General features: G+C 50.0%; 51 protein-coding genes and 1 tRNA gene (1 of these 52 running past the window's edge). 20 read left to right on the top strand and 32 right to left on the bottom strand.

Annotated elements, in window-relative coordinates; genetic code table 11:
- The 8 genes from L3J94_02600 to L3J94_02565 form a co-directional block, all read left to right on the top strand.
- Positions 1-525 carry the final stretch of an ATP-binding protein gene (locus L3J94_02600; GenBank protein ID MCF6217647.1) on the top strand. Its footprint begins 837 nt before the window's first position, so only the last 525 of its 1,362 coding nucleotides appear in the window; the start codon falls outside the window, past its left edge; its stop codon occupies positions 523-525.
- Between the two features lie 10 nt (positions 526-535).
- On the top strand, positions 536-1,534 hold the full coding sequence (locus L3J94_02595; GenBank protein ID MCF6217646.1) for a HupU protein: 999 nt from the start codon (positions 536-538) through the stop codon (positions 1,532-1,534).
- Positions 1,531-2,982: a nickel-dependent hydrogenase large subunit gene (locus tag L3J94_02590; protein ID MCF6217645.1), complete on the top strand. Its 1,452-nt coding sequence runs from the start codon at positions 1,531-1,533 to the stop codon at positions 2,980-2,982. The genes L3J94_02595 and L3J94_02590 overlap by 4 nt, the downstream gene beginning before the upstream one ends.
- Positions 2,982-5,324 (top strand): carbamoyltransferase HypF, encoded by a 2,343-nt coding sequence (gene hypF / locus L3J94_02585; GenBank protein MCF6217644.1) that lies wholly within the window; start codon positions 2,982-2,984, stop codon positions 5,322-5,324. Before L3J94_02590 ends, hypF begins: the two co-directional genes overlap by 1 nt.
- A 95-nt stretch (positions 5,325-5,419) precedes the next feature.
- The gene (locus tag L3J94_02580) at positions 5,420-6,244 is read left to right on the top strand and encodes a carbon-nitrogen hydrolase family protein (protein ID MCF6217643.1); all 825 of its coding nucleotides are present in this window, start codon (positions 5,420-5,422) and stop codon (positions 6,242-6,244) included.
- 344 nt (positions 6,245-6,588) lie between these two features.
- On the top strand, positions 6,589-6,891 hold the full coding sequence (locus L3J94_02575) for a type II toxin-antitoxin system HigB family toxin (GenBank protein MCF6217642.1): 303 nt from the start codon (positions 6,589-6,591) through the stop codon (positions 6,889-6,891).
- Positions 6,891-7,259: a transcriptional regulator gene (locus L3J94_02570; protein ID MCF6217641.1), complete on the top strand. Its 369-nt coding sequence runs from the start codon at positions 6,891-6,893 to the stop codon at positions 7,257-7,259. The genes L3J94_02575 and L3J94_02570 overlap by 1 nt, the downstream gene beginning before the upstream one ends.
- Positions 7,260-7,841: 582 nt before the next feature.
- Positions 7,842-8,297: an NUDIX domain-containing protein gene (locus L3J94_02565; GenBank protein MCF6217640.1), complete on the top strand. Its 456-nt coding sequence runs from the start codon at positions 7,842-7,844 to the stop codon at positions 8,295-8,297.
- 6 nt (positions 8,298-8,303) lie between these two features.
- Here the strand turns inward: L3J94_02565 and L3J94_02560 are convergent, their stop codons facing one another.
- From L3J94_02560 to L3J94_02535, 6 genes are all read right to left on the bottom strand, one after another.
- On the bottom strand, positions 8,304-8,813 hold the full coding sequence (locus L3J94_02560; GenBank protein MCF6217639.1) for a GNAT family N-acetyltransferase: 510 nt from the start codon (positions 8,811-8,813) through the stop codon (positions 8,304-8,306).
- A gap of 9 nt (positions 8,814-8,822) precedes the next feature.
- Positions 8,823-9,557 carry a hypothetical protein gene (locus L3J94_02555; GenBank protein MCF6217638.1) on the bottom strand — a complete coding sequence of 245 codons (735 nt, stop codon included), beginning with the start codon at positions 9,555-9,557 and terminating at the stop codon, positions 8,823-8,825.
- Positions 9,558-9,642: 85 nt separating this feature from the next.
- Positions 9,643-11,661 (bottom strand): dipeptide ABC transporter ATP-binding protein, encoded by a 2,019-nt coding sequence (locus tag L3J94_02550; GenBank protein ID MCF6217637.1) that lies wholly within the window; start codon positions 11,659-11,661, stop codon positions 9,643-9,645.
- Positions 11,662-11,712: 51 nt separating this feature from the next.
- Positions 11,713-13,068, bottom strand: a complete 1,356-nt coding sequence (locus tag L3J94_02545; protein ID MCF6217636.1) for an ABC transporter permease — start codon at positions 13,066-13,068, stop codon at positions 11,713-11,715.
- Between the two features lie 128 nt (positions 13,069-13,196).
- Positions 13,197-14,174, bottom strand: a complete 978-nt coding sequence (locus tag L3J94_02540) for an ABC transporter permease (protein MCF6217635.1) — start codon at positions 14,172-14,174, stop codon at positions 13,197-13,199.
- On the bottom strand, positions 14,171-16,270 hold the full coding sequence (locus L3J94_02535) for an ABC transporter substrate-binding protein (GenBank protein MCF6217634.1): 2,100 nt from the start codon (positions 16,268-16,270) through the stop codon (positions 14,171-14,173). The genes L3J94_02540 and L3J94_02535 overlap by 4 nt, the downstream gene beginning before the upstream one ends.
- Positions 16,271-16,557: 287 nt before the next feature.
- Here L3J94_02535 and L3J94_02530 point away from each other — a divergent pair, with 287 nt between their 5' ends.
- From L3J94_02530 to L3J94_02520, 3 genes are all read left to right on the top strand, one after another.
- Positions 16,558-17,343 carry an enoyl-ACP reductase gene (locus L3J94_02530; GenBank protein MCF6217633.1) on the top strand — a complete coding sequence of 262 codons (786 nt, stop codon included), beginning with the start codon at positions 16,558-16,560 and terminating at the stop codon, positions 17,341-17,343.
- Between the two features lie 79 nt (positions 17,344-17,422).
- Positions 17,423-17,499, top strand: a tRNA-Arg gene (locus L3J94_02525).
- A 66-nt stretch (positions 17,500-17,565) separates the two neighbouring features.
- Positions 17,566-18,054: a peroxiredoxin gene (locus L3J94_02520; protein ID MCF6217632.1), complete on the top strand. Its 489-nt coding sequence runs from the start codon at positions 17,566-17,568 to the stop codon at positions 18,052-18,054.
- A 109-nt stretch (positions 18,055-18,163) separates the two neighbouring features.
- On the opposite strand, the gene L3J94_02515 is transcribed toward L3J94_02520, so the two are convergent.
- The 8 genes from L3J94_02515 to L3J94_02480 all read right to left on the bottom strand — a co-directional run bounded on the left by L3J94_02515 (position 18,164) and on the right by L3J94_02480 (position 31,008).
- Positions 18,164-18,598 (bottom strand): phage integrase SAM-like domain-containing protein, encoded by a 435-nt coding sequence (locus L3J94_02515; GenBank protein MCF6217631.1) that lies wholly within the window; start codon positions 18,596-18,598, stop codon positions 18,164-18,166.
- Positions 18,599-19,159: 561 nt separating this feature from the next.
- Positions 19,160-22,360, bottom strand: a complete 3,201-nt coding sequence (locus tag L3J94_02510) for a CusA/CzcA family heavy metal efflux RND transporter (protein ID MCF6217630.1) — start codon at positions 22,358-22,360, stop codon at positions 19,160-19,162.
- A 25-nt stretch (positions 22,361-22,385) separates the two neighbouring features.
- Complete coding sequence (locus L3J94_02505; protein ID MCF6217629.1) at positions 22,386-23,669, bottom strand: efflux RND transporter periplasmic adaptor subunit; 1,284 nt, start codon at positions 23,667-23,669, stop codon at positions 22,386-22,388.
- A 4-nt stretch (positions 23,670-23,673) separates the two neighbouring features.
- Positions 23,674-24,966: a TolC family protein gene (locus L3J94_02500; protein MCF6217628.1), complete on the bottom strand. Its 1,293-nt coding sequence runs from the start codon at positions 24,964-24,966 to the stop codon at positions 23,674-23,676.
- A 73-nt stretch (positions 24,967-25,039) separates the two neighbouring features.
- A complete protein-coding gene (locus L3J94_02495) occupies positions 25,040-25,357 on the bottom strand; it encodes a hypothetical protein (protein ID MCF6217627.1) in 318 nt (105 codons plus the stop codon).
- A gap of 89 nt (positions 25,358-25,446) precedes the next feature.
- Entirely contained in the window at positions 25,447-25,968 is a 522-nt protein-coding gene (locus L3J94_02490; GenBank protein MCF6217626.1) for a hypothetical protein, read from the bottom strand.
- Positions 25,969-26,006: 38 nt separating this feature from the next.
- On the bottom strand, positions 26,007-27,839 hold the full coding sequence (locus L3J94_02485) for a hypothetical protein (protein ID MCF6217625.1): 1,833 nt from the start codon (positions 27,837-27,839) through the stop codon (positions 26,007-26,009).
- Between the two features lie 76 nt (positions 27,840-27,915).
- Positions 27,916-31,008, bottom strand: a complete 3,093-nt coding sequence (locus L3J94_02480; protein ID MCF6217624.1) for a hypothetical protein — start codon at positions 31,006-31,008, stop codon at positions 27,916-27,918.
- A 146-nt stretch (positions 31,009-31,154) separates the two neighbouring features.
- Here L3J94_02480 and L3J94_02475 point away from each other — a divergent pair, with 146 nt between their 5' ends.
- The 3 genes from L3J94_02475 to L3J94_02465 all read left to right on the top strand — a co-directional run bounded on the left by L3J94_02475 (position 31,155) and on the right by L3J94_02465 (position 34,546).
- Positions 31,155-31,682 (top strand): hypothetical protein, encoded by a 528-nt coding sequence (locus tag L3J94_02475; GenBank protein MCF6217623.1) that lies wholly within the window; start codon positions 31,155-31,157, stop codon positions 31,680-31,682.
- Positions 31,683-31,766: 84 nt separating this feature from the next.
- Positions 31,767-32,135 carry a DUF6164 family protein gene (locus tag L3J94_02470; GenBank protein MCF6217622.1) on the top strand — a complete coding sequence of 123 codons (369 nt, stop codon included), beginning with the start codon at positions 31,767-31,769 and terminating at the stop codon, positions 32,133-32,135.
- A 215-nt stretch (positions 32,136-32,350) separates the two neighbouring features.
- Positions 32,351-34,546 carry a YgiQ family radical SAM protein gene (locus L3J94_02465; protein ID MCF6217621.1) on the top strand — a complete coding sequence of 732 codons (2,196 nt, stop codon included), beginning with the start codon at positions 32,351-32,353 and terminating at the stop codon, positions 34,544-34,546.
- 30 nt (positions 34,547-34,576) lie between these two features.
- On the opposite strand, the gene L3J94_02460 is transcribed toward L3J94_02465, so the two are convergent.
- From L3J94_02460 to pcnB, 9 genes are all read right to left on the bottom strand, one after another.
- Complete coding sequence (locus L3J94_02460; GenBank protein ID MCF6217620.1) at positions 34,577-34,915, bottom strand: hypothetical protein; 339 nt, start codon at positions 34,913-34,915, stop codon at positions 34,577-34,579.
- 132 nt (positions 34,916-35,047) lie between these two features.
- Positions 35,048-36,322 carry an MFS transporter gene (locus tag L3J94_02455; GenBank protein MCF6217619.1) on the bottom strand — a complete coding sequence of 425 codons (1,275 nt, stop codon included), beginning with the start codon at positions 36,320-36,322 and terminating at the stop codon, positions 35,048-35,050.
- Between the two features lie 26 nt (positions 36,323-36,348).
- The gene (locus tag L3J94_02450) at positions 36,349-38,253 is read right to left on the bottom strand and encodes an ATP-binding cassette domain-containing protein (GenBank protein ID MCF6217618.1); all 1,905 of its coding nucleotides are present in this window, start codon (positions 38,251-38,253) and stop codon (positions 36,349-36,351) included.
- Positions 38,254-38,489: 236 nt separating this feature from the next.
- Positions 38,490-39,227 (bottom strand): hypothetical protein, encoded by a 738-nt coding sequence (locus tag L3J94_02445; GenBank protein ID MCF6217617.1) that lies wholly within the window; start codon positions 39,225-39,227, stop codon positions 38,490-38,492.
- A gap of 223 nt (positions 39,228-39,450) precedes the next feature.
- Positions 39,451-39,834 (bottom strand): aspartate 1-decarboxylase, encoded by a 384-nt coding sequence (locus tag L3J94_02440; protein MCF6217616.1) that lies wholly within the window; start codon positions 39,832-39,834, stop codon positions 39,451-39,453.
- 52 nt (positions 39,835-39,886) lie between these two features.
- Complete coding sequence (gene panC / locus L3J94_02435) at positions 39,887-40,747, bottom strand: pantoate--beta-alanine ligase (GenBank protein ID MCF6217615.1); 861 nt, start codon at positions 40,745-40,747, stop codon at positions 39,887-39,889.
- Between the two features lie 9 nt (positions 40,748-40,756).
- Positions 40,757-41,560 carry a 3-methyl-2-oxobutanoate hydroxymethyltransferase gene (gene panB, locus L3J94_02430; protein ID MCF6217614.1) on the bottom strand — a complete coding sequence of 268 codons (804 nt, stop codon included), beginning with the start codon at positions 41,558-41,560 and terminating at the stop codon, positions 40,757-40,759.
- A gap of 46 nt (positions 41,561-41,606) precedes the next feature.
- Complete coding sequence (gene folK / locus L3J94_02425) at positions 41,607-42,101, bottom strand: 2-amino-4-hydroxy-6-hydroxymethyldihydropteridine diphosphokinase (GenBank protein ID MCF6217613.1); 495 nt, start codon at positions 42,099-42,101, stop codon at positions 41,607-41,609.
- Positions 42,094-43,434 (bottom strand): polynucleotide adenylyltransferase PcnB, encoded by a 1,341-nt coding sequence (gene pcnB / locus L3J94_02420; GenBank protein MCF6217612.1) that lies wholly within the window; start codon positions 43,432-43,434, stop codon positions 42,094-42,096. Before pcnB ends, folK begins: the two co-directional genes overlap by 8 nt.
- Before the next feature lie 452 nt (positions 43,435-43,886).
- On the opposite strand from pcnB, the gene L3J94_02415 reads away from it, so the two are divergent.
- Positions 43,887-44,186, top strand: coding sequence for a PilZ domain-containing protein (locus L3J94_02415; GenBank protein MCF6217611.1), 300 nt, complete (start codon positions 43,887-43,889; stop codon positions 44,184-44,186).
- 5 nt (positions 44,187-44,191) lie between these two features.
- Here L3J94_02415 and L3J94_02410 read toward each other — a convergent pair whose 3' ends face one another.
- Together L3J94_02410 and L3J94_02405 are read right to left on the bottom strand one after the other, a co-directional pair.
- A complete protein-coding gene (locus tag L3J94_02410; GenBank protein MCF6217610.1) occupies positions 44,192-45,337 on the bottom strand; it encodes a flagellar assembly protein T N-terminal domain-containing protein in 1,146 nt (381 codons plus the stop codon).
- A 10-nt stretch (positions 45,338-45,347) separates the two neighbouring features.
- Positions 45,348-45,986 (bottom strand): LPP20 family lipoprotein, encoded by a 639-nt coding sequence (locus L3J94_02405; GenBank protein ID MCF6217609.1) that lies wholly within the window; start codon positions 45,984-45,986, stop codon positions 45,348-45,350.
- 152 nt (positions 45,987-46,138) lie between these two features.
- Between L3J94_02405 and L3J94_02400 the strand changes: the two genes are divergently transcribed.
- Complete coding sequence (locus L3J94_02400; GenBank protein MCF6217608.1) at positions 46,139-46,972, top strand: hypothetical protein; 834 nt, start codon at positions 46,139-46,141, stop codon at positions 46,970-46,972.
- A 39-nt stretch (positions 46,973-47,011) separates the two neighbouring features.
- On the opposite strand, the gene L3J94_02395 is transcribed toward L3J94_02400, so the two are convergent.
- Positions 47,012-47,248: a sulfurtransferase TusA family protein gene (locus L3J94_02395; protein MCF6217607.1), complete on the bottom strand. Its 237-nt coding sequence runs from the start codon at positions 47,246-47,248 to the stop codon at positions 47,012-47,014.
- A 143-nt stretch (positions 47,249-47,391) separates the two neighbouring features.
- Here L3J94_02395 and L3J94_02390 point away from each other — a divergent pair, with 143 nt between their 5' ends.
- From L3J94_02390 to L3J94_02380, 3 genes are all read left to right on the top strand, one after another.
- Positions 47,392-48,831, top strand: coding sequence for a M48 family metalloprotease (locus tag L3J94_02390; protein ID MCF6217606.1), 1,440 nt, complete (start codon positions 47,392-47,394; stop codon positions 48,829-48,831).
- Positions 48,832-48,850: 19 nt separating this feature from the next.
- Entirely contained in the window at positions 48,851-48,991 is a 141-nt protein-coding gene (locus L3J94_02385) for a hypothetical protein (GenBank protein ID MCF6217605.1), read from the top strand.
- A gap of 198 nt (positions 48,992-49,189) precedes the next feature.
- Entirely contained in the window at positions 49,190-49,618 is a 429-nt protein-coding gene (locus tag L3J94_02380) for a hemerythrin family protein (protein MCF6217604.1), read from the top strand.
- A gap of 53 nt (positions 49,619-49,671) precedes the next feature.
- Here L3J94_02380 and L3J94_02375 read toward each other — a convergent pair whose 3' ends face one another.
- A complete protein-coding gene (locus L3J94_02375) occupies positions 49,672-50,055 on the bottom strand; it encodes a hypothetical protein (protein ID MCF6217603.1) in 384 nt (127 codons plus the stop codon).
- Between the two features lie 165 nt (positions 50,056-50,220).
- Here L3J94_02375 and L3J94_02370 point away from each other — a divergent pair, with 165 nt between their 5' ends.
- On the top strand, positions 50,221-51,009 hold the full coding sequence (locus tag L3J94_02370) for a hypothetical protein (protein ID MCF6217602.1): 789 nt from the start codon (positions 50,221-50,223) through the stop codon (positions 51,007-51,009).
- Positions 51,010-51,085: 76 nt separating this feature from the next.
- On the opposite strand, the gene gpmI is transcribed toward L3J94_02370, so the two are convergent.
- The 5 genes from gpmI to modA all read right to left on the bottom strand — a co-directional run bounded on the left by gpmI (position 51,086) and on the right by modA (position 57,461).
- A complete protein-coding gene (gene gpmI / locus L3J94_02365; protein ID MCF6217601.1) occupies positions 51,086-52,615 on the bottom strand; it encodes a 2,3-bisphosphoglycerate-independent phosphoglycerate mutase in 1,530 nt (509 codons plus the stop codon).
- Between the two features lie 67 nt (positions 52,616-52,682).
- Positions 52,683-54,704 carry a VTT domain-containing protein gene (locus L3J94_02360; protein ID MCF6217600.1) on the bottom strand — a complete coding sequence of 674 codons (2,022 nt, stop codon included), beginning with the start codon at positions 54,702-54,704 and terminating at the stop codon, positions 52,683-52,685.
- A 58-nt stretch (positions 54,705-54,762) separates the two neighbouring features.
- Positions 54,763-55,902: a molybdenum ABC transporter ATP-binding protein gene (modC, locus tag L3J94_02355; protein MCF6217599.1), complete on the bottom strand. Its 1,140-nt coding sequence runs from the start codon at positions 55,900-55,902 to the stop codon at positions 54,763-54,765.
- A complete protein-coding gene (gene modB, locus L3J94_02350) occupies positions 55,899-56,573 on the bottom strand; it encodes a molybdate ABC transporter permease subunit (GenBank protein MCF6217598.1) in 675 nt (224 codons plus the stop codon). Before modB ends, modC begins: the two co-directional genes overlap by 4 nt.
- Positions 56,574-56,669: 96 nt before the next feature.
- A complete protein-coding gene (gene modA, locus L3J94_02345; GenBank protein ID MCF6217597.1) occupies positions 56,670-57,461 on the bottom strand; it encodes a molybdate ABC transporter substrate-binding protein in 792 nt (263 codons plus the stop codon).
- Positions 57,462-57,671: the final 210 nt, after the last annotated feature.

Below are 57,671 nucleotides of genomic sequence, written 5' to 3'. Positions count from 1 at the left end.
GCAGAGCGGGTACGAGATATTGTTCAGGATCTGCTCTGTTACTCAACCGCTCAGCAGGAGTCAGTTTGCCAGTTTGATCTGAAGGAGGTTGTTGTTACTTCGGCTGAATGGGTTGCCAGGGCTTGCCGAATAAAACCACCGATTGATTATGAGTTGCCAGAAACAGTGATACTCACAGGGCGTAAGGGGCATGTTCAGCAGATACTGATTAATCTTATCCAAAACGCGGTAGATGCTATGGCTGACCAGCCATCTTCACGACTTGTGATTAGCGGCAAAATCACAGAGCTGCATGCGATAATCAGCATACATGACAGTGGGCCGGGTATTCCGCAACAGGCGCTGACAAAACTGTTTGATCCTTTCTATACGACAAAAACGGTTGGTAAGGGCACGGGGTTGGGGCTCTCCATTAGCTATGGTCTGGCCACGGATATGGGCGGTGAGCTCACAGCTGAAAACCACCGCGATGGGGGTGCTGTGTTCTCTCTGCGCCTTCCTCTGCGGGGTATACATAATGGGTAAATCCTCTTCAATGAAGAGAAACCTTCTCTGGTTGCAATCCGGTGGTTGTGGTGGCTGCAGCCAATCTCTGTTCTGTGCGGAGGCTCCGGATCTATTCATTAACCTGGAGGCTGCCAATATTCAGCTACTTTGGCACCCTTCACTAAGTGAGACATCCGGTGCCGACTTTCTTAGCCTGCTTGAACAGATCAAAGCCGGTGAAATTCGCCTGGATATCCTCTGTCTTGAAGGGTCGGTGATTCGCGGGCCTAATGGCAGTGGCCGCTTTCATATGATGGCCAACTCGCCCCTGCCAATGATGGCGTGGATTAGCGAACTCGCTGCTCAGGCTGAGCATGTGGTTGCTGTCGGCACATGTGCCGCTTATGGTGGGATTACCGCAGCGGGTAATAATCCAAGTGATGCCTGTGGTCTACAGTACGAAGGCGCTGAGAGCGGTGGCTTGCTGGGCGAAAGTTTCAGGAGTCGTAGCGGCCTTCCGGTTGTCAATATTGCCGGGTGTCCCACCCACCCTAACTGGATTACCGAAACATTAATGACACTCACCAGTCGCCAGAGCTGTGAGATGGCGCTGGATGGTTTGGGCCGCCCACGCAGCTATGTTGATCACCTGGTACATCATGGATGCCCTCGCAATGAATACTACGAATATAAGGCGAGTGCCGAGAAACACTCAGATCTGGGTTGCTTAATGGAAAATCTGGGGTGTGTTGGAACCCAGGCTCATGGCGACTGCAATATCCGCCTGTGGAATGGTGAAGGCTCTTGTCTACGCGGTGGTTATGCTTGTATCAACTGCACTGCACCACAATTCGAAGAGCCAGGCCACCCCTTTACGGAGACACCAAAAATTGCCGGGATTCCTACTGGCCTGCCTACCGATATGCCCAAGGCATGGTTTGTGGCACTCGCTTCTCTGTCGAAAGCGGCAACCCCGGCACGCCTGAAAGAAAATGCCACCTCTGACCACATTAGAGTGCCACCCATACAGCCGAGGAAGCGCTCATGAGTCGCCGTATTGTGGGTCCTTTTAATCGGGTAGAGGGTGATGTTGAGGTGCAGCTCGATATTGTGGATGGAGTGGTGCGTGAAGCTTGGGTCGTCTCGCTGTTATATCGCGGATTTGAGCAGATTTTACGAGGCAAAGCGCCCGCAGATGCGCTGGTCTATACGCCGCGTATTTGCGGCATCTGCTCGGTATCACAATCCATCGCTGCGGCAACCGCACTGGCTGATTGTCAGGGGGTGAAAATGCCACCCAATGGTGAGCTGGCAACTAATCTGATCCTAGCAAATGAAAATATAACTGACCACCTCACACACTTCTATCTGTTTTTTATGCCAGATTTTGCCCGCGAAATATACGCAGCAGATCCGTGGTATCCGCAGATTGCCAAGCGCTTTCGGGCTATATCAGGTACCGCCAGCCAGCAGGTTCTGCCTGTTCGAGCGCAGTTTCTTCACCTCATGGGGTTGCTGGCAGGGAAGTGGCCCCATAGCCTGGCGATTCAACCGGGGGGAACTACACGCGCTATCGGAGTTAAAGAGCGGATGCAGATGGCAGGTATTCTCTTTAGCTTTCGCCAGTTTTTGGAGTCGACACTCTTTGGTGATCAGCTGGAAAATATCTTGGCAATTAACTCATCCACCGCTTTGCAAAACTGGGCAGCACAGTTTCCGTGGCAGCACAGTGACTTTTGCCGCTTTCTGCATGTTGCAGATGTGCTGAGCCTGGATGCGCTAGGTCAATCGGACAACTCATTTATGAGTAATGGTGCATACCTCATTGAGGGGAAACCACTGTTGGCCTCGGGGGTGTGGAGAGGCGGTGATCTATCACCACTCAACCCGGCCGCTATTCGTGAGGATATTAGCCATAGCTGGATGGCGCAGCACAACCAGGCGCTACACCCCTATGAGGGCATAACGGTGCCTGATGCCGATGCGCCGGATGGTTACAGCTGGGGTAAAGCGCCACGGCTGGAGAGCCGAGTGGTGGAGGTCGGGGCACTCGCACGGCAGGTTGTGGCGGGAGACCCTCTGGCACAGGATTTGGTGCGCCAGAGTGGCAGTAATGTGCGTAATCGAGTGATTGGTCGCCTGCTGGAGATTGCCCGAGTCGTGGTTGCGATGGAGTCCTGGGTTGGCGGTCTGCAGCAGGGCAAACCTTATTGCAACCAGGCACCGGAAGTGAGTGAGGCGAGCGGCTGTGGTTTGGTTGAAGCGGCCCGTGGTAGCCTCGGCCACTGGATACAGATTGAAAAAGGGCGCATCCAAAACTATCAGATTATCGCACCGACAACCTGGAACTTCTCCCCCCGCGACGCTCAAAATGTACCGGGTGCACTTGAACAGGCACTGGTGGGTGCGCCGGTGCGTGCCGGCGAGAAAGATCCGGTCTCTGTGCAGCATATCGTCCGCTCTTTTGATCCGTGCATGGTTTGTACGGTTCACTGATGCGTGGCAAGGGAATTCGTATTACCGGCACGGTACAGGGCGTTGGCTTTCGCCCCTTTGTCTGGCGCTTGGCACATGAGTGCGACATCTCTGGCAGCGTTTGTAATGACAGCCAAGGCATATTGATCGAGGCTTGGGGTGGCGCCGACTCACTCCGGGAATTTGCAGCGCGTCTGCGCCATGAAGCACCACCGCTGGCTCGAATTGAAGAGATCACCTGTAGTGTGCTCGACAATACCCACGAAGTGATCGCAGGGTTTCAGATAACCGGCAGTCGTAAAGGTGAAATTCAAACGGCTATCGCTGCGGATGCGGCCACTTGCCCCGACTGCCTGGCAGAAACCTTGGACCCGGATGATCGCCGCTTTCGCTACCCCTTCACCAACTGCACTCACTGCGGCCCCCGTCTCTCTATTATTAAGGCGATCCCTTACGACCGCGTTAATACCAGCATGAAACCATTCACCCTGTGCGCCCAGTGTCAGGCGGAGTACGACGATCCGGCAGACCGCCGCTTCCATGCACAGCCCAATGCCTGCCCAGTTTGTGGCCCGCAAATCTGGCTCGAAGATGGCAAGGGTCAGCAACTGGAGGCGACCGCGAATGCTGATCTAATCGAAATAGCCGCGCAGTTGATGAGTCAGGGGAATATTCTTGCCATCAAGGGCGTGGGGGGCTTCCACCTCGCCTGTGATGCGGGTAACGAAGAGGCCGTCAAGCGCTTGCGCCAGCGTAAACATCGCTACCGTAAGGCATTTGCGTTGATGGCGCGTGACCTTGAAATGGTGCAGTGTTACGCCCGTGTTACTCATCAAGAGGCCGAGCTGTTGTGTGGCAAGGCGGCCCCCATTGTATTGCTGAGTGCACAAGGGGAGACGTTAGCAACCCGTGTTGCTCCTGGAGAGAGAAGCTTGGGGTTTATGCTGCCCTACACGCCACTGCACCATCTATTGATGCAGTCGATGCCGCGCCCCATCGTCATGACCTCGGGTAACCGCAGTGACGAGCCCCAAAGCATTGATAATACGGAGGCACATCAACGTCTCGATCAGATTGCTGACTACTATCTTCTACACAATCGCCAGATCATCAACCGGTTGGACGACTCTGTATTGCGCGTTGTGTCGGGCCAAGCACGCATACTGCGCCGTGCGCGTGGTTACGCACCGGAGCCAATCCGCTTGCCGCAAGGGTTCGATATCAGCAGCAACATCCTCGCCATGGGCGGCGAATTAAAAAACACCTTCTGCTTACTCAAAGAGGGGGGAGCTATGCTCTCTCCCCACATCGGCGACCTCCAGGAGGCGGCTAGCCAGCATGACTACCGCGATATGTTGAATCTCTACCGCCAGCTGTTTGGTTTTCAACCTGAACAGGTGGTGGTGGATAAGCACCCAGGGTACCACTCAACAACCTTGGGCTACGAGATTGCCGAGAGCGAGGCGATTCCTTGCATGGCCGTACAGCATCATCACGCGCATATTGCCGCTTGCATGGTCGATAATCAACGACCTCTGAGTGCGGGGAAAGTGCTCGGTATTGCGCTTGATGGTTCAGGTTATGGCGACGATGGCACGCTCTGGGGTGGTGAATTTCTGTTAGCTGATTATGCAGAGTGTAAACGCCTCGCTCATTTTCAGCCATTTCCACTGTTGGGTGGCACGCAGGCGATACGTGAACCTTGGCGCAATACACTCTCACAGCTGCAAACAGCACTGGAGTGGCAGCGTATCGAAGCTGACTTTGGCTCGCTAGATATCATCCGCTTCCTCAATAGTAAGCCACTTGAAAATCTCAAGCGTATGGTTGATCAGAACCTCAACACACCCATTACCTCCTCCTGCGGGCGACTGTTTGATGCCGTAGCTGCAGCCATTGGCGTGTGTCGGGAGCGCGTCTCCTATGAAGGGGAGGCCGCGCAAGCGCTGGAGTCACTGGCGACAACCCACTTCCGGCGTGAAGCCCCACACCGTTACCCACACAAATTTAGCAATGGAGGAGATAGAGTCCTCTCTTGGCAACCCCTGTGGCTTGCTCTTTTGAAAGACCTTCAGCAGGGGCGATCAGCGGCTACCATTTCTGCCCGGTTTCACCAAGGGCTAGCGCACGCTATCGCAGAATCAGCACAAAAGCTCTGCACTCAAAATAGCCTGAATACCGTTGCACTTGGTGGTGGTGTTTTCCAGAATCGCTTACTGCAAGAGAGCATTACTGAGCGGCTGGAGGTAGCGGGCATTCAGGTTCTATCCCCGGTAAATGTACCCGCAAATGATGGTGGGGTAGCACTCGGACAGTCAGTCATCGCCGCTGCAAAGCTCATTGCAACCACTACAAAGTCATGATAAATGAGGTGCTTTCAAATTGGTCAATAGTTTAATACACTAGCCCAGTGGTTTCGTTGAAAACTACAATTAAAACGAGATGTTAAGGAGTGTTGATGACCAAGGTTGCTGCAATACAAATGGCCTCAAGCCCAAACCTGGCTGCTAATCTGATTGAGGCGGCGCGTTTAATTTCGGATGCCGCCAAATCGGGTGCTCAGCTGATTGTTCTACCTGAGAATTTTGCCATTATGGGGCTGGGTGAAGAGGACAAGCTAAAGGTGAAAGAGCAGCCCGGCAGCGGTCCTATTCAGGATTTTTTGAGTGAGCAGGCGTTCAAGCACACAGTTTGGCTGGTAGGGGGCACTATTCCACTGGCAGCGGCATCCGATGAAAAGGTATATGCCAGCTGCTTGGTGATCAACGACCTGGGTGAGCAGGTGGCCCGTTACGATAAGATTCACCTGTTCGATGTGAAAATTGAAGAGAATGGCGAGAGCTATACGGAGTCTGAAACACTCGAGGCGGGCGACCATATTGTGGTGGTTGATACACCCTTTGGTAAGCTCGGTGTGGCCATCTGCTACGATCTTCGCTTTCCTGAAATGTTCCGCGCCATGGTTTCCGAAGGTGTTGAAATCATTGCGATTCCATCAGCCTTTACAGCCATTACCGGTAAAGCACATTGGGATACCTTAGTACGTGCGCGCGCTATTGAAAATCTGAGTTATGTTATCGCGGCGGGACAGGGTGGTTACCATATGGGTGGCCGTGAAACCCACGGCGATAGCATGGTGGTGGATATGTGGGGGAATGTGCTGGATCGACTCTATCGCGGCTCAGGTGTGGTGATGGCCGATGTTGATATGGCGCAGCTGAAGTCAATACGAGCAACCTTCCCCAGTCTGGAACATCGTCGCTTTAAAGTGTTATCACTTTAGGAGGCTGTCGGACTTAGGGTGAATCTACTGCGGAAAAGTCATCTCGGCCCATTTATCCGATCATTTTCGTTAAATATGCCCAATATTCGCCTCAAACGATCAAAAAAATGGACTCAAAATGGCTTTCCCTCGCTACGATCACCTCAGTCCGACAGCCTCCTAGCCGGTGCATATGGTCACGTTTGATTAAAAAAATAAGGGGTGTGGAATTGAGTGATGGTTAGGATAATCAAAAAAAAGACGCTGGGCAGGTAGGAAGGGACTCTGGGTGGTCTTTTCTACAGCCTCGTTAGGCATTTGTAAAATTCTTGATCCCATTTAGGTATCAGACTATACTCTGAACTATGAGAGTTATAGCAAAACGTACACTGAGAGAATTTTGGTTGTCATCGCCTCAGCATCTGGATGAAAAATCACCTTTAGAAGCATGGCATTCAGAAGCACTAAAAGCAAACTGGAACTCTCCTCAGGAAATTAAAGCTCAATTCAGAAGTGCAAGTATCTTGAAAGGTAATCGAGTTGTTTTCAATATCGCTGGTAATAAATATAGGCTGATTGTTGCTGTTGATTATGGGCGACAAGCTTGTTTCGTCAAATTCATTGGTACACATAAGCAGTATGACCAAGTAGATGCGGAGGTAGTGTAATGAATATCCACCCAATTAAAACCGAATCGGATTATGAGCAAGCTCTATCTGAAGTTGAAAAATTATGGGGTTCTGAGGAAGGTAGCAGAAAAGGTGATAAGTTAGATATCCTCCTTGTTTTAGTAGAAAATTACGAGAATAAACACCATTCAATTGATCCTCCTGATCCCATTGATGCAATCGAATTCAGAATGGAACAAATGAATCTATCAAGAAAGGATCTAGAACAATACATTGGGCCAAGAGGCCGCGTATCAGAAATTCTTAACCGCCGTAGAGGTCTTTCTATAAACATGATTCGAAATTTGCATTCAAATCTCCACATTCCTTTAGAGAGCTTAATTGGCGAGCCGGAACAACATGCCTAAGCGGGTAGCCAAGGGTTTCTGACCCTCACCACCCCACCACCTCGCATGCGGCGGTTACCGTTTAGGAATAGGATATAAAAATGCGCATTATCATGTTATGAGTCGAGGTGTGGGGCTTACCGCGACATATTTCAACATGATGAACATTGCAAATTGTTTCTCGAACTCTTACGAGAAATTCACCAAATGTTCCGAGTCGAAGTAGATGCCTATTGTTTAATGGATAACGACTACCCTTTCTAAAGTTGATGACGCTGTTAAAATGATTAATGTAAAGACTTGACCCCTTCTAAGGCGCTACTTCCCTGAAAGACGGATGTGCAAACGATAGCAATGATGTGCTGGTGTTGATAGATGGGGTTTGTTGATCGCTTACGTCTGAGTCGTGAGCGATTTTATTTGAAAACTCAGATTTTGAACCCCGAAACTTGAGTTACCAATTTGAGGGGAACTGTGCGTTGCAAACGGCATCAAACGCTGAGTAGTCAAAAAAATGTCATAAAATAGTCTAAACTTCTTAGTTATAGCGAAATTCACACCCGTGAAGATACGGATATCATACTTACAAACCGAGAATATATTTTGAACAAGGTAACCGACATTTCAGCCGGCATTGTCATTGTCAGACAGGAGGTGGATGGCTGGAATTTCCTGCTATTGCAATCCTTTGGCTACTGGGACTTCCCTAAAGGAGGTATTGAAGCGGGTGAGAATACCCTCGAGGCGGCCATCCGAGAGGTGCAGGAAGAGACCACCATCACCGAACTTAATTTCAACTGGGGCTACGAATACTTTGAAGGTAAACCCTATAAAGAGGGGTGTAAGATCGCACGCTATTACATTGCAGAAACCCCGCAGAAAAAGATCGAGCTGCCGATAAATCCACAACTGGGGCGCGCCGAGCACGAGGCTTATCAGTGGATGAACTATCAGGAAGCCTACCCCAAATTATCCACCCGTGTTCGCCATGTAATCACTTGGTCCCGAGGGATATTGGAAGGCATACCCGAGAGTAGGCGCACCACGACTGACCTGTAACCAGCGTTATGCTTTTTTCTCCATACGTTCTACTGTTAGCCCCTTTTTTAAAGGCGTTCCTACATTGAGGTGCAAGGGGTATTTTTCTACACGTCCTGTTCTGATATAACCCCGCCGCTCATAGTATGTGATGAGTTCTGTACGTTGAGATACCACGGTCATCACAAATTTTTTGGCGTTCAGGTTTATCGATGCGTAACATTCAGCTTGTTGCAGTATCTCTTTTCCTAGCCCGCAGCCTTGAAGCTTCGGATCCACTGCAAAAAAACCAATATGAGCACTCTCGCCATCTCTCTCAATACAGATACAAGATATAATTTCACGCTTTTCAACAGCCACTAATAAGTGTGTATTCGGGTTTGAGATGTACTCTCGAATTTCGTTGTAATTTGATCTATCTCCGTCAACAAGGTGCGTCTCTTTAGTCCACCCTCTTTTGCCACGATAGGCCAGATTAATCAGCTGACAAATGCGCTCAGTTTGCGCCAAACTGGCCGCTTCAAGTCGCCATTTCAATTGAGCCTCCTATTGCCCCGCCACTGTGCTGCTCTTTAAAGGGTTAAAGAGCACCTCTGGCAGAGCATCTGCGAATATCACCTCTTTAATTTCAGTGTGCCCTGTGTAGGTACCCATGGCGTAGTGCTCCTCTTTAAAGGCGACAGCTCGGCCATCAATAACCCGGTAGTCGTCGTAGAAGGTCACAAACTGCATGCTTTGCCCCATCACTTCCATGAGGCCCCAGGTGGCGAGGATGAAGCCTGTTTCGGCATTGCTATCGATGATGATGCGCAGCTCATCGACTGTTACCTCTATGCCTTGATGGGTAACACCTTCGTCATCTGTTCGTGTGCCTAAGTCTTTGGCATTGAGACGATTTTCAAGTAGTAACTTGGGGAGTAGCATCCGCATGGCCTGAAGCTGCGTCGCCTTGGCAAAGGGTAGACTCCCTTGTTCACCATGATCCCAGACCTGGCCTCCGTTTAGCTGGCGGTGTTCGCTGTCGCCACCGGGGTATTCGATACTGATGTTGAATTTATCAGGGTATTGATAGTCACGCTGGGTAACCCCTAACGCATGACGGCTTTGTGAGAAGGTGTCTGCAAGATAGGTAACCGCTGTGGTATCACGCCACACTTCGGCACCTCCGTGCGCTTGGAGTATATTGTCGATTTTGTTTTGCAGGTTGCTCTCTGCATAGGCTGGAAAAGTGCAGATAAGTGCAATGGATAGAGTGCAGAGGGTGCGAAGCGTTAAGGGCATAGTCTCTTTTCCCGGATGAATTGAGCAGAATTAATTGAGCGGGTAGTCATATCGTTCAGAGGAGCCACCCTCTTTTTAGTCGCTGCTATGCTGGGTTTTCTCCCATAAAACAGCGTACAAAGTGGTTATTTTCATGAAAAATTTTACTTGGGTAGTGCTCTTTGCATCGATCCATCACTTTTGGGCAACGAGGATTAAAGTGGCACCCTTGGGGTGGGTTGATGGGTGAGGGTAGCTCACCTTCAAGTCGCTGTTTTTTCTTGCCGGTGTCCCGTATTGAAGGCACCGCAGAAAGCAGGGCTTGTGTGTAGGGATGGCGAGGCTCAGTGAGCACATCTTCAACCCTGCCCTGCTCTACAATACGCCCTAAATACATCACTGCAACTTCATGGGCCAGATACTCTACCACTGAGATGTCATGAGTAATAAACAGATAGGCCAGCCCTAGCTCCCGCTGCAACTTTTTGAGCAGGTTAAGAATCTGTGCTTGCACTGAGACATCCAGTGCGCTGGTTGGTTCGTCACAAATGATCAACTTTGGTTCTACCGCCAGCGCCCGGGCTATACAGATTCGCTGACGTTGGCCTCCTGAAAATTCATGGGGATAGCGGTGTTTATGCTCCGGTAATAGCCCCACCTGCTGTAATAGTTGATCGATGCGTTGCTGACGTTGCGCTGCGTTACCCCCCTTACCTTGTGCCACCATCCCCTCTTCAATGAGTTCGGCGACACGCATGCGTGGGTTGAGTGATGAGAAAGGATCCTGGAAGATAATTTGAATATCGCCCCGTAGCGGGCGCAACTGCTTATTACTCAGTTGGGTGAGCTCATTTTTATTAAAATGCACAGTACCCGCTGTTGGGCGAATTAACTGCAATATCCCCTTGCCTACGGTAGTTTTTCCGCACCCGGACTCTCCTACCAGCGCTAGGGTTCTCCCCTGCTTTAGCTCAATATCGATACCGTCAACAGCATGTACATGGCCAACAATGCGCTTTAACAGGCCTTTGCGAATCGGGAAATGAACCTCGAGGTTATCAACACTCAGCGTGGCCTGTTCCGCCAGTGTGGCTGTCTGTTTGCTTTCCACTTCCGCTTCAGATGGGGGAAGGGTCACCTCTCGCCCTTGGTAGCGTTGATCCATTAAGTGGCAGAGAGCGCCCTGTCCGGTAGGCTGTTGGTGCCACTGGGGTAAGCTGTTGCGACACAGCTCCCAGCTATAGTCACATCGCTCTTCAAAGCGACAACCAGTGAATTGGGTGGTCAGTGGTGGCACAGTGCCGCGAATCACCGCCAGTGTTTCACCGCGTTTTTCAATATCAGGCATCGAGGCAAACAGTTTTTTGGAGTAAGGGTGCTGCGGGTCGCTAAAAAATTGCTCTCGACTCGCCTGTTCAACAATCTGCCCGGCATACATGACCGCCACCCGATCGGCCACTTCTGCCACCACCCCCAGATCATGGGTAATGAGTAACATCGCCATGCCGGTCTGCCTCTGCAAGTCGGCCATTAACTCCAGCACCTGTGCCTGAATGGTGACATCTAACGCAGTCGTTGGCTCATCGGCAATTAACAGTTCTGGTTCACCCGCCAGTGCAATGGCTATCATCACCCGCTGTTTCATTCCACCGGAGAGTTGGTGGGGATATTCGCCATAACGCTGCGCTGGATCGGGAATGCCCACCGACGATAACAGCTCCAGTACCCGCCCTTTTGCTGCGCGACTGCGCAACCCCATATGGCGCTCAACGGATTCTTGAATTTGGTGGCCTATGTTCATCACCGGGTTCAGGCTGGTCATCGGCTCTTGAAAGATCATGCCGATTTTACTGCCCCGCAAGTTGCGCATTTGGTATTCGGGCAGTGTCAGCAAGTCGACTCCATCCAGCACGACAGAGCCGGATACAATTTTACCCGCCGGTTCGGGTATCAGGCGCATTAGCGAGAGTGAAGTGATCGATTTCCCACAACCTGATTCACCCAACAGGGCAAAGGTTTCGCCTCGGCGGATATCAAAACTGACACCATCCACCGCACGGACAGTACCTGAGCTGGTATCAAACCAGGTTTTAAGGCCATTTACTTGCAGTAAAATGTCATTCATAGTTTCCACAATTCATCTCAGTTGCACAGCAGCGGCAGTGTTTCAAAAAAGCTATCGCACAGCTCGCGGGTCAAACGCATCCCGTACCGCATCGGCAAATAGGTTTGCCGCCAGTACCAAAATAAACATAAACACAAAAGCCGCCATTAACGACCACCACACCATCGGTTCTCGGGCCATCTCCAGCCGCGCACCATTAATCATATTACCCCAACTGTGCATGGTCGGATCGACACCGATGCCAACGTAAGAGAGCACCGCCTCCGCCAAAACCAAGCCACTAAAATCCAGCACCAAAGAGATTAATACGATGTGTAAAACATTGGGAAATATGTGGCGAGAGAGCACCTGAGGTTGCGGCACACCAAAGGCGTGTGCGGCTTGCACGTAATCCAATTCACGCAGTTTGAGCGCCTCGCCGCGCAGCAGACGGCACAAGCCAGTCCACGAGGTGATACCCAAAATCAGACAGAGGAAGAATAGCCGCGCATCTGCGCGCTCTTCCATGGTCTCAAATAGATTGGGGTTTCCTGCAATATAGGCTTGCATAATCAACACCGTGGCTGCAATTAACAGCACCCCAGGAATGGAACTGAGCGTGGTATAGATATATTGAATAACATCATCAACCCAGCCACGAAAATAGCCCGCAGCCACGCCCAGCACCACCGCAAAGGGCAGCATCACCAGCGTTGTCAGGGTACCAATAACCAGACCGGTACGGATGCTTTTTAATGTTTGGTAAAAAACATCCTGCCCTACTTTATCGGTACCGAAAATGTGATATTTCATACCCAGCATCATGGAGATAAATAGCAGTAACAGGATAACTAAAAACATCAAAAGCAGCGTACACCACGGCATCTCCATCTCACCACTCAGCAGCTGTTTGAACTGCTGCCGATAGCTCTGCCCGTGCTGCCGTGCCAACATCCAAACAACCAGCAGAGAGACCAGCGCCCAGCTGGCCAGTGCATAGCTTGAGGCGACTAAAATAGTATTTTGGATATCCTCTTTTCGGTGTGAAATATCGGCCAAATGTGCCCCACCATATTGCAGTCGGGGGTATTCACGCACTGTAGTGCCGTCATCACCTTGTAAACTCTCTTTCGAAAAGAGGTGAATAGCAAAGGGTGCTGAATAACTTTTTTCCTCCTTAATACGGATAGGAGTCAATAGCTTATCTAGCAAGCTTAATGTGTTAGATGAATAATACTGTTGATGGCTCCCCTCTTGAGGTGGCAACTGTTCACGAAAGTGGATCGAGTCCAGCAAACCGATCACCACATAACTGAGCAGTACCACCAGCGCACCCGCTGCAATCCGATTTCTGAGTACCCTGCGCCACGGAGCGAGCAGGTAAGGTTTACTCCTTACCAACCACGAGGTGCCGATAATTATCGCCATCAGGGTGAAAATTAAGGCATCAGTCCAGAGCACAACCCACTTCACAGGTGCGGCTATAATCCCCCCGATGACGATAATCAATAAGCCAACCAATAGGATTAACGATCTGTTTCTAAAGAGAGCACCCATCAGTTAAGCCTTATCCGTGGATCAACCAAAGTATAGGAGATATCCGTTAAAATCAGTCCGATAATATAGAGCACTGAGCCTAGGAAAACCATGGAACGTACAATGGCAAAGTCCTGCTTATTAATGGCATCGATGGTATAACTGCCCAGCCCAGGAATACCAAAAAATGACTCCATCACCAGACTCCCCATAAACAGCAGCGGAATCACCACCACTACGCCGGTGAGAATCGGCACCAGCGCATTCCTTAAAACATGGCGAAACAGCACTAACCGCTCACCCAACCCTTTGGCCCGTGCGGTGCGGACATAGTCACGGGAGATCTCCTCCAGAAAAATAGTACGATACCAGCGGCTGCCAGAGCCAATCCCGCCGATCACACCAATCACCACGGGAAGAATCAGAAATTTCCAGGCATCCACTCCCGGCTGATAGCCTGAAATGGGCACCAGATGCAGAATTTTGCTCACTAGCCACTGCCCGCCAATGATGTAGAACAGCCCAGAAATTGACATCAGTACCACGCAGAGAATAACCCCGCTCAAGTCGACATAGCTGCCCCGGAAAAAGGCCATCAGCATCGCAAAGGTTAAATTCACCAGCAGGCCAATAATCAGGGTCGGTATTGCCAGCGCCAGTGAGGGCCACATTCGCTCAGATATATCGTAACCAATATCACGCCCCTCGTCTGACTGGCCAAAATCGAATACAAATAGCCGCAATGAGTTATCAAAAAAGATGGTATCGGTCAGGGTACTCATGCCATCTTGCTGTTCGTTATAAAATAGTGGCCGGTCATAGCCCCGTTCCGCCTTCCAGTTGTCAACCGCCTCCTCCGTGACATGCTTCATACCCAGCTGCATGTGCGCCATATCATCCGGCGTATTGACAACAAAAAACAGCCAGAAAGTGAGAATATTGACACCGATCAAAATCGGCACTGCGTAGAGCAGGCGACGAATGATATAGGCGATCATGAGACCACTCTCTTTTCACGTCGCCGGTAAGCGATAAAGGCGGGCGCAAGTAACAGGAAAAGAGCCAAAATAATCACAAAAAATGGCCATACCACCGGTGGGTTCCAAGCGGTACGGCGCTGCTCGCGTAATGCGGTATCGATGCGCGCATACTTCAAGGTATTATTCGCCATCATGTTTCGTTTCAAGTTTTTATACCACTCGTGGTAGAGCGCAAAACTGACCGGATACATCCCCCATATCCAGGGAGCATCGTGCCGCAACAGCTCAACCGCCTGATTGATAACCGCTTGTCGTGCTGGGCCATTGGGCATGCTTTTAAGTGCTTCAAATAGCGCGTCAAATTCGCTACTGGCATAATTTGCGGCATTCTCTCCTCCGTGCTCTGCTTTACCATTGGGGCCGTAGAGCAGAAACAGGAAGTTTTCGGGGTCGGGGTAATCTGCATTCCAGCCCCAGCGAAACAGTTGTGCGTTGCCGCTGCTCATCTTTTCACGAAAGCGGTTATAGTCCGTATTGCGCACCACCAGTTGAATCCCCAGCTTCTCAAACTGTTTGCGGTACCAATTGAGCCACGCCTTATCATCAGGGCCGGATGCGGTTACATCAAAATGGATGGTGAGCGGCTTACCCGTCTCCACATCGCGGCCATCAGGATAGCCGGCATCGGCTAGCAGCTTTTTGGCTTGATCAAGACTCTTGCGCTGTTTGCGGCCATCAACCCACTCATAAACAGAGGGGTTAATACCCCTCTCCCCTTCCAGATAGCCAAAAATACCGGGGGGGATTGGCCCTTGTGCCGCCAGACCACGACCATTGGCAAAAATAGAGATGAATTCCTCATAGTCAACCGCGATTGAGATGGCCTGACGCAACAGCCGTGCCCGTTCACTCTCTCCTCCAACCACTGGATCCCGCATATTAAAACCCATATAAAAAATAGAGCTGGCGGGGCTGGTTTTAAGCTGAATACCTTGCGCTTGCATCGATTCACTTAACCCCATCTGTCCCGCTGCATTAAAGCTGATCGCCTGATCAAAGCTGTCAGAGCTGATACCGGATGCATCGTAGTACCCCTGTAAAAACTTGTTCCAGTAGGGAATCGTCTCCTTTTCCAGGCTAAACACCACCTTATCAATAAAAGGGAGTGGCTTTCCGGCATCAACCAACATACCCGCCGCCTCATCGCCCACTGCCCCCTCATCGGGATACTTTTCGCCGTGGAAATTGGGATTACGCGACATTACCATCTGTAAATTAGGGTTATTCACCGTTAACATGAAAGGCCCTGTTCCTACGGGGTACCAATCCAGGGTGATGTTTTTTTCTATCAACCCCGGCTGACTATAGAGTCGCGTGGCCTCCCAAGGAACCGGAGCAAAAAAAGGCATCGCCAGCCAGTAGACAAACTGAGGATAATTACCCTTTATTTTAATTCGGTAGGTATAACGGTCGACCAGCTCAACACCCGTTAGCGGATAATCACGCAGATCCAGCCACTCATCAGCATGGCGTGCTTGTTGCAGCGTTTTACGATACTCATCTAGGCCTTCTATATATTCACTCATCAGGCCCAGAATCGGCGAGTTTAAACCCGGGTGGGCCAGCCGTTTAATCTGATAGATGTAATCATCAGCAACCAACTCACGGCTACCATTCTGCTCCATATCATAGAGTGTATGTATCGATGCCAGCTCACTGCTTGAGAGCGTATGGTAAAGATAATGATCACCCTCCCGAGCAAAAGCGGGGTGCGGCTGGTATTGAATACCCGGCTGTATTGTTATCTCATAAATTGTATAGGCAACTTCACCCACGGCATTTTCTAACTCATTACCCTCAGCATCAAGGTAACTCACCTTTGGTAAAGACTCACCCGTCAGCGGGATCAACTCATAAGGCCGTTTTAGATAATGATACTGCACCACTGGCTCATAGATTTGCCCAGTAAAAACAATTTCGTTGGAGCTGTAGGAGATAGCGGGATCAAGATGTTTAGGGCGCTCTTGAAATGAGCTATAAAGCGTATTGTCGCCACTCTCATCCGCAGGATAGGGGTTATTCCAGGCACCATCACAAGCGCTAACAAAAGCCATAACCATGCAAAGAAAGATAAAAGTGGAAACCCGCATTCTGAACTCGCGTTTTATAAATATGCACAGTTATACCGAGCAAACCTCTGAAAAACAAGCGATACCCTCATCCCAGATAGAAACATTAGATGATCTATAGGCTGTTGTGCAGCGCGTAGTTTTTGCGCTGAAATAAAAGCGCTGTAAAATACCCGCAAGCCGCTCTATAATGCCCGCAGGCGTTTTTAGCCTCTCCTTAATGAGAGCGGTTAAAACAGACATACAAGATAAGCATAGAAAAGGTTCGCACTATGGGTATTCTCTCCGGTAAAAACGCACTCATTGTTGGCCTTGCCAGCAATAAATCCATCGCCTACGGCATTGCAAAAGCGATGCAGCGTGAAGGTGCCGATCTGGCTTTCACCTACCAAAACGAAAGATTACGTGGCCGTGTTGAAAAAATTGGTGCTGAATGTGGCTCTGAAATTTTCATACCCTGTGATGTTAGCAGCGACAAAGAGATCGAAAAAGTATTTGAACACCTTGACAACTACTGGGATCACGTCGATATCATTATTCACTCGGTTGCCTTCGCCCCCCGTGAAGAGCTCGAAGGGGACTACCTGGAGTGCGTCACCCGTGACGGCTTTAAAACAGCCCACGACATCAGCTCATACTCCTTTGCGGCACTCGCTAAAGCCGGTCGTAACATGATGCAGGGGCGCAACGGCTCACTCATCACCATGAGCTACTTAGGTGCTGAACGCTTCATCCCTAACTACAATGTAATGGGTATCGCCAAGGCCAGCCTAGAAGCCAATGTTCGCTACATGGCAAATGCTGTTGGCCCAGAGGGTATTCGTGTCAATGCGGTCTCCGCAGGCCCGATTCGCACTTTAGCCGCTGCGGGCATCAGCGGCTTTCGTCGGATGCTGGACTACTCAGAAGAGAACTCACCGATGCGCCGTAATGTCACTATCGATGATGTCGGCAACGTAACCGCCTTCCTCGCCTCCGACCTGGCAATGGGCGTGACCGGTGAAGTGATTCATGTCGATAGCGGTTATCATACCGTGGCAATGCCACAGAAGATCTAGCCATGCCAGCGCTTTAAAACGTCGGCGAGTGCCGGCCTTTTAAAGCAGACAACATTAAAATGTTGCCAAAACAAAAAAACCGCTTGTAGCTCAGCTGGATAGAGCGGTCCCCTCCTAAGGGACAGGTCAGTGGTTCGAATCCACTCAAGCGGACCATTTCATGCTCGGCCACGTCACAATCAGCGCAGCCCCCACTGCTCAAACCAACAGACAAAGGTCCCCATGTCTAACGCCCCCAAAATAGGCGATACAGTCGCCAACTTCACCCGCCCTGCAACCGGTGAGCAAAACATCTCACTCAGCAACCTTCGTGGTAAAAACATTGTGCTCTATTTTTACCCGAGAGACAGCACACCAGGCTGCACCACCGAGGGGCAGGATTTTCGTGACCTACACGCTGAGTTCAGTCAATTAAATACCGTGATTCTTGGCGTCTCCCGAGACACCATGAAGCGCCATGAAAACTTTAAAAGTAAGCACAGCTTCCCCTTCGAACTGCTCTCCGATGAAGATGAAACCCTGTGCCGAGCATTTGATGTTATCAAACTAAAAAAACTCTACGGAAAAGAGTCATTCGGTATTGAAAGAAGCACTTTCCTCATCGATGAAGCTGGCATCCTTCGTCATGAGTGGCGAAAAGTTAAAGTAAAAGAGCATGCCAATGCAGTGCTTCAAACGGTTAAGGATGTTCTGAAATTTAGGCCAAGCTAATAAGTGTTATGCTAAGTAAAGCGCCCTGTGTGAAGCCACATGCAGGGTGTTGTGGGGGCTTAGAGGTTAGAAACCCTTGGCTACCCGATTAGGTGTTCTTTGTTCAATATCACCAAATATCTTCAACTGACGGATCATCGTAACGATCCAGAGTAGCCAACCATTCTGACATGCTTTCTTTGATTTCTTCTTTTAAATCATCCAAGTCATTTTTTTCTATTAACCCTTTCTCATACAGGAAAGTGTAAAACCTTTTAATGCTTGTCGCATTGCCTTTGATGCTTGATCGGCTTGCCCACATTGCCTTTTTGATAAACCAATATCCAAGAAACATACCTACAGCACCAACACCCTCCGTTGCTTCTATTGCATCTTCGTACAGTAGATATTCGTTTAAGTAGAAACCAATGTTTGAGAGATGATTGCTTATCGTGTTTTCCGACAACCCGGTTGATTTCAGAAAAACCTCAAACTCATTTAATAGCTGTTCATTGGTTTTCCTTATCTTTTTGCACTCGTTCTCGTATCTTTCGTAATCATCCATTTTTCTTCTCAATTGGTTGATGTTTTTTTGCACCTAACGAGGCTGTAGAAAATCCCCTTCTGAGTCCTTTACTACCTGCCCAGCGTCTCTTTTTTGATTATCCTAACCATCTCTCAATTCCACATCACTTTCAATGACAATCATCTTCCACTCCGATATTTACCTGCAAATAGCAGTATCTACAGCTATTAAGGGCCATATTTGGCCTCCTTTACCCTCAGTGGGTTAATTGTCCATAGTTGGCCAGTTTCTCTATATCGCAACGCTTCTTCGCTGTTAAATGTAAAGTCGCTGGGGAGGCCGTTGAGTTAATGGCGGCGCATCGGGTATGCACTTGGCGGTTTAATCTGCCCTACAATAGAGACCTCACCACTTCATTTGAGGCGGTGAGGTCACTCAACTGACTACCTTTCCGCTAGGAGGCTGTCGGACTTAGGGTGAATCTACTGCGGAAAAGCCATTCAGGCCCATTTCTCCGATCATTTTCGTTGAATATGCTCAATATTCACCTCAAACGATCAAAAAAATGGACTCAAAATGGCTTTCCCTCGCTACGATCACCTAAGCCCGACAGCCTCCTAGCTTAGCTTTGGAGAACCAGGCGAACAGGGTGGGTAAGATAAACAGGGTTAAGAAGGTGGCGCTGAGTAGCCCACCTACAATCACCGTGGCCAGGGGTTTTTGAATTTCGGCCCCTACGCCAGTCGAAATCAGCATCGGTATGAGTCCGAGTGCCGAGGTGATGGCGGTCATCAATACGGGGCGCAAACGTGAGGTTGCGCCACTGAAAACAGCCTCTTCCACCGACAATCCATCCGCTATCCGTTGATTTATGCTCTCCACCATGACTACGCCATTCAGTACCGCAACGCCAAACAGGGTAATGAAGCCGATAGAGCTGGGTACCGAGAGGTACTGCCCGGAGAGGTAGAGGGCGAAGACTCCACCAATCACCGCCAGCGGTACGTTGACCAAGATAAGCAGTGCCTGACCGACTGAGTTGAATGCGAAGTAGAGTAGCAGTGCAATCAGTGCCAAAGAGAGCGGTACAATCATACTGAGCCGTTGTTGCGCTCGCTGCTGGCTCTCAAATTGTCCTCCAATATCGACCGAGTAACCGGAGGGTAGCTCTACTTGTTCTGCAATCGCACGCTGGATGTCTGCTACCACACCGCCCATATCACGCCCCTGTACATTGGCTTGAATGACTACACGCCGCTGCACATCGTCTCGGCGCACTTGGGGCGGCCCGGATTCAATGCTGATTTGGGCAACATCTCCTAACCTTACCCAGGCACCCGTGGGTGCTTGCAGGCGCAGGTTGTTAATCGCAGTCGGATCAACGCGGAACGATTCGGCTAGACGAACATAGATGTCGTAGCGCTCATTGCCATTGATGATCTGCCCCGCCTCGCGACCACCCAGGCCATCCCGGACAATCGCCATCACATCACCCACGGCTAACCCATAACGGGAGAGCTGCGCTCTGTCGGGTCGTATCACCAGTTGCGCTTCGCCGACAATCTGTTCCATTGCCACATCCCGCGCACCGTCAACACTTTGTATCACTTGTTCAATAGCCGCACCCTTCTCTGCTAATACCGCCAGATCAGGGCCAAATAGTTTAATCGCCAGCTGCGCCTTCACGCCTGACAGTAGCTCATCCACTCGGGTCGCTATGGGTTGTGAAAAGTTGAGCAGTAGGCCGGGGTGTTGCTCCAGCTTATGTTCCATCAATCCTTGCAACTCCTGGCGATTGCGGGCACTGCTCCACTCACTCACCGGTTTCAAGCCAATATATATTTCGATATTGTTAACCGGCTCTGGGTCACCGCCAATTTCTGGGCGGCCCACTCGACTCAAGGCGTAAGTGACTTCGGGGAACTCCAGTAACATCGTTTCCAGTTTTGGGGCAACCGTGAGTGCTGTCTCCAGGCTGGCCGAAGGGGCTAGTGTAACGCGCAGATTGATGGTTCCCTCTTCTAGCTCTGGCACAAACTCGGTACCTAACTGCGGTACCAGTGCGACTGTAGCTATCATCAGCAACACCGCTCCACCCACTACGATGCGGGTTCTTTTTAGCGCCCAACGCAAACCACGACGATAAAGCTTATCCAACGGCTTGAGAACAAAGCTCTCTTTTTCGCGCACGCCGTGGCGGAACAGGTAGGTGGCCAGTGCCGGCACAATGATCAGCGCGACAAAAGCTGCCGCCACCACTGCCAGCATAATGCTGATGGCCATAGGCTGAAACAGCTTCGCCTCAACACCTTCAAAACTGAACAGCGGTAAAAACACCACCAGAATAATTGAGGTGGCAAAAAATATCGGACGCGCCACCTCCCTGCCGGCAATTTGCAGCCGTAACGCAATGCCGTTTTTATCATGGGCGACATCATAGGGGTCTGCATCTTGAGCGCCTGCACGGGCATGGGCTTGTTTGTCATGTTCGGCATCGGGGTGTGTGAGGTGTTTGAACATATTGTCCACCATCACTACCGAACCATCCACCAACATACCAATAGCCACCGCAATGCCACCCAGTGACATCAGGTTGGCTGAGAGGCCAAACCAGGCCATGATCATCAGCGCGATACCAATGGAGATGGGAATCGAGATCAGCACCAGAAAAGTCGCCCGCAGGTTCATTAAAAACAGCGCCAGCACCACCACAATAAATATGAAGGCCAGCAGCAGCGCATTAACAACCGTGCTCACCGCCTGGGTGATCAGATCACTCTGATCATAAAAGACCTCAAAGCGTACGCCTTCAGGCAGGGCCTGCTGAATTAACGCCACACGGCTTTCGATTCCGTCAATGGTGCTTTTGGTATTGGAACCCATCCGTTTCAGCACAATACCGGCCACCACTTCACCCAGCACCTGCGGATCACCTTGGGCATCGCGGCGTGTCATGGTAACGGCACCTTGGCGTATTTCACTGCCCAGTGCCACCGTAGCCACCTGAGCCACTGTTACCACCGTTCCATCCACCGTTTTCAGCGGAATTTGTCGCAGCTCCTTCAGCCCCTGCTCATCATGACTTAACCAGCCGACACCGCGAATAACCAACTGCTCCTGACCGCGATCCATATACCAGCCGCCCGCATTGGCATTGTTGTTCTCCAGCGCTGTAACCACATCCTGCTGACTCAACCCATAGGCCAGCAGACGGGATGGATTCAGATTAACCTGATACTGCTTAACATCTCCCCCAAAGGAGAGTACCTCGGTCACCCCATCCACTGGCATCAGCAGCAATTTGACCACCCAGTCATTTAGACTACGCAGCGCCATGGCATCAAAGCGGCTTTTGTCATCCGCCACTAGCAGGTATTGATAGATCTGCCCCAGGCCCGAAGTATTGGGGCCAATCTCGGGCATTCCCACCCCGTCGGGAATCAGCTCTTTTGCCGATTGCAATCGCTCAAATACTAACTGGCGGGCAAAGTAGATATCTTTCCCCTCTTTGAACACCACCGTGATACCGGACAAGCCGGTTTTGGAGATCGAACGCACCTGCTCCACATCAGGCAGGGCATACATCACCGCTTCGATGGGAAAAGTGATTAGCTGCTCAACCTCTTCCGAGGCCAGGCCAGGTGCTTCTGTATTGATGGAAACTTGAACATTGGTCACATCAGGAAAGGCATCTAGGTTCAGTTTTGGAATAATAAGTGTCGCAGCAGCTGTTAACGCCAGCAGACCAATCACAACCAATAAACGGTTGATAACTGACCAGTCGATAATACGATTCAACATAATCTTTATCTCTCTGCTCAGTTAATTAATGGTTGTGCGGATCAAAGCCACCCTTGGCCATTTCAGACTGCACAAAGAAAGCACCTTTACCCACGATGGTAGTGCCCTCTTCAATACCTTCAATCAACATACGGTCACCCACCGTATCCAGCACCGTCACCTCTTTGGGTTCAAAACGACCGGGGGCGATCTCCACAAACAGCTGCCAATCACCCTCGGGGCTGCGTAAAATTGCCGCTACTGGTACCACCAGACCCTGACGTTTTTGATTACCTTCGATAACAACATTCACAAACTGCCCAGGGTGTAGCTCATCGTTGCGATTCTCCACTTCAATATGCACCGCCAGGGTGCGTGTGGTCGCATCCAGTGTGTGGCGAGCCTGCACAACTTTCCCGCTCATCCAGCGCTTGCCAACCTGCACCTGGGCGGGTGATTTCAGTGCAATACGGGCCGCATCATCCGGTGTTAGACGTGCCTCAACCCAGAGCAGAGACTCATCACTGATCTCCATCAATACATAACCCGGCTCAATCAACTCACCCACCACAAAATCATCGCTAATGAGGGTGCCATCTTGAAATGAGAGCAGGTCAAATTCACCCGTGGCACGCGTGGCATCGCCGGTTTCAATCAAAGACTCGATCTGCTGCTTCGTCATACCGTAGGCGTTAACCTTGGCGTAAGCCTGCTGATAAGCTATTTGAGCGGCAACAAAACGCTTTTCAGAGAGCACTTTACGCCCCAGCTTCTCAACGCGGCGCAGCTCAACACTCGCCTCCATCAACGCCCCTTGTGCTTCTGCCATCTCAACACTGGAGAGGGTAATTAATCGCGCTCCCTTTTTGACGTGATCACCAAGATAGGCGTGTCGCTTTATCACTTGAGCAGCGGTGCGAGGTGTTATCTTGGTCGTTCGATAAGCATTCAATATCGCCTCACCCGGTGCGGTGATGGCACCACCCAGTGATTGGCGTGTAACGATCATCGTCTCAATACCGGCGATACGACGCTGAGTCTCGCTCAACTCAACATCACTCACCTCTTCACCATGGCCGTGACCATCATCATCCGCCTCATCGTGACCACCGTGGTCGTGACCGTGCTCTTCATGGCCATCACCCTGATGTTCATGTTGCTCTTTTTCGTGCTGATGCCCCTCTTCACCGTGCGGGCCATGGCTCTCGATCATTTCAATGTCTGAAAAATCATCCAGACCCTCATCATCATGGCCATGTCCCTCACCAGCAAAAACAGTACCGGGAGCTGTCAGGCTCAATAAAACCCATAAAATCAATCTGCTTTTCATTTACTTACTCTCCAGAATTCTCTGTTTGTGCAGGGGTAAAACCCAACCATGTTTCAACCTGAGCTGACGCATCCAGCCAGCTAATTGCCGCCCGCCACACCTCTCCCATCAACCGCGTCGCTGCGGTCTGGGTATCTATATTCTGTTTCGCCTGAATCAGGTAATCAGTCGCGGTCAACTCTTCAGCCTGCCATAGCTGCTCCAGCAAACTCATCTGTTGACGATGCGCCTGTTTCCCGTTGGTAACCCAGGCAGCCCAGGCACGGGCGGTGTTATGGAAGCGCCCCAGCGTACCCTCAAGACGTGCTTTGGCGCGGCGATGAGCATCGTGATAAGCCAGCTCTTCAACCACCGCATCATAAGAAGCTGCACGGACACCCGCCTTAAAGTTATTGCGCACAAATAGCGGGATCTCCAGCGTCAGCCCCAGCAAGCGCTCAGAGCCCTCACGGCCAGCACGAAAGCCAATGGTGGGGTCAGACTGCCCTTGGCTTTCCGCCAAACCAATGCGTGACTTGGCTAGCTCCATTCGACTACGCAACACAGCAAGCGCGGGGAGTGATTGAAGTAGCGCAGGGTCAATCCGCTTCGGAGGTGCTGCCAGCTGACGGGGTAACGGCGGCCAGTTAACGTGATCAAAACCGGTCACTGCCCGCAGTGCCGCTTCAGCTTCGGCCAGCTCACTCTCTCTCGCCGCTTGCTTCATTAACGCTTCACTATAAGTAACATGGGCCAAAGTACCCTCTAGTGCCCCCATATCGCCCGCAGCCTGGCGCTGCTGCACCGTATCAAGAAACCCTTTCATCAACTGGCTACGCTGCATCGACAGCATTTGCATTTCGCGTGCGGTAAAGTAGTGCGCCAGCGCCTCTAGGGCTTCCACCGCAACCTGCTGGCGTTGTGTTATAAATTCCGCCTCAGCGAAACGTACCGCAGAGTGGGCCATACGCGTTTTAGCCAGACGCTTATCCCCCCAATCCAGCGTTTGGCGAAAACCGATTGAAGCCGTATTCACATCCGTGCGTTCGGCCTCCAGTTCAAGGGCCGGGTTATAAAGAGGGCGATCTGCGCCATCGACTCGCGCCCGCGCCGCTTCAATCGCCGCTTGCGCCCCTTGAATTGTTGGGCTATCGAGCCACACCTGCTGAATAAAAACCTGGAGTGATGGGTCAACTAACTGCGCTACATCAGCACTAATGGTCAGGGTCGAGAGGGGTCTCTCAGGGGAAGGTACTGCCCAGACGGGTAACACCAGACAAGCGAATACGCCTGCCGATAAATATTTTTTAAACAACATAAACTAAATCCTTCGCGTGCAAAGAAAAACACTACGCATCACCTTAGGCGACACATAACAAAACAGCGAAAATTTAGGCGATAGGAGGTCTTAAAAGTGGGGCTATATAGAGGGAGTGGGGAGTCTGTGCGGGTACCAAAAAATCACTCTTGCTGTTCGCAGCAAAAGGTGTGGTTTGAGTAAAAACCAGACCCACCAAATGGGCGCTGCCGTGGCCACAGTGATTATCATTGTGCAAATCGCCCTCGCTGTGATCATGCTGTTCACAAGCGGAGAGATCAACAGAGAGCAGGTCATGACCCATCGCTGCTTCGGGATGAATATCCCAAGCATAAGCCAACCCTAAACTAAGGTTGGCTAACAGCAACAAACAGATCAGTATCTTCTTCATGATAGTGGCTAATTTAGGTGAAGTGTGGCGATGCTGTCAACCCTAACCCCCAAATAGAGGTGCGAAATAACCTCATCACCTAAAATTAATCACTCTTGTGCGGGTGAAATCGTGAGTAGCTTACCGTCAGAGTCAACCGCGACAGCACCCGTTGTTTTCAACATTTGGCTAACACCCTCACCCACCTGTACCGGCACCGCGCCCGCACGTGCCATCTCCCTTCCTGAAAATGAACCCGAGACCAGCAGGTTCAGATAGAGCCTTCCCTCATGACTTGGTGAGATAAATATCTCCTCGGTTACTCTGCTGCCACTCTGCTGTGAACCAAAATTCACAGCATAGCGCCCGCTGGGCAGTGTTAACCCCTCCCCTGCGCTCACCGTCAGCGTGAGGTTTTCAACGTCGGCACTGGCCGTTAAGGTCACTGTCACCAGTAGGTCTTCCCCTAGTGATACCTTTTTAGGCACGCTGTAAGCGATCGCAATCGGTGCTGATATTTTATGCGAAGCGGGCACTTCGCCATCGATGTAGCTCACGCTCTTTTCTGCACAACCACTCAACCCAAGCAGTAACACGCCAGTCGATAAAAACAGTAAAAATAGATGTTTCATTATATCTCTCATTCAAGTTATTTAGCGGGGTGATAAAGTCAATTAATAGCAACCTCGAAACACTCCTCGCCATTATAAAGAGCGTTGACCACATCATAATCAAATATCTCGATAATATGCCATCCACTTGAGAAGTTCATGACCACTGTTTCCGTGCCGCCCTGGCCAAAAACATCCCTTGAACCCACAAGCCCCCCCTTTTTGAAAACATCGATCACCGCATCGCCATTACTATCGGGTGCTGCGGTCACGGTATAACTACCCGCAGTTGGAATGTTGACCTGTAAAAAACGGCGATTCATCAGTTTGTTGCCATTACCATTGCCACCATGAGTGCAGACTGAAAGTGCCGCAGCACCCACAGTGATGGGGATATAGAGCGGCAATCCATTGGCTTCACCACCGCTATTGGTTTCAGTCTGTGTGCTATCCCACTCATCCAGTGCCGTGGTGGTGATATTTTCATAACTGAGCAGGCTATTAATGGCTGCAATATCTCCCGGGTTGTTCGCTTTTATAAAGCTCATGAATGAGTGAATGGTGGTAAATGAGTCGGTGTTCTTTTGCTCATTAACCAGCACATTGTAAATGGGTGAAAAACCCAGCGATATCGTGTCGATTCCATCCTCATCTGTGCTGTCATAGAGATCATAAAGGATGCTCTGAATCGACGCGGTGCTATACCAACCCACTGACTCCGTGTCGAAGTCATTATCATCAAGGTTGATCAGGATACCTGTCTGCCCTTGTGACGGCCCGAGGGTATCGACATAATTAATATTATCGGTAACCATTCCTGAAAAGGCATTACCAAAGCCCTCGCCAAACGCAACTCTGGGATCCAATTTTTGCCCTGAGCTGTGTGGTCCACCAATGTGGTCGGATCGTGACAATACGGACTCAAAATAATGCCCCCACTCATGAGCAATGATATGGCTATCGTACTCATCCGTATCATTATTGGCATGACCCAAGATGTAAAGTTCGCCCTGTGAAAATAGAGAGGTACCAATCTCTCCAATGGCGGCATTACCCGCCACCGCAACATTGTTAACACTCCAGTTAATCAACAGCTGGGGCAAGTCGACCGTTGCATCCGCAGCCACCACCATATCCACCGCTTGATAAACGGTATTCAAAATAGCAAAGGGTGCCGCTACCCGTGCTGAAGAGTATGATGCACCGCCCCAGCCAGAGGGTGCGTGGAGGTTTTTATCCAGAATAGCCACGGTGCCCGAATTAAACGGGCTGCTCTGCATCGCATAAAGCGCCTGACTATTGGTATTATCCACCACCTGAATATCCCATGAAGGGCCCCCGGTTGTGAGCATTTGTGCTTTCACTCGGATGGTGATGTTTGTCGCAGCGGGTACCGTCATACTATAAGCACCCGTAGCATCGGTTGCCGCCAAGCCCACCCGTAAATCATCTGACACCCTGATGGCTTCAACCACAACACCCCGTGCAGGCTTGGCTGTTTGGGCCGCATAATCAAGGCCCGATGTGGTCGATGTCGGTATGTGGTCAAATGTAACTAACCCGGAAATGGTGAGATCACCTATAACACTATCAAAGCTCGCCGTTACGGTGCAGTCTGCCACTACAGCCGCAGTGGTATAGGTGTTTCCGGCCCGTGAGCCGCCACAACCTGACACACTTGCAATACTAAAACCATCAATGGGTATTATGGATAGATCAGCATAACCCCCTTCACTAACGGTTACCGTTGTGGGGTTAATCTCTCCCCCAACACCCACAGAAGTGCTAACGGTGAAATAAGTAGTCTCCACCGCACCCTCACCACCACAAGCCGACAGTAAGGCTAAAAAAAAGAGCAGGCAGGTTAATTTAGTGATGTTGTTGAGTATCATTGTTACCCCTTTCACCCGGCTTATTCAGATCATAAACAAAAAAGGCGACCCGAAGGCCGCCTCTAGGTGAGTACCGTTATTGCCTGTGTAGCTTTGAGAAGCCGGGCGAGCGGGCTGCTCTTCCATTATCTGCTCGTTCGACCTCAGCACCACTTTTTAACATCTGCATGTCGGGTTTGAAGAACTGATCAGTGCCACCTGTTAAACTCTCCCACCCTGATAGCTCTGTAGTGACCGCCTCCTCAAATGAACCACCTAAGATAAAGAACTGCCATAAATCATCAATACCCGAGACGAAGTCGAAGTCAGTGGCCTCGACTCTTAGACCATAAACATTATTGAGAAGCGAGGTAGTATCAATCCACTCATCAGCCGGGGCTGGCAACTCCATTACCTGCCAATCGCTCGCATCAGGTGCCAGAATAACCGCCCAGTCTATGCTCTCTTCACCCGACATACCGCCATAAAATGTCATCGATATTTCAACAAAGTCACGCGGTGTTTCACCTGACAATGTCCAGCTGACTACGTTGGTAGTCTCGTCAAAAGCCATATTACTGAAGCTGTAGTCAGGCACAGGGACAACGAGTGACTGAGGTAGCGTGTTGTAACGTTTTTCACTCGTGAACCCGGAATCCCAGTTTGCACTCTCTGCTCTAACTCTGTAGTAATCAACTGGAAATTCTGTGGGAACCTGTAAGCCACCCGAGGCACCAGGTCCATAAGCGCTGCTCGCCAGTTCGTAGCCAAAGCCAACGCGAAACCCTTCAATCTCAATCCGCCCCAAATCGGTGCTTGGCTCGGTGCTCCAGCCTGTCGTCACTGGGGTGCGGTTTAATGGAATATCATAAGTGGCCCCATCTGTAACGGTTTGATCCAGTAGAAAACCATAGGCAAGGAATAGATCAGTATTGGGAAAGGAGCCCATGGTTTCCGCCAACAAGCTCAGCGTTCCATCACTCTGTAGCTGATATTCATAAACTGCACGATTACTCAACAATCCAGAGCCATTCGAAAAGTCCCACCACCCATAGGTTGGCATTATTGAAGTGCGCCCCGCGTTGGCGGGCACTTCACTAAGGGTGTAGTTAACTGAGGCCACTGGCGTTTGTGACCCAGCAGACCCCTCATCGCTTAACCCTCTGTAATAAACAATATCAGCAGCTGTTTGCATCTCTATGAAACTCTCTATCTCATAGCTGCTGTACCCTTGAAAGACTAACTCATACACAATGGTAAAAGTGGCTCGTGAGCGGCCAATATCACCAAAATCTACCACACCGTCAGCACCGCTGGTTAGGGTTTGGGCAATCGTTTGGTTATCGGTGTTATAAAGTGCCACAACTACACCGGCAAGCGGCTGATCACTCTCAATATCATCCTTAAAAATAAAGCTCAAAGAGTTACCTGTGACGGCACCAACATAGACAATGGCAATATTTTGACTCACCTCACCGCCTTTGCCATCAGTAACGACGACGGTCAGTATCGCCGTTCCAGAGCCTACTGCCGGAGCACTCCAGGTTACCGAGGCACCACTGGTGGTATTGAAACTGCCCTGACCAGCGCTCCAGCTATAGCTCAGGGTGTCACCATCTTCATCACTGGCACTTGCTGTAAGTACGACTGCCTGACCATTATCAACCGCACCTTCGGGTGCGCGCGTGATGTGGTTGATTACTGGTGCACGATTGGCAATTTCAAAGTTCACTACTTGCGGGGTGTTTTCATCCACAACGGTAACCGTCGTAGCCATTTGTCCCACAGCAAACAGAGTTACTGGTTGGCCAACGGGTACCTCAAGCTCATAGTTACCATTACTGTCAGTGGTTGCGCTAGCGCCAAAAGAGGAATTTATAACATAACCTGCCACCGGGGTGTTGCTGCTTTCAAAGGTAACCTGGCCGGTTATACGACCATCATAACTAAGCACAATGTTATTGGTAAGATCAACACACTGCCCAACATTAGCGATGGTGCTGCCTTCTGTGGTCGGGGTGAAAATGTCATTGTTAGCGACATCGCCTTCATTGGCGCTGGTCACATCGTAAGGAAAGCTCACCATACCCTGCTCTACAAACAGGCGAATTCTATCCGTAACACCCCCCTCGCTGCGTTTAACCGTTACACAACCCTGGCCATCAGAATCGGTATTGACCGGCCTGGAGCGACCATTATAGGTTACCCCTTCAGCAATCAACTGCACGCCTGCAAGCGGCTGACCATCTCCATCCACAACAGTGGCACAGAGACACGCGTGTTCATTGAGTGGTCGATCCACATTCCACCAGGTGAAGTGAGTCACCTTGGCTCGAGCATAAAGTACCCCGCCTTGATCAATAACTGACGCATTATCAATTGTCTCAGGTGTCGCAGGATCCGCATCTTCACGAATCCAGACCGCATCAACTTCATCATAAGACCACCATTCAATGGTATCACCGGCACTATAAACAGTTTGCAGGCTGGCTGGCAGGCGCAAGGTAATGGTGACCGGTGCATTGACCTCGGTTATCTCATTACCATCGGCGTCGTAGATAGTGATCTCTGTAAAAACAATACTCTCTAAGGGAGTATCTGCCACAGCGCCTGAAGCAACTGCGGCCATATAGTCACCAGGAAATGTTGGGCGACCTTCATCGGTAGTCGGGTCACCCACCGCGACATTTACCGTTACATTGCCACTGCCCAGTGAGCCAGCTGGAAATGAGAGCTGAGCCAAGGGGTCGCCGGTTGGGTTATTGGGGTCGGTCACATCAAAGCTTTGTTCGTTATCGGCATTCATCTGCTCAGAGTAGTGATACTGAAGCAGGTTAGCGGTTAACGAATAGGTTTTATTGGCTTCCACGGGTAGCGTGCGTTGAAAAGTGGCATAACCTTCTTTTTCATAGGTCACCACCAACAGACCACCGCCGGGAACGGGCACATTGTTCAGCTCATAAAAGCCATTCAAATCAGTTGTTGCGGATTGACCGCCTGCACTGACTTCAACGCCCGCAATGCCGCCGCTTCCGATCACTGAACCACTGATCACATCAACAACCTGCGGAGCGCTACTATCGCCATCGCTGCCGCCACCCGAAGCAAAAATACTGGCCAAGCCCACCATGAAAACCAGCACCAGTCCGATGTTTTTCAGCCAATTGGCACTTATGTCGTTATGAATCATCCCTCACCTCCATAAATATACTTTCTAACACCCTATTCCGATACCGGCGCTATTTCAAATAAAAATAGCGAGTCGCTTTGTTTTTTGCCCGAATTTGGTAGTTGCTTTATAGTGACGGCACATCAGGGAGAGATTAACCATTTCATATGCAGACCACGACAGCCATGCCTTTTCATCGCGACCCACCACCCTTTTCAGATAAAAAAAGTGCCCACCAGTGGTTACGGTTTTTCCTCGGAATATTTTCATTAATCATCGGTTCACTGGTCTACCTGGTCGACCGTCCCGCCGATACTTCCTACCTCATCCCACAATCATTAAGCCTGTTTGAGAGTAGCGCTACCCTGTTTGGTGTAGCGGGGAACTACCTACCCACCTTCAGCCATGTCTTTGCCTTTATCTTAATCACGGCCGCATTGAGCCCTGTCAGGCACTCAACCTACTTGCTAATATGTGGTGCCTGGCTAATTATTGAGTGCCTGTTTGAGATGATGCAGCATAGCGCTATCAACGAATTTATTATCTCTGGACTAGCCACTGCTGTTACCGAGCAACCCCTCGTAGAGCATGCAATAAATTATTTTCAGAATGGCCGCTACAACACGATGGATATGTTGTCCATCGTCGCTGGAGTTATCGCCGCTTATTTTGTGTTGCGAATAACAGAAAAATAGTACTTCATCTATTAATCGCAAGAATAAAGACCCCGACTCTCATTACCTTTATAATAGCCACTTCAAATCAGTGAGTAGAACACCATGGCAACACTGTTTTTCAAACTCAAAGGCGTGCCCGAGAGCGAGGCGGATGAGATCCGCCAGTTACTGGATGAACATGAAATTTCATTTTATGAGACGCCACCCAGTATATGGCAAGTATCGATGGAAGCGATCTGGCTACGCAATGATGAGCAGCTCGAGCAGGCAAAACAGCTACTGGCCGAGTATCAGGAGCAGCTTTCAATGCGAATAAAAAGTGAGTATGCCGAGCTGGAAAAACAGGGGAAAGCCCCTAGTTTGTGGGGGCGATTTAAAGAGGATCCTATGCAGTTTATCGTCTTTTCGCTGATTATAGCCTTCGTTATTTATCTCTCAATCATCCCCCTCTCTTCTCTGAGTTTTGATTGATTTACAATGAAACCTTTGCACGAGAGGAGGCGTGAAAAAAAGCGATAAACGTTGACTGGCTGAGGCGAAAAGAACAGGGCGTAGCGAGCTACTCATAAGGCTTTCATCAACAATTAGATGAGTACGCTGAGTCGTTAAGTTTATTCCTGAGTAATTTAGATGATTATTACGCTATAATGGCGATATTTTACAGTCCATCAGCGGTGACTCCCTCCATGCAACCTGCCAAAAATATATTCTCTTACCGCCAATATTGGGCCAAACGCTTTGGTACCGCACCCTACCTGCCCCTCTCCCGCCAACAGATGGACGAGTTGGGATGGGATAGCTGCGATATTATTCTGGTAACCGGTGATGCTTATGTGGACCACCCAAGCTTTGGCATGGCTGTTATTGGGCGCGTGCTTGAAGCTCAGGGCTTTCGTGTCGGCATCATCTCTCAGCCAGATTGGCATCGTAAAGAGGCCTTTGCCGAACTGGGAAAGCCCAACCTGTTTTTTGGGGTGACTGCGGGCAATATGGATTCAATGGTCAACCGCTATACTTCTGATCGCCGTATTCGCTCCAATGATGCCTATACCCCCAAAGGAGAAGGTGGTTTGCGCCCGGACCGTGCGACGATCATCTACACGCAACGCTGCCGAGAAGCCTTTAAAGGGGTACCGGTAGTCATTGGCGGTATTGAGGCGAGCCTGCGGCGTATTGCTCACTTTGACTACTGGTCGGAAAAGGTACGCCGCTCCATCCTTTTTGATGCAAAAGCCGATTTGCTGGTGTATGGCAATGCTGAACGCCAAATTGTAGAAATTGCACACCGACTGGCTGCCCACGAGCCAGTATCCGAGCTAACCAATATTCGGGGTACCGCTTTTATTGTTAACAACCAGCATCTACCGGATGGCTGGAGCGAGATGTCAGCCGATGAGATCGACACAGGTGACCAGCCCACCCCTCAGGCCAACCCATACTCAGCAGAGCCGCCCTGTGACAATACACGCACCGTAGCGAGCAGCGAGAAGAAGGTAATCACCTTACATCGTCGCCCCAAGCTTGACCGTAGCCGAACCGTAGTGCGGCTACCCAGCTATGAAGGGGTAAAGCGTGACAAAGAGCTCTATGCCCACGCTTCGCGTATTTTGCACCTAGAGACCAACCCCGGCAATGCCCGCGCCTTGCGCCAACACCATGGCGATAAAGATATTTGGTTAAACCCACCCCCAATTCCACTCTCCACAGCGGAGCTGGATGCTATCTATGACCTTCCCTTTAGCCGCCGACCGCACCCCGACTATCGAGATGACAATATTCCCGCCTATGAGATGATCCGCTTCTCAGTGGCGATTATGCGGGGCTGTTTTGGCGGCTGCACCTTCTGCTCGATCACTGAGCATGAGGGGCGCATTATTCAAAGTCGCTCAGAGGAGTCGATTATTCGGGAGATTGAAGTGATGCGAGATAGCGTGCCGGGCTTTACCGGTATGGTTTCCGACCTAGGTGGTCCCACCGCGAATATGTACCGCCTGGCCTGCAAGAGTGAGAAGATAGAATCAGCCTGCCGCCGCCTCTCATGTGTCCACCCTGCTATTTGCGAAAACCTGAATACAGACCATGCACCGCTAGTAAAACTCTATAAGCGCGCCCGCGCGCTCCCCGGCATCAAGAAAATCCTGATCGCTTCAGGGTTGCGTTATGACTTAGCCGTTCGCTCCCCTGAGTATGTAGAAGAGCTGGCCACACATCATGTGGGAGGTTACCTTAAGATTGCACCAGAACACACTGAATCTGAAGCACTTTCAAAAATGATGAAGCCTGGAATAGGTAGCTACTACCGCTTTAAGGAGATGTTTGACAAATACTCCAAAGCAGCCGGTAAAGAGCAGTATCTGATCCCCTATTTCATTGCGGCTCATCCGGGCACAACCACTGAAGATATGTTAAACCTTGCAATATGGCTGAAACAAAACGGCTACCGAGCCGACCAAGTTCAAGCGTTTTTGCCCTCACCCATGGCGCTGGCCACCGCCATGTGGCACAGCGAACGCAATCCACTCAAGAAGATAACACGGAGTAGCGAAAAGGTTTTTGTGCCGCGGGGCTTAAAGATTCGTCGCTTACATAAGGCTTTTTTGCGCTACCACGATGCGAATAATTGGCCACTGCTGCGGGAAGCATTGAAACAGATGGGGCGAGCTGAACTCATCGGTAACGGAAAAAAACATCTAGTTCCAAACTGGCAGCCCATCGGTACTGGCGAGCAGCCACAAGGCAAACGTGGGAACCACAATAAAGGGCGAACATTTACCACCCAGCAGACCCACGGCAGGCCGAGTTCTACTCAGCAACCAAAGGGTAATTTTTCACGAAAAACAAAGGGCCAAGCTGTAAAACGAGTGACGCGGACAAAAAAATAGGGACGAACGCCCCAAATTGATTAAACGTAGTTATGAATTGCGACTGGGGTTTATTTTTCCACAACCCCATTTGCCAACATCGGTAAGCTGCATATATTCATCGGTGGATATTTTACTATCCGGCTTAACATACATGATATTAACCGTGCACATATCACGTGTTACACGTTGAATTTTATCACCATAATAACGTGGTCGCAGAATAAGCTGAGAGACTGTGTTTCCTTTATACTCAAAGGGCTTCTCCAAGTCGAGCAGAAAAAACTCATTACGGTCACGTGTCTTTACAACACCAATACTGTTTGCATGTATTGGGTTTTGTCCCGAAAAATTTGCAGGCTCATATACCTCTATTTCATGTGTACACATCGGCTGCCTCCTCTTCAAAAAAACCGCCCCATTATGGAGAAGCCCTTTCAATAGAATGGATAACCAGCCTGCCACACTTGCCATGAACATGACAAGGTAAACCGTCATCACCTCCTAATCGAAGCATAGAGACTACAACTGACGGGCGTTCTTTTCACCCTCTTCAATATTGACAAAATAGAGTAGCGCGAACCCCACAATCAACAATATTAAAACAGACAGGATAGAGAGTCGGGTGCTTTCAGAAACCAGCGCAATCCAGCCCATTAGCAGAGGTCCGATCACTGCCGCAAACTTACCTAACATATTGTAAAACCCGAAAAATTCGGCACTTTTATCAGCGGGTATAAGCCGAGCATAGAGTGAACGACTAAGCGCTTGAATCCCCCCCTGAACTAAACCAATCACCACTGCCAACAGATAAAATTCCCACACATAATTCATCTGATAAGCAAAAACTGTTACTAGCATATAGACCACTAAAGCGATCTGAATTCCGAGCTTGCAACCGTACTTTTCACCTAACCAACCGAAGGCAATCGCTGCCGGAAAACCAACGAATTGGGTAATCAAGAGTGCGACAATGAGGCTGTTTTGATCAAACCCCAGTGATAATCCATAATCAACCGCCATACGCACAATCGTATCGACACCATCAATATAGAACCAATAAGCGACTAAAAAAAGCAATACAACCCGCAGCTTTCTAACCTCATCAAAAGTATGACGAAGTTGCGACAAGCCATTAACTATATGGGACCAGGCACCTGTTTTTTTGTTTTTTACAGGCTCTTTTACCCAGAGTAGTAGCGGTATTGTAAAAAGTGCCCACCAAAATCCAACCATCACAAAAGAGAGCCGCACCGCCTCACTGCTATCAGCCAGGCCAAAGGTGAGCGGTGAAATTGTCATCCAGACACAGATAGAGAACAGCAGGCCGCCACCCAGGTAGCCCAGTGCAAAGCCAAACGCAGAGACTTTATCCAAGCTTTTACCGCTGGAAACATCAATAATTAAGGCGTCGTAAAAAGTAACACTGCCCGAGAAGCCAAGGCAGGCGCCGATATATATCAGCACCGCCAACAGCCACTCACCCTGCCCTACAAACGAGAGGGCAAAGCTCATGACGATCCCCATCAGGGCGAAGAAGAGAAGAAAACGCTTACGGGCACTGCCTTGATCAGCAATGGCACCCAGTATGGGGGCTAGAAGAACGACGATAAGACTGGCAATTGAGTTAGCCATACCCAGATAGAAGCTACTCTCGGTGGTGCTTAACTCTCCCGCCCAATACTGTTTGAAAAAAATAGGGAAAAAACCGGCCATAATCACTGTGGCATAAGCAGAGTTTGCCCAGTCATACAGTGCCCATGAGAGGATTTGACGATTTTTAAGATAACCCAGCACAATATTTTCTAATTATTCCCTAGGGGCTACCTCGTCATCTCGTCCAACGCTTCCCAGCGTGCGAATACACCCTCCAGCTCTGCCTCAAGCAGCGGTTGTTTATTGAGTATTTCATTTACCTTGTCTTGAGGCTGCTGATAAAACGCCGGATTACTGATTTCGACCTGTAACCGTTCCAGTTCATTTTCAAGGGTTTCAATACGCTCGGGTAGCTGATCAAGCTCACGTTGATCTTTGTAGCTTAGCTTCTTTACCGGCTGACTCGCCTGCGTCACGGCAGAAACTTCCGGAATTTTCACCTGTTTTTGTGGTTTTTTTTCATTTTTGGCGGTTTTTTTAGTTTGGTGTATCCAGTCTTGATAACCACCTACATATTCATTCCAGGTGCCCTCACCTTCATAAACGATGGTACTGGTTACCACATTATCCAAAAAAGCACGGTCGTGGCTTACCAACAAAATGGTGCCCTGAAACGCCTCCAGAAGCGACTCTAAAAGCTCTAATGTTTCGACATCAAGGTCATTAGTAGGCTCATCCATTACCAACAGATTAGCCGGGCGGGTAAATAGCTTGGCAAGCAAGAGTCGATTGCGCTCTCCACCAGAGAGCGTGCTCACGGGTGAACGCGCTCTTTCGGGCACAAAGAGGAAGTCTTGCAGATAACCCATAACGTGGCGTGACTGCCCGTTTATCTCAACGTAATCACTGCCATCACCTACATTATCAAACACCGTCTTCGACTCATCGAGCAAGGCGCGCTGTTGATCAAAATAGGCCACTTCAAGCTTACTACCCAGACGCACGACACCTTCATCCGCCTCCAGCTGTCCCAACACTATTTTGATTAGCGTGGATTTTCCCACACCATTGGGACCAATAATTCCGATACGGTCGCCACGCATAATACGGATTGAGAAATCCTTCATAATCAGCTTGTCAGCAAAGGATTTGCCAATATGCTCGGCTTCAACAACCAGCTTGCCGGAGCGTGCCGCATCATCCAGCTGAATACGCGCCTTCCCTTGCCTTTCGATGCGCTGATAGCGCTCATCACGCAGGCGTTTGAGTGCACGCACACGCCCTTCGTTACGGGTGCGGCGTGCTTTTATCCCCTGGCGAATCCAAGTCTCTTCTTGGGCTAGTTTTTTATCAAATAACGCATTCTGCTGCGCTTCTGTCGCCCAACGCTCTTCACGCTTGAGCAGGTAGTTCTCATAATTACCCGGCCAGAGACTCACCTGCCCACGATCAAGTTCAACAATTGAGGTGGCAAGACGTTGCAGAAAAGCACGGTCATGGGTAATAAACAGTAACGCGCCATTAAATGTCTGTAGAAAGCTTTCGATCCAGGTGATCGATTCAATATCGAGATGGTTAGTTGGCTCATCCAATAGCAACAGATCGGGATCACTGACCAGTGCCCGTGCCAATAACACCCGACGGCGCATCCCGCCTGACAGCTGGTCGAGTGTGTCATCAGGATTGAGAGAGAGTGTAGCCAAAGTCTGCTCGACACGCTGCTCTAAGCTCCAGCCATCAATGGCTTCCAACTGCTCTTGCAGTTGGGTTAACTTATTAAAATTACGCTCGCTTGGGTCGTCTGCCAGTGCGTGGGTGATATGGTGATAATCGGTAATAAGGCGACTGGCATCCCCCAGCCCCTCAGCAACCACATCGAAGACACTGCGCGTATCATCCAGCGGTACCTCTTGCGCCAAATAGGCTATTTTCAAGCCATCTCGCCGCCAAATGGAGCCTTCATCCGCCAGAATTTCACCGGCAATCACCTTCATCATGCTGGACTTTCCTGCGCCATTACGCCCCACTAGGCAGATACGTGCCTGTGGTTCAATTTGCAGGTTAATGCGATCCATTAACGGGTGATGGCCAAAAGCCAGCGAGAGGTTGTCGAGCGTCAGAAGTGGGGTCATAACGGTTTCACAGGTGGGGGAAGCGCCGTTCACATTGTAAACTGCGCGGGCTGCACTTTGAGACCTTTAGATGATTTATATTTTTCGTCCCAGCTGCGTTAAAAATGACCGCATGCCCAAAGGCACCTAGAAAACCTCATTTACGCCTGTAAACTCCGGTTTTCGATCATTTTTACCTTGCTGGAACAAAAACTATTTTTCGTGCAAAGGTCTCACTTTATATGTGCAGGCTGAGGTTACTTCTTATCAGCCTTTTCATCGGCACTTTCGCCACCCAGCATCTCTTCATCAAGCGCGGGCACCACCGGTAGGGCTTTTTCATCATCAACCAGTGGCTTGAGTTGTCCGTACAGCTCTTCGCAAAGCTTGTGCAGTTCACGGTGTTGCTCAACAAGGGCTGATTTTTTCTCTTCAGACTCCTTGATCTGCTGTTCCAGCTGGCTCTTCTCTTTTTTCAGAGTACGTCCCTTAGCTTCTGCCAGCTTACATGCCGCCGCTTCATCTATTTTTTGCTTTTTAAGGGTACGGAGCTTTTTCATTACATTTTCTGGCGTATCTGCGAGCGCTTTATTAATCGATTTTAGAGACTTCTCTACATCGGCTACCTGCTTTTTACACTTTTGCATCTCTTTTGCATGACTGGCACGCTCTACAGCAATTTGCTGTTCAGATGTCTCTTTTGCTTCGAGTGTTTCAGATACTTTAGTTTCAGCAATTGCCTGGGCTTTTTCACTGGCCGCTATCTTCTCTTTCATAATCGCAATAGCTTGCTGTGCTTTTGTCTGTGCATCTTCAATTGTTGCATCCGCATCAAGTGAACGCTTAATGGCATTGTCGAGTGCTTCTTTTAGCTCTTCTGTGCTACATTCTGGATCGAGCTTCAAAGCATCGGTCGCTGTTCTCATCAACACCTGATTGCTTATCGCAAGGTCTTTCCATACTTCGAGTTGAAGCTCTAATTCTGCTTGGTCCACTATGGTGTGTCTCCTCATTTTATTAGGGGGGGATTCAATCAGCCGCGATTGTACATCAAACAGACAGTATTTCGTAGACTTATCACCCACAAGGCGGGATATTCTGTTCAAAAAACAGCCAAACGCCTATTATTTTGTGGGCAACTAGAGAGATTTTAGGATCTTCATACCCAAAATATCTCCGAATGCGAGTATTAGCTCACGGCCAGCTGCCAATAGAGTTTTAGAGGGCAGCCTGAACTGGAATAGTGTTACTGGTGCGTGAAACCTTGTTGCCTTCAGAAAAGTAGATCATTTTTGGTTTATAATGGGACACTTCGGCCTGCGGAATGCCGGCATAGGTGCAAATAATAACCAGGTCTTGTGGGTTTGCCTTGTGGGCAGCCGCGCCGTTAACAGAAATAATACCTGAGCCTGCTTCTGCGCGTATCGCATAGGTCACGAAGCGCTCACCATTATTGATATTGTAGATATGGATCTGCTCATATTCATGAATACCCGCCATATCCAACAAGTCGCTGTCGATTGCGCAAGAGCCTTCGTAATCAAGCTCGGCATGGGTCACGCTGGCTCGATGAAGCTTGGCTTTTAACATGGTTGAATACATAAAACACCCTATAACACGGTCGAAAATAGCGGCCAGTATACACAACTAACGGCTATATCTCACCCTTGTTTACTCGGACATTATCAATCAACCTTGCGCTACCCAGCCAGGCGGCGACAAGAATGACAAACTCACCATCATCACGCTCTGGTTCAGCCAGGTCAGCGGCATGGCGTACCGCAAAGTAGTCGACTCTAAAGCCGCTATTATTTAGATGAATGACGGCTTGTTCGGCTATTTTTTTAAAATCAGTGAATGATGCTTTGGCGACAGCTTTTTTTGCTTTGCGCAGCTCTTTATTTAACACTGGAGCCTGCTGTCGTTGTGAATCAGAGAGGTAACGATTGCGTGAGCTCATTGCCAAGCCATCCGTTTCCCGACATGTCGGTACACCGATAATTTCACTCGCAAAACAGAGGTCACTTACCAGTTTTTTTATCAGCAACAACTGCTGAAAATCCTTTTCACCAAATAGGGCGCAATCAGGCTGTACCATATTCAGCAGTTTACTGACAACCGTTGCGACACCACTAAAATGACCAGGACGGGAAGCTCCGCAAAGTATGCCACTAATCGTCGGTACATCGACCGTCGCTACGCCTTGCAACCCATTGGGGTAAACCTCTGCAACAGAGGGTGAAAAAAGCAGATCTACTGTCGCCGCTTTTAATTTTTCACTGTCACGCTCAAGCAGGCGTGGGTAGTGATCAAAGTCTTCATTTTCACCAAACTGTAATGGGTTAACAAAAATAGAGACCACCACGCGCTCTGCGTGTTGTTTGGCCTCTTTTACCAGTGCCAAGTGGCCCGCATGAAGGTCACCCATGGTGGGTACAAACGCAATTCGATCTCCCGATTGACGCCACTGCTTTAATAATGCCCGTAGCGTGGCGGTGCTCTCCACCCTCTGCATCAACCCCCCTTAAAAGCTCTGTTGCTCTGTTGGAAAAGTGGCGGATTTTACCGCCTTGGCATAATTGTGCAAGGCTTCGGGTATATCCAGGGCATCAAGCAGGAAGTTTTTGGAAAATTTAGGCCGTTTACCCGGTGTAATACCCAGCATGTCATAAACAACCAGCACCTGGCCATCACACTCAACACCTGCGCCAATACCGATTACTGGCAAGGTGACCGCCGCAGTGATTTTTTTTGCCAATGAAGCGGGCACACACTCTAACAGCAGAATATCGGCTCCCGCAGCCTCCAGTGCGATGGCATCGGCGAGTATCCTATCGGCGGTTTCACTATCACGCCCCTGCACTTTATAGCCGCCCAGCTTATAGACAGATTGTGGCAACAGGCCAAGGTGACTACAAACAGGTACCCCGTGGGCAGATAACAGACGAATGGCCTCAAGCATCATGTGACCGCCCTCCACTTTTACCATGTGTGCCCCGCCCTCTTTCATCAGACGACCCGCATTTTTCACTGCCTGCTCTGGCGTTGTACAGCTCATAAATGGCATATCAACCATCACTAGGCTACTCCCTGAGGCGCGACGCACAGCACGGCTATGGTAGATCATCTCATCCATTGAAACCGGTAGGGTGCTCTCTTTCCCCTGGATCACCATACCCAGTGAGTCTCCCACTAGCTGCACTTCAATACCCGCTGCGGCAATCTGCTGCGCAAAGCTGGCATCATAGGCGGTTAAACAGCTAAAGCGCTCTCCTTTAGCTTTCATCTGTTTTAACGTTTGTGCGGTAATCGCTGAGTTCATGGCCATTTCATCATCGGAAAATAAAGAAGCACTATAGCAAGAATTAGCTGAGCTAGGCGATCTCTATTCGCTGTAAGTCTGCCTGGGGACAGGCGGTGATTAACTCGGCCAGGGGGCCAAGCTGTGGAATCATTAGATCGGGGGCAATCTCGTGCAGCGGGTAGAGTACGAAGTTTCGTTTGCTTAAGCCAATATGAGGGATGGTCAGTTCAGGTAAGTTAACCGTTCTCTCACCATATAACAGAATATCCAGATCCAGCGTTCTCTCACCCCAGCGGCGCTCTCGGATACGCCCCTGTCCGTTTTCAACCTGCTGCAGGAGGTATAAAAGAGGGCGTGGTGCTAAAGAGGTTTCCATTTGAAAAACGGCATTAACGTAATCTGGCTGATCCTGTGGCCCCATGGGTTTGCCACTATAAAAGCTGGAGAGTTTTACACCTTCCAAATTAGCCGCAGCAGTCAATGTTGCAACCGCTTGTTTTAACTGTTCAACGGGTTGATTTAGGTTGCTACCCAGGCCAATAAAGACCTGAAAAACATTACTCATTTTTTGTTTCACTTGACGGTCGGCGCCGCCGGTAAGGGTTGCGACGGCGGCGACCACCCGCAGGCCCCTCTCGCTTACGAAGCTGGCTTAACATGCTCTCTTGCTCATCGCGGCTGGTCTGATGAAAGCTATTCCACCACTCGTAGAGCTCGGCCACCTCTTCTCCACTCTGGTGCCGCAGTTGTAAAAAATCAAACGCGGCACGGAAGCGGTTGCTTTCAAGCAGTTCAAACACCTTACTGCCACGTCGTATTGAAAGCTTGGCCTGCATGATCCAAATTTCCTTAACTTGCAGGGAAATTCGGCGTGGCATCGAGATTGACTTGACCTGTAGACTAATCACCTCATCAGCGGCTTCCTGATAAGCTTGCATTGGCCGCATTCCTTGCTTACCTTTTTGTGCCACAAGTGTACGAACAGGTTCCCAGAGTAGTATGGCCAGTAAAAACGCGGGGATAACTGGCCTGTTTTCAGAAACCCGAATATCAGTATTTTCCAGGCCACGGGCGATAAATGTCTTGGGGTAGTCACTCTCCTGCTGTTCGAGTGAGCGCTCAACCTGTGGGAAAAGATAATAGAAAAGCCCATAGTGACGAAGCTGTTCATATGTATTGAGCGCATAGCCATGCAGAAAGAGTTTACACATTTCATCAAACAGACGGGCAGATGAGACCGTTTCCATCAGAGGAGCACACTCAAAAATAGGTTTTGATGTCTCTTCATCGATAATAAAGCCGAGCTTGCTGGAGAAACGAATGGCGCGCAGCATTCTGACGGGGTCTTCCCGATAACGCTCTACTGCATCCCCAATAATAGATAAACGACCCGCCTCAAGATCAGCCATCGCGCCCACATGATCAATCACCGAAAAGTTTTTCACTTCATAGTAGAGAGAGTTAATTGTGAAATCTCGACGCCAAGCATCCTCTTCTAGAGTACCGTAGACATTATCTCGGACCAGCAAGCCATCTTTGCTTCGGCGGTCACCACTCCCGTCGCCCCGGAAAGTCGCCACCTCAATAATCTCCCGGCCAAAGTAGATGTGCGCCAGACGAAAGCGCCGCCCAATTAAGCGGCAGTTTCGAAACACACGTTTCACCTCTTCCGGGCTTGCGTCGGTGGCAACATCAAAATCTTTCGGCTCACGCCCTAATAGCAGATCGCGCACCCCGCCGCCCACTAAGTAGGCCTCATACCCCGCCGAGTTGAGTCGATAGAGAACTTTTAGTGCATTTGCGCTGATATTGGATCTTGATATGGTGTGGTGATCGCGTGAGATAACTTGGGGAAGTGAAGATTTAACACTATCTTCCTTAGCAAAAACTCGTCGCATCAGGGACTTTACCTGACCAAACAAATGAGTAACTCCTGTTTTTATTGAAACCGTTACACGGCCATCGTCTACTGTATTAAATCGCCAACTGTGGCGTTAACTAGAAAACTGTTTCGCCCGCAAAGGGGGGTCTACATTTATTTTTGTAAGGCCGATAGCATAATCATCCATCGAGTTATTCTACCGCGCCTAAGATGACATGCAACCCTCTTCGCAAGATTGAGACGGAATAGCCTAATTCCGGGATAAAAATAAGCATGCCACACAAGCGCTTGATTCCACGGCAAAACAAAAAACAACTACCCCATCTTATGTGGATACTGCCCACTATTTTTTATTTCACTGCAAAACCAATATCTTGCACCTCTATCCGGGGGTTAAATAAACACAAACCCCTTGTATTGAAAGGCAATATTTGTTATCAACAAGCAAGCATTATCACGGGGGATTACATGTCTAGAGATTATGATGAAAAACGCGACTTCTTTCGCATGACCGCGGATTGCCCGCTAAGCTTCAGCATTCACGGCAGTGAGGCGAACAATTCGGGGCAGTGCATCAACCTTAGTGCCGGTGGCATTCGGTTTCGTTCTGCCGTTAAATTGGAGCAAACCACACTGATTGATATTCACATCACACCTGAAAAGTCAGTGGTACCACCGCTGAAAGCAGTGATTGAAATTACACGCCGTGAGCCGTCAAGTGAAGATGGGCAATATGAGTATGCGGGCAGTATAAAACAGCTTTTATAACGTAATTACCAGCCAAAGCGGACGATATCACCGGGTTTAAGGGTGATTTCGTCTGATTCAACTTCTGCAACCGAAAATTGTGGCTGCACTGTTTTCACAACGACAGCCGCCAGTGGTCGCTCCTTGAAACCGAGATAACGGCCATTAACATCATCATACATCGCGCTGTTATCCAGTTGATAGGCCATTAAGGTGTCACCGACCGACATCAACGATGTGACTCCTGCATCCAGCGTAATATGACGCCCCTCAACCCGCAGTACTTTTGCCGAAAATGGAAGCATAGTTAAATCCTCAATGATCCGGCTAGCCAGCGAATCCAGCACACGATCCAATACGGCACCATACTCACCCACCAAGAAAGCAACGCTACCAAACACCACATTAGCATCCATATAACTTGCGCCGACCACACGTTCATTGACTCGATGTTTTGAAATCAGAGTACCTGAAAGCCCATCATACACCGCCACATCCAATACAATATGACGCACATCTCGCCACCACCCTGTCTGCACCCCCATATCCACAAGGGTACCGGTCACTAGAAACTGGCTGGATAACTCACCCGCCACCCGCCTCACAACATGTTGATAACTGACTCTCTCACCATCCAGGGTATGCTGACCCCGTTCAGCCACTCTAAAAGCAGTGGCATCACGGGCTAAAACCAAACCGGTATTTTCAAGGCGACGCTGTAGCTCCTGAGCCAGCTTTACTTCAATCATCGGCATATCAAAAATTTGCCGGCGATCCATAACATCAAACTGTGTTACCGATATTTTTTTACGATAACGTGCCGCATTACTCGGCAGACGTAGTTTCTCTTCAACCACTTGCGCCCGAATCCGCACATAATAGAGTCCTTCTTGCTGCCACTCTTTAATAACCACAACATCTTTTACCAGCCCCGCCGCGCTCACCCGTGCGCTATCAATAGCCATCACATTGGCACTGACCATGCTGGCACTATCAACCAAAGCCATGGTTTGCAGTTGAGCCTGCCGAATCGCCTGCCGAATCGCCTCTTCACGCGCCTTACCCTTGGCACCCTTTTCAATAAGCGCCACCCCCTGCGTCTCCACCAGCTTCGCATTAACGGGGAAAACGACCACAAACAACATCATCAACAGAGCAATACGTAGCAACATAGTAGCCCTCTCAATCTGCAAAATAGAAGTTGGCCTGACTGTGGGACTCGCTCACCACGTCTTCCACCGCCTCATGCTGCTGAACCTGCGTTGCCTGCTCCTCATAGGCCGTTTTGGGCAGCGCACTATAGCCCGACGGAACCGTCATCAAATCATTTCGGCTGGCCAATGCACGGTATAAAAAGTCACGACCTACCTCAACTTCAACAATCGCCTCATAATTACCATCTTTTTGCGGCATGATACTCAACACCTTGGCACCCACCACATAAGCATCCAGCAACACTTTAAACTGATCTTGCTCCAGCACCATTTCGCCGACGGTCGTGCCCCCCCAGATACGCAAACCATGAATACGTTCAGCCAGGGAGCGATACGCATCCAGTTTGGCTGCACGCATCGCCATCAGGCGGCGATTGCCCTCCGGATAATACTGTTTTGGTGGCGCACCCCAACCACGGGCAGTGATCACCAGGGTGTCGACCGGCCGGTTTTTTTCGTTTTGATAAAAAGATTTGGGTTCCGCCAACTCAGCAGCGGTGGAGGCCGGCGCTGTTTCATCAGTCGGTTTAGTGGTTGATTGCGAGCACCCCACCACTAAAGAGACCACTAAACCCATCAACAACATCTGCTTTATCGAATTTGTCATATCACGCTCCCACGCGTTGTCACCCGTTGCAAGTATCCTGCGTAACTACTCACCCTGACGCAGAACAGTGCAATAAATGTTCCAACCACCCGAAAATTCTGTGGCATAAATTATGCTAGTATTTCACTACATTTTCACAGCAGACAATCGAAATGAACTACTCAATACCACTCACATCACTTGTCGCCTTTATTGCACTCATAGCAAGCACCGCAGGCTGGGCTTCAACTACAAGCAGCAGCTGTTACCAACAGCTCGATCTTGAGATGCCAGAAAACAACATCAACAGCGCCCTCTATATATTCATCGACCAAACCATGCCCCTCAACAGCCGCATGCGCAGCAACCTGAACACTCTACTCTCGACTCACCCTAAAAGCGGAGAACAAGTGCGTGTCGCACGCTTTTCACCCAATATTAAGGGGCAATATACCGAGCTTAGCTACGAAGGATCTCTGGACAGCAAACCCAGCGAGGCCTATCTCTATCAACTAAAAGAGAGCCAGAAAGAGGCACTTAAAGCCTGCATAAACAGACAAAAAACAGAAGAAAAGCAAGCACTAACAAGGGCTATTAAACGTAATTTAGAGCTTATCAATACTCAATTACCACGCACCGATCTACTGTATGCACTGAAACGCCTGAGTGAAACCGTATTGATAAATGACACGATTGACGACAAGACGGTTTTAATTATCTCTGATGGGCTGGAGAACAGTGAAGTAAGCAGCTTTTATCGTCGTCGCAGCATTGCCACGATTAACAGTGAGAAAGAGATGTCGAAAGTGATTAAACACCAACTACTCGCAGATTGGCACGGTGCCAAAGTCTATATGTTTGGCCTCGGAAACATTAAAGATGAGCGTAAATACATCAAACCAAGCCAACTGGAATCATTGAAAAAGTTCTGGAACAGCTACTTGACAGCGGGTGGCGCGACAGTAAAAGAGCTGGGAACACCCGCGCTACTCACCCGCCAGCTATAAAGCGGCAATATCTTACCCTAGGAAATGGCAATAGCATGCCTAATCCTCGGGGCGTTTTTTTATAACAAAGTGAAACACATCTTGCTTCTCCCAGCTCTCGAGCAACGCGTGTCCGGTTACTTTACAAAAAGCCGGAAAGTCTTTTAAGGCCCCCACATCCGTCGCTGTCACGAGTATCACCTGGCCTGCTGCCAACTTCGCTAATGCTTTCTTACTGCGCAAAATAGGCAACGGACATTGCAAGCCACACAGATCGAGCTCTAAATCATACCTCACGCTGTTTCCCCCACAACAAATGCCAAAATGAGTTCCATTATACTGTTTAGAGAGGAACTTTCAGCCAATAATCCCCTCTGATAATTGATGAGAAATAACGTTATACTGAGTTACGCACCCCTCAAAACGACTCGATACCATTGATGCCGACACGACTCATATTACTGCTATTTTTTTCACTCACTGCGTGGGCTGATGGTACGTTAACCATTCCCGATATTGGCAACTCAGCCGATTCATCGCTCTCATTAAAAGAGGAACAGAGGCTTGGCGGTCAATTTATGCGCCAGATGCGTGGCACCGCTGACCTGCTCGATGCCCCGGAAATAGAAGCCTACATTCAGTCACTTGGAGAGCAGCTGGTCTCCTACCTGGATGAAGCACCCTATCGTTACACTTTCTTCGTGGTCAACTCTGCGCAAATTAACGCCTTTGCCGTACCCGGTGGTTATATTGGCATCAACGCCGGGCTGATTATCGCAGCGGATAATGAGAGTGAATTAGCCTCCGTACTGGCCCATGAAATTGCCCACGTGTCGCAACGCCATATCAGCCGTGCGATGGAAGGAAGCAGTGGCGCCAACCTTGCCACCATCGCCTCTATTCTTGCCGCCATAGCACTCTCCAGCCAAGGGGGTGATGCGAGCCTTGCGGCGTTGAGTGTGGGTATGGCCACCAGCCAGCAATCACGCATCAACTACACCCGCACCCACGAGAAAGAGGCTGACCGTATCGGCATTCAGCTTCTGGCGGGTGCTCATTACGACCCCCAGGGCATGGCGCGTTTTTTTGAAAAACTTCATAAAGAGAGTCGCTACTATCAGAGCGGTTTACCCGAAATATTAATGACACACCCAGTCACACTTAACCGTATTTCTGATGCTAAAAACAGAGCGGCCCAATACTCGCAGCAAGGTAAAGAAGGCATTGCCGACAAACCCGCATTCCAATACTTTCGCGCCAAGGTGCGGGTATTGAACAGCAACAAGCAGCAACAGCTTGAGCAACAGACACGCACACTATTCAACAAGCACCCTCTACCCGAGCTTGCCTACCAACTCGCCTTGCTAGAGAGTTACAACGGCAAAGCGGCACAAGCTGAAACACGGTTACGCAAACTTATCCAGCAACAAGGGGAACACCCCTGGTTAACCGTAGCACTTGCAGGGAGCCTGCAACGACAGCAAAAAAACAGCCAGGCCCTCACACTGTATAAACAAGCACTGCTGATCTACCCCGGCAATAAAGCACTAACACTCAACTATGCCGAGCAGCTACTCAAGCAAAACGCAGCCGATGAAGCCTTTAATTTGCTAAAAATATATCTACGCACTCATCACCAACTGACACCAAGAGTCCACCAGCTGTATGCCCAAGCTGCAAGCCAGCTAGGCAATCGCGTTGACGCCTCATCGGCGCTGGCTGAATACTTCTACCTTCGTGGCCAAAGTGTCGTTGCTGTACAGCACCTGGAAGAGGCGATAAAAGCGGCCAACAATCAACCCTATCGCCTGCCCAAACTAAAACAGCGCAGAGATGAAATTAAAAAAGTCGCTCTGAGCGAGCAAGCCAAAACACACTAGCAAAACCTGGAGGTAGCACATGTCAAACGAAGAAGATATCTCACCAACAGAAAGGCTGGAGAAGGAAGGTGTCTCCTTTATCAAAATACTGGTCATCAGTAAGATCGTTATTATCGCAGTAGTCGGTGCGGTAGCGTGGTGGTGGTTAAAAGACATTTAGCACTTCGTGTCGATAAAAATGACTCGACCATCGCCTTGAATGGGATAAAACACCATTAATTCTACGTCTTTAAATCTTACAAATTGACTTTGATCAATAGATACCGCCTAATCAGAGGGTATACTTTAATTTCACGCTATTCAGTATTGATATATAAAGTAAAACTCACTGATAAAACTGGCACAAGAAGGTATAGATATGATTGATTTTAATGAAGTGCCCAAGGTCGCTGTAGATTTCATGAATGCAGATCATGAAGAAGCAACGCACATCACCAATTCGTTACAAACACTGGTGGGGGCTGCTGACAATGGCGAGGTTAATCCGCAGGGTATCAGCGATACACTTGAGGAGCTTCTAACCCACTGCCGAGAACACTTCGCCCGCGAAGAGGCCCAGATGCAGAAAATCAACTTCCCCCCGTTTCACATTCATCAAAGTGAGCATCAACGGGTATTAGATGAGATGGCTCAAGTACTTGAAAATTGGCGTAAACACGAAGATATAGCAACGCTAAAACAGTACACACTCGAGATTCTTCCCGAGTGGTTTGTGGGTCATATTGAAAGTATGGATAGCGTGACAGCGATGTTTATCGCACGCGCTGGTGGACCGTTCGAGCTATAGCTGCCAACCAGTCACGGTAGGCACGTATAGCAAACGGGGTTAGCGTCACGGGTTTAATCCTCTGCGGCAGATTTTTTCTCTTTATCGCAAGGCTTTTCGTCATCCGACTCCCCTTTTTTGTCACATGGCTCATCACCTAAAGCAGCAGCGGCCTTTTTGTCACATGGCTCATCGCCTAAAGCGGCGGCGGCCTTTTTGTCGCACGGCTCATCACCTAAAGCGGCGGCGGCCTTTTTGTCGCACGGCTCATCACCTAAAGCAGCAGCGGCCTTTTTGTCGCACGGCTCTTTACCAGGCTTTTCTCCGTCTTGACGATTATCTGACTCACTCGCACTATAGTAATCACTCTTTTCGTCTGGCTCCGCCATGCTCAGCAACGGCCAAGCTGATAAACCCACAACCGCCAACAGCGTCACTAGCTTCATTGAAATACGCATTCAAACTGATCCTTTTTGGTAATTTAGAAGAGATATAAACCATTCACTTGCCAAGTACAATAGTCACACCACAAGAAAGTGGTTAAGATTGCCTCTATGTGAGCTTTTCACGATTCATATTGTGCAGGGGCCCCATTATTAAACTAATCGGAGTAAGACCTAAAAATGTTCGGTCTGTTCAAAGCAAAAAAACTGCTAGATGAAGGCACCACCCAATGGCTCTTTGATAGCTTCAATTGGGCACTGGATAATTTTGATGCGCAACTGTTTCAGCAGCAGACATCACTGGTGTTGGCTAATGATCAATTTTTCCCTGACAGAGCCACTTCACCAGATGAGACAGCCAATGCGCTATTACAGCGAGTGTTGCAGTATAGCGCAATGCAGCAGTGGCCATGCCGGGCACGCCCTGCCGACCCTCAAAGTGAGATTGCTCCGACCCCTCACATTCAGATTAAAAATGCACTGCGCGGCCCCAATGCGGAGATCAGCGTTGAAGGGGATGGGTGGATTGATATCCCCTACGATCCACAGGCGTTACGCCAACCGGATGCTCTGATCGCCGCACTGGCACAAAATCTTGCGGTACTGCTTGGGCGTGCCATTCCGACCCCACCACCCGGTGGTGAAGAGTTGCGTGGCCCTGCCACCGACCTGCTCACTATCTTTCTCGGTTTTGGCCTTTTTATTACCAATAACGCCTTTAATATTCAACGGGGTGGTTGCGGTAGCTGCCGTGTGCCATCCGTTCAGTTGATGGGGGAGCTAACAGAAGAGCAGATGTGTTATGCCCTTGCGATATTTTGCCATCTAAAGGGAGTTGATAACCAGGAGCTACTTCCCCACCTGAAAAAGAGCCTGCGCAAGCTGTTTAAGCAAGCACGAAAAGAGATTCTGCATCAGCCCCACGAACTGGCTCGTTTAACGGCAAACAGAGCGCTCCTCGAAAGGTAATTATGAAACGAGGGGAGCCTGTGCTCTTCACTCGTTTACCAACGAAAATAGCGGATCAATATCAACGGGATGGTGCCTACATGATCGGCTTGAGGAGCAGTGAACGCCCTGTCATCTGCTCGGGGATCGGCAGGCCCATGAGATGCAGAACGGTGGGCGCTACCGAGCTTAAACCACCCACGCAGCTGAGTTGCCAGGGGTGTTTGTCCAGAATCAGGCAGGGAACTGGGTAGAGGGTGTGTTGGGTGTGCGGTTCGCCGGTGATGGGGTCGACCATCTCTTCACAGTTACCGTGGTCGGCTGTCAGTAGAACCGAGTAGCTTTCGCTCTCTGCAGTGTTTAAAACACGACCAACCTGCTGGTCCATCGCTTCTACTGCTTTTAATATCGCCTTGCGTTTACCGGTGTGTCCTACCATGTCGCCGTTGGCGAAGTTGACTACAATCAGAGCGTATCTCTTGCGCTGCATCGCTTCAATGACCGCATCAGCAACCTTTTTAGCGTTCATTTCCGGGGCCAGGTCGTAGGTTGCCACATCGGGGGATGGGATAATCTCCCGCTCCTCTCCATTAAAGGCATCGCCACGGCCACCGTTTAAAAAGTAGGTTACATGAGCATATTTTTCTGTTTCGGCACAGTGAAACTGCTGCAAATCGGCACGGCTCACGACTCCACCCAGTGTCTGTTTCGGGTGCTCTTGTTCAAAGGCGAAGGGCAGCTTGTACCACTCATCATACTCGGTCATGCAGCTCACTTTGGGCGGATGGTATTGACCTCGGTCAAACGCATCAAAGTCTGGCTTAAAGAGTGCACGGGTTAATTGCCGTACTCTATCTTTGCGGTAGTTAAAAAGGATCACATGATCATCGGATGAGACAGACTGTGCTGCGGGCAGTGCGGTCGGCAATATAAATTCGTCATTAATACCTTTTGCATATGCCTGTTCAATCACTGCCGAGGCACTCTCCCCCTGCTCACCGCGACCTTGCACTATCGCCTGCCAAGCGAGTGCGGTACGCTCCCAACGATTATCTCTATCCATGGCATAGTAGCGCCCCGAGATGGTTGCGATGGCTCCGTCGCTGTTTTGCAGCGCGTCTTCTAGCTCATTGACATAGCGATGTGCTGATTGGGGCGAAGTATCACGGCCATCACAGAACATATGAACCAGCGGTACTACCTGGTGGCGGCGGCATAACTCAATTAACGCTTTTAAGTGACGAATGTGACTGTGAACACCGCCATCGGAAACCAGCCCCATCAAGTGAAGTGGGCGACCAGCACTTTTAGCTTGCTCAACGGCGGCGAGCAGCACTGGGTTATTGAAAAAGTAGCCGTTATTGATGGCATCATCGATATAGACCAAGTCTTGGCGCACAATATCACCGCAGCCGATGGTGAGGTGCCCTACTTCGGAGTTTCCCATCTGACCATCTGGCAAGCCCACGGCCGGGCCTGATGCCTGCAACAGGGTGTGTGGATAACGGCTAAAGTAGTCATCCAAACAGGGCGTAGAGGCCTCTACAACCGCATTATTGAGGCCAGCTGGGTTGGTTCCAAAACCATCCAGAATCATCAAAACAACAGGGCGACGAGGGGCTGACATGTTAATTCTCTCCTTAATTAACTCACCGTGAGGGGCAAGCGCTGGCAATGTTTGCAACTGAATGGGGTCAACGAATCAGTAGCACAGAGTAATCCATCGGTTGCTGTTCACTTTGCTTTATCGATATACGATCTACCCGCTGCCACTCTTTGCCGGACAACAGGGGTTCCAGCTCTACCAGTGCGGGCTCATAATCAGCCGTTGAGCGTGGAAAACAGATCAATGGCAGGCACTGTTCACGCAGCCCAGTAACGGTTCCAAACCACAGCTTTTTCGCGCCTGGCTCTAGCTGAACAGTCGTTGGCCAGAGTCGTAACACCCATAGTGGGGCCGTTGATGCGTGTTTACTCACATTAGGGCGAATCAGCAACAACGCCTGCTGCTGTCCATTGTGAAACTGGGGGAGTACTGGCAGCTCTACCAACTGAGGGTGAGGCAGCAACCAGCGTAACACACCACTTGCGGTGACTGGCTCGGGCGCATACCACCCTTGGGCTTCCAACTGCTGGCGCAGTGAGGTGAGTTCACCAAGCCACTGAATATTCAACGGCTGCTTCTGCTCCCCTTCCAAGTCGATACGGAATGCCGGGCTCTCTCTCCAGGCGCTCCGCCACCACTCATCTTCGGCAACCAGCTGAATGCTCTGCGGCACGGCATATCGCACCAAGTCATCAGCCATTTTTGCATTCACATGCCAACTGCCTGCCATCAGAAAAACCAGCAGCGCCACAACCGGCACCCCACTCACATCGCCCCTACGGCGCAAGTGATAGTGGCGGGCGATGGCTAACAGACTAATCCAGGCGGCTCCGAGGCCGATTCCTCCCAGCACATCCGCTAACCAGTGAGCACCCAAGTAGAGCCGGGAAAAACCAATCCCCGCCACCAGCAGCGCAGCAGCGGCATAGGGCAACCAGCGGCGGCTATCGGGCAGTGTCTGTGCCGCCAGCATCGCCAGATAGCCGTAAACTACGATACTCAAGGTTGCATGGGCACTGGGGAAGCTGTAGGCATTCGCCCCTGAGTACATGGCGACAGGCCGTGGAAAGTGGTAACTGTATTTAAACAGCGCCACCGCCAAGGCGGCAAAACCTACCGCTGCCAGCCAGTAAAGCGCCTCTCGCCACGCCCTTTTCCACACCATCCACAACAGCACGCTGATCACGAGTGTGAGTATCATTACCCCATCACCCAACGCACTGAAAATCACCATCAGCTGGTCACCCAGCGGAGTGCGTAAGCTTTGTAATAGTATATAGAGTGACTCTCCCGCAGGTACCAGAGAGTCTCCTGTCATCACATTTCCCGAAACCCAGAGAAACAACCCGCTGCCACCCAGTAGTATCGCCAACCATACGAGTAGCGCACCTAAAACGGGCTTATCAGCATCCAGCAGATCCGCCACAATCCACGCCCCCGTTGGATGGATCCGTCCCTGGGAGAGGCACTTTTCAGCCCACCGTTGCCCCCGTTTTTTTAGAAACAGGTAAATGACATGTACCATTTTTATAATCACCCACACGGCAAGCAGCGCCGCCCCAAGCAGCACCGCCAGCCGCCCGGCGACCTCTCCAGCCAAAGCCAGCGAAGCACCAAAGGCCATTCCTAACAGTAGATAGAGGGGTGCCCACGCCAGGGCAGAGAAAATATTGGCCAGAAAAAAATGGGGAGCCGGCATCATCATCATGCCGGCCATCATCGGAACCACCGGCCTTACTGGCCCGACAAAGCGGGCGATAAAAACACTTTTACCACCGTGGCGACTGAAAAATGCTTCACCCCGTAATAACAGCGCCGGATGACGATTGAAGGGCCACCATTGGCGGATTTTCTCATTATAACGATACCCAAGCCAGTAGCTCAGGCCATCACCCAATACAGCACCCGCCACCGCCAACAGAAAGGTGGGCCAAAAGCCCATGGCACCCGCCGCAATCAATGCACCCGCACCCAACATCATCACCGCCCCCGGCACCACCCAGCCGACAATGGCCAGTGACTCGGCGCAGGCAACCAGCAACACCGCAAGACCCGCCCAATGGGGGTTGGCGCTCACCCAACTGAGCAGTTGATGGATCAGGTCAGTCACACAGTCCCTTAAATTGAGTCACTATCCTCGGGGATAATGAGTTACAAAATGGTATTTGTCAGTCACCTGGGTTACAGCGCGTGTCAGGGTAAACTGTCACGCCGTCATCACACTGTAACAGGCCGACACTCTTGATTTGCACATAGCAGTGGCTCGCCACTTTGAGCTGCAACCTTTCAAATGATTTTAAGGTGATACGGGATAACAGTAGCGGTGATGCGTGGTCACCACCGGCACTCAGTTGCAATATCAGTTGTCCCTGGTTCACCTCCGACACCGCTTCGATTACCATCGGCCAAATATTTTGAATACTGCTGTCAACGGCGGGTTTAAGTGTGATGCTGACATCCTTGGCTGGGATATGCACACGAATCTCATCACCCACTTTTCGGTTTACTCGCTTTACCCATAACTCACCACAGCTGCACTGCAAACGACTAAGGTGGTAATCGTCATCATGCTGCATCACTTTGGCTATCATCACCTCACCCGCCTCCTCGCCATGGCGGGCAGCCAGATCAAAGCGCCCCATCACCTGACAAAGCGAGCCTTCGGCCCGCACCTTGCCCTGCTCTATCCACACCATGTAGTCTGCCAGGCGGCTCAGCTCTTTTTGTGAATGGCTGACGTATATCACCGGTATTGCCAGCTCATCATGCAGCCGTTCAAGGTAGGGCAAAACCTCCTGCTTGCTGCGCTCATCCAGTGCCGAGAGTGGCTCATCCATTAACAATAACCTTGGGCTGGTCAGTAGCGCACGGGCAATAGCAACGCGCTGCTGTTCGCCACCTGAGAGGTGCGTAACGGCCCTTTTTAACAGATAACCAATCCCCAGCATCTGCACCACATCATCTGCTTTCATAACGCGCACATGTGGTTTTAGCCGCTTCATGCCAAACTCAATATTCTGCTGTACATTCAGATGAGCAAAAAGATTACTCTCCTGAAAGACATAACCAACGGGGCGCTTATGGGGTGGGGTGAAAAGAGCATCCATCGTCTGCCACGGCTCGCCATCAACCGAAAGTGAACCATCAATTTCTGGCTCTAACCCCGCAATACAGCGCAGCAGTGTGGTTTTACCCGAGCCCGAATCACCAAACAGCGCACTGACCCCCTGGCCGGGCAGTGTAAAGCGAGCATCCAGCTGAAACTCGCCACGCGCCGCTTTGAAATGAGCATGAATCACTCGGCTCATCGGCTACGCACCTCGGTACGACGATTCATATAAAAGAGCGTCAACAACACCACAAAAGAGAACAGCACCATACCGGCTGAGAGAATATGCGCCTGACCATACTCCAGCATTTCGACATGATCATAGATGGCAATCGACAACACTTGTGTTTCACCGGGAATATTGCCACCGATCATCAATATCACACCAAACTCGCCAATGGTGTGGGCAAAGCAGAGGACAATTCCGGTGATAAACCCAGGGCGCGCCAGTGGCACCACAACACTCATAAAGGTATCGAACGGTGACGCTCTTAGCGTGGCCGCAATTTCCAGTGGTTTTTTGCCTAGATTTTCAAAGGCATTTTGTAGCGGCTGAACCATGAAAGGCAGTGAATAAAAGATAGAGGCGACCACCAAACCGGCAAAGGTAAAGGGCAAAGTATCCAGCCCAAGCCGCTGCATAAACTGCCCCACCGCGCCTTGTGGGCCGAGCAGTAGCAACAGATAAAAACCTAAAACAGTCGAGGGCAGCACCAATGGTAATGCAATAATCGCGGCAATCGGTTGTTTAAAGAAAGAGCGGGTTTGTGACAACCACCAAGCCAGTGGTGTGCCGATCAGCAACAACAGAACCGTTGTCACGCTCGCCAGCTTAAGACTTAACCAGACCGGCTGCCAATCCATCTCCATGGTTAAGCGGCCCCTGAATAAGTCAGCTTGAATTCAAGCTGATTAATTGAAAACAACCCGGCTCTTGCTCCAGGCCAGAATATGAACATGTATGGTTTAATCATGGCGATTTAAAGGCTCCTGACTACTCAATGGGGTGGTTAACCCATCATACCCAGAATCCATAATAATCTGTTTTGCCACGTCACTGCGTAGATAATCAACAAAGGCGATAGCCACCGGATGATGCTCCGCACGTTTTAGCCATACCGCCTGCTGTTCAATAGGAGTATAGAAGTCACCTGGCACATGCCATATGGCACCTCTCAGGGGTTTACTCGCATCAACAACCTGTGCTTTTGCTACAAAGCCCAGCTGCGCATTGCCGCTGTAAATAAATTGATACGCCTGGGCGATATTCTCCCCTCTCACCGTTCGTTTTAAAAAGCGCCTGCTCAGCCCAAACTGCTCCAGCACCTCCATCGCCGCAGCACCGTAGGGCGCTATCTTAGGATTGGCCATCGAGAGGTAAGAGAAGCCCCCTTGCCGCAACTGCTGCAAGGCCTCATCTGGGGAGCGAGCATCCGGTGCCCAGAGTACCAGCCTGCCTATGGCGTAGGTAAAACGCTGATCAGGAACAACCCACCCCAGGCTTTCCAGGCGACGAGGGCGTAGCGTATCAGCGGATAAAAAGATATCGTATGGCGCACCATGGGTAATCTGCGCAAACAGCTTGCCACTCGAGGCATAACTGCTACTGACCCGATAGCCACTCTGCAACTCAAACTGTGAAACCAATTTCTGCATCGCTGAAGCAAAGTTGGAGGCAACCGCAACGTGCAGCTTCTCCGCAGCGTATAACGGGCCGCTTAACAGACTGAGCAGACAAAAATAGAGCAGCACTCTCATGGGCACCTCCAATAATCTCCAGGTAAAATTCGCAACGATATGTAAAGACTCGTTTCACAGTGAAATAAGAACAGGAATCACACCCTAGACTTTATGTATTAACTCGCCACCAGCTTAATTATCCATAATATGGATTGTTGGCGAGTAAACACATAAAGTCCGATGGTATTAGACAATCATTATTCCAGAAAAAAAGACTTCTGGAATAAT

It is taken from the genome of Gammaproteobacteria bacterium (genome assembly GCA_021647245.1).
Taxonomy (GTDB): domain Bacteria; phylum Pseudomonadota; class Gammaproteobacteria; order RBG-16-57-12; family RBG-16-57-12; genus JAFLJP01.
Note: the sequence above shows the minus strand (reverse complement) of the source record. Positions and strands in the feature narration are given on the sequence as shown.

Bases quoted from the DNA above. Each gene is read 5' to 3' on its own strand.
- L3J94_02595 (MCF6217646.1), top strand. From the start codon at position 536: ATGAAGAGAAACCTTCTCTGGTTGCAATCCGGTGGTTGTGGTGGCTGC.
- L3J94_02590 (MCF6217645.1), top strand. From the start codon at position 1,531: ATGAGTCGCCGTATTGTGGGTCCTTTTAATCGGGTAGAGGGTGATGTT.
- hypF (MCF6217644.1), top strand. From the start codon at position 2,982: ATGCGTGGCAAGGGAATTCGTATTACCGGCACGGTACAGGGCGTTGGC.
- L3J94_02580 (MCF6217643.1), top strand. From the start codon at position 5,420: ATGACCAAGGTTGCTGCAATACAAATGGCCTCAAGCCCAAACCTGGCT.
- L3J94_02575 (MCF6217642.1), top strand. From the start codon at position 6,589: ATGAGAGTTATAGCAAAACGTACACTGAGAGAATTTTGGTTGTCATCG.
- L3J94_02570 (MCF6217641.1), top strand. From the start codon at position 6,891: ATGAATATCCACCCAATTAAAACCGAATCGGATTATGAGCAAGCTCTA.
- L3J94_02555 (MCF6217638.1), bottom strand. From the start codon at position 9,557: ATGCCCTTAACGCTTCGCACCCTCTGCACTCTATCCATTGCACTTATC.
- L3J94_02550 (MCF6217637.1), bottom strand. From the start codon at position 11,661: ATGAATGACATTTTACTGCAAGTAAATGGCCTTAAAACCTGGTTTGAT.
- L3J94_02545 (MCF6217636.1), bottom strand. From the start codon at position 13,068: ATGGCGATAATTATCGGCACCTCGTGGTTGGTAAGGAGTAAACCTTAC.
- L3J94_02540 (MCF6217635.1), bottom strand. From the start codon at position 14,174: ATGATCGCCTATATCATTCGTCGCCTGCTCTACGCAGTGCCGATTTTG.
- L3J94_02535 (MCF6217634.1), bottom strand. From the start codon at position 16,270: ATGGCTTTTGTTAGCGCTTGTGATGGTGCCTGGAATAACCCCTATCCT.
- L3J94_02530 (MCF6217633.1), top strand. From the start codon at position 16,558: ATGGGTATTCTCTCCGGTAAAAACGCACTCATTGTTGGCCTTGCCAGC.
- L3J94_02520 (MCF6217632.1), top strand. From the start codon at position 17,566: ATGTCTAACGCCCCCAAAATAGGCGATACAGTCGCCAACTTCACCCGC.
- L3J94_02515 (MCF6217631.1), bottom strand. From the start codon at position 18,598: ATGGATGATTACGAAAGATACGAGAACGAGTGCAAAAAGATAAGGAAA.
- L3J94_02510 (MCF6217630.1), bottom strand. From the start codon at position 22,360: ATGTTGAATCGTATTATCGACTGGTCAGTTATCAACCGTTTATTGGTT.
- L3J94_02505 (MCF6217629.1), bottom strand. From the start codon at position 23,669: ATGAAAAGCAGATTGATTTTATGGGTTTTATTGAGCCTGACAGCTCCC.
- L3J94_02500 (MCF6217628.1), bottom strand. From the start codon at position 24,966: ATGTTGTTTAAAAAATATTTATCGGCAGGCGTATTCGCTTGTCTGGTG.
- L3J94_02495 (MCF6217627.1), bottom strand. From the start codon at position 25,357: ATGAAGAAGATACTGATCTGTTTGTTGCTGTTAGCCAACCTTAGTTTA.
- L3J94_02490 (MCF6217626.1), bottom strand. From the start codon at position 25,968: ATGAAACATCTATTTTTACTGTTTTTATCGACTGGCGTGTTACTGCTT.
- L3J94_02485 (MCF6217625.1), bottom strand. From the start codon at position 27,839: ATGATACTCAACAACATCACTAAATTAACCTGCCTGCTCTTTTTTTTA.
- L3J94_02480 (MCF6217624.1), bottom strand. From the start codon at position 31,008: ATGATTCATAACGACATAAGTGCCAATTGGCTGAAAAACATCGGACTG.
- L3J94_02475 (MCF6217623.1), top strand. From the start codon at position 31,155: ATGCAGACCACGACAGCCATGCCTTTTCATCGCGACCCACCACCCTTT.
- L3J94_02470 (MCF6217622.1), top strand. From the start codon at position 31,767: ATGGCAACACTGTTTTTCAAACTCAAAGGCGTGCCCGAGAGCGAGGCG.
- L3J94_02465 (MCF6217621.1), top strand. From the start codon at position 32,351: ATGCAACCTGCCAAAAATATATTCTCTTACCGCCAATATTGGGCCAAA.
- L3J94_02460 (MCF6217620.1), bottom strand. From the start codon at position 34,915: ATGTGTACACATGAAATAGAGGTATATGAGCCTGCAAATTTTTCGGGA.
- L3J94_02450 (MCF6217618.1), bottom strand. From the start codon at position 38,253: ATGACCCCACTTCTGACGCTCGACAACCTCTCGCTGGCTTTTGGCCAT.
- L3J94_02440 (MCF6217616.1), bottom strand. From the start codon at position 39,834: ATGTATTCAACCATGTTAAAAGCCAAGCTTCATCGAGCCAGCGTGACC.
- panC (MCF6217615.1), bottom strand. From the start codon at position 40,747: ATGCAGAGGGTGGAGAGCACCGCCACGCTACGGGCATTATTAAAGCAG.
- panB (MCF6217614.1), bottom strand. From the start codon at position 41,560: ATGGCCATGAACTCAGCGATTACCGCACAAACGTTAAAACAGATGAAA.
- folK (MCF6217613.1), bottom strand. From the start codon at position 42,101: ATGAGTAATGTTTTTCAGGTCTTTATTGGCCTGGGTAGCAACCTAAAT.
- pcnB (MCF6217612.1), bottom strand. From the start codon at position 43,434: ATGCGACGAGTTTTTGCTAAGGAAGATAGTGTTAAATCTTCACTTCCC.
- L3J94_02415 (MCF6217611.1), top strand. From the start codon at position 43,887: ATGTCTAGAGATTATGATGAAAAACGCGACTTCTTTCGCATGACCGCG.
- L3J94_02410 (MCF6217610.1), bottom strand. From the start codon at position 45,337: ATGTTGCTACGTATTGCTCTGTTGATGATGTTGTTTGTGGTCGTTTTC.
- L3J94_02405 (MCF6217609.1), bottom strand. From the start codon at position 45,986: ATGACAAATTCGATAAAGCAGATGTTGTTGATGGGTTTAGTGGTCTCT.
- L3J94_02400 (MCF6217608.1), top strand. From the start codon at position 46,139: ATGAACTACTCAATACCACTCACATCACTTGTCGCCTTTATTGCACTC.
- L3J94_02390 (MCF6217606.1), top strand. From the start codon at position 47,392: ATGCCGACACGACTCATATTACTGCTATTTTTTTCACTCACTGCGTGG.
- L3J94_02385 (MCF6217605.1), top strand. From the start codon at position 48,851: ATGTCAAACGAAGAAGATATCTCACCAACAGAAAGGCTGGAGAAGGAA.
- L3J94_02380 (MCF6217604.1), top strand. From the start codon at position 49,190: ATGATTGATTTTAATGAAGTGCCCAAGGTCGCTGTAGATTTCATGAAT.
- L3J94_02375 (MCF6217603.1), bottom strand. From the start codon at position 50,055: ATGCGTATTTCAATGAAGCTAGTGACGCTGTTGGCGGTTGTGGGTTTA.
- L3J94_02370 (MCF6217602.1), top strand. From the start codon at position 50,221: ATGTTCGGTCTGTTCAAAGCAAAAAAACTGCTAGATGAAGGCACCACC.
- gpmI (MCF6217601.1), bottom strand. From the start codon at position 52,615: ATGTCAGCCCCTCGTCGCCCTGTTGTTTTGATGATTCTGGATGGTTTT.
- modC (MCF6217599.1), bottom strand. From the start codon at position 55,902: ATGAGCCGAGTGATTCATGCTCATTTCAAAGCGGCGCGTGGCGAGTTT.
- modB (MCF6217598.1), bottom strand. From the start codon at position 56,573: ATGGAGATGGATTGGCAGCCGGTCTGGTTAAGTCTTAAGCTGGCGAGC.
- modA (MCF6217597.1), bottom strand. From the start codon at position 57,461: ATGAGAGTGCTGCTCTATTTTTGTCTGCTCAGTCTGTTAAGCGGCCCG.